General features: G+C 63.8%; 52 protein-coding genes (1 of these 52 running past the window's edge). 12 read left to right on the top strand and 40 right to left on the bottom strand.

All coding sequences use genetic code 11. The annotated features are described in order from the left end of the window. The 8 genes from POF53_RS06930 to POF53_RS06895 form a co-directional block, all read right to left on the bottom strand. On the bottom strand, positions 1–775 hold the 5' portion of the coding sequence (locus POF53_RS06930; protein ID WP_254464442.1) for an AI-2E family transporter. 278 nt of this gene lie to the left of the window's left edge; the window shows 775 of its 1,053 coding nt (coding positions 1–775); its start codon is at positions 773–775; the stop codon falls past the left edge of the window. A gap of 12 nt (positions 776–787) precedes the next feature. After that, complete coding sequence (locus tag POF53_RS06925) at positions 788–1,582, bottom strand: DUF4892 domain-containing protein (protein ID WP_203651834.1); 795 nt, start codon at positions 1,580–1,582, stop codon at positions 788–790. A gap of 102 nt (positions 1,583–1,684) precedes the next feature. Next, the gene (locus POF53_RS06920; protein WP_498966959.1) at positions 1,685–2,539 is read right to left on the bottom strand and encodes an alpha/beta hydrolase; all 855 of its coding nucleotides are present in this window, start codon (positions 2,537–2,539) and stop codon (positions 1,685–1,687) included. Next, positions 2,536–3,324 (bottom strand): alpha/beta fold hydrolase, encoded by a 789-nt coding sequence (locus POF53_RS06915; RefSeq protein WP_498966957.1) that lies wholly within the window; start codon positions 3,322–3,324, stop codon positions 2,536–2,538. Before POF53_RS06915 ends, POF53_RS06920 begins: the two co-directional genes overlap by 4 nt. Positions 3,325–3,423: 99 nt before the next feature. Continuing rightward, a complete protein-coding gene (locus POF53_RS06910) occupies positions 3,424–3,771 on the bottom strand; it encodes a hypothetical protein (protein ID WP_498966955.1) in 348 nt (115 codons plus the stop codon). Between the two features lie 320 nt (positions 3,772–4,091). Next, the gene (gene sixA, locus POF53_RS06905) at positions 4,092–4,550 is read right to left on the bottom strand and encodes a phosphohistidine phosphatase SixA (protein WP_498966953.1); all 459 of its coding nucleotides are present in this window, start codon (positions 4,548–4,550) and stop codon (positions 4,092–4,094) included. Further along, a complete protein-coding gene (locus tag POF53_RS06900) occupies positions 4,547–4,894 on the bottom strand; it encodes a DUF4389 domain-containing protein (RefSeq protein ID WP_498966951.1) in 348 nt (115 codons plus the stop codon). The genes sixA and POF53_RS06900 overlap by 4 nt, the downstream gene beginning before the upstream one ends. 11 nt (positions 4,895–4,905) lie before the next feature. Continuing rightward, on the bottom strand, positions 4,906–5,931 hold the full coding sequence (locus tag POF53_RS06895; RefSeq protein WP_186733895.1) for an NAD(P)H-dependent glycerol-3-phosphate dehydrogenase: 1,026 nt from the start codon (positions 5,929–5,931) through the stop codon (positions 4,906–4,908). A gap of 195 nt (positions 5,932–6,126) precedes the next feature. Here POF53_RS06895 and POF53_RS06890 point away from each other — a divergent pair, with 195 nt between their 5' ends. From POF53_RS06890 to fabB, 5 genes are all read left to right on the top strand, one after another. Then, entirely contained in the window at positions 6,127–8,274 is a 2,148-nt protein-coding gene (locus tag POF53_RS06890) for a TonB-dependent receptor plug domain-containing protein (RefSeq protein ID WP_498966948.1), read from the top strand. Continuing rightward, positions 8,274–9,164 (top strand): ABC transporter substrate-binding protein, encoded by an 891-nt coding sequence (locus POF53_RS06885; RefSeq protein ID WP_203651826.1) that lies wholly within the window; start codon positions 8,274–8,276, stop codon positions 9,162–9,164. Before POF53_RS06890 ends, POF53_RS06885 begins: the two co-directional genes overlap by 1 nt. Next, the gene (locus POF53_RS06880; protein WP_203651825.1) at positions 9,161–11,089 is read left to right on the top strand and encodes a response regulator; all 1,929 of its coding nucleotides are present in this window, start codon (positions 9,161–9,163) and stop codon (positions 11,087–11,089) included. Before POF53_RS06885 ends, POF53_RS06880 begins: the two co-directional genes overlap by 4 nt. Positions 11,090–11,295: 206 nt before the next feature. Next, positions 11,296–11,811 (top strand): 3-hydroxyacyl-[acyl-carrier-protein] dehydratase FabA, encoded by a 516-nt coding sequence (gene fabA, locus POF53_RS06875; RefSeq protein WP_102684717.1) that lies wholly within the window; start codon positions 11,296–11,298, stop codon positions 11,809–11,811. A 5-nt stretch (positions 11,812–11,816) separates the two neighbouring features. Further along, positions 11,817–13,043, top strand: a complete 1,227-nt coding sequence (fabB, locus tag POF53_RS06870) for a beta-ketoacyl-ACP synthase I (protein WP_498967036.1) — start codon at positions 11,817–11,819, stop codon at positions 13,041–13,043. Between the two features lie 209 nt (positions 13,044–13,252). Here fabB and POF53_RS06865 read toward each other — a convergent pair whose 3' ends face one another. After that, entirely contained in the window at positions 13,253–14,878 is a 1,626-nt protein-coding gene (locus POF53_RS06865; protein WP_232856378.1) for a methyl-accepting chemotaxis protein, read from the bottom strand. A 114-nt stretch (positions 14,879–14,992) separates the two neighbouring features. Beyond that, the gene (locus POF53_RS06860; RefSeq protein ID WP_232856379.1) at positions 14,993–16,000 is read right to left on the bottom strand and encodes an amidohydrolase family protein; all 1,008 of its coding nucleotides are present in this window, start codon (positions 15,998–16,000) and stop codon (positions 14,993–14,995) included. 109 nt (positions 16,001–16,109) lie between these two features. Between POF53_RS06860 and POF53_RS06855 the strand changes: the two genes are divergently transcribed. Then, positions 16,110–16,973, top strand: coding sequence for a pirin family protein (locus tag POF53_RS06855; protein ID WP_498966944.1), 864 nt, complete (start codon positions 16,110–16,112; stop codon positions 16,971–16,973). 115 nt (positions 16,974–17,088) lie between these two features. Here POF53_RS06855 and POF53_RS06850 read toward each other — a convergent pair whose 3' ends face one another. The 4 genes from POF53_RS06850 to POF53_RS06835 all read right to left on the bottom strand — a co-directional run bounded on the left by POF53_RS06850 (position 17,089) and on the right by POF53_RS06835 (position 20,860). After that, complete coding sequence (locus tag POF53_RS06850) at positions 17,089–17,814, bottom strand: dienelactone hydrolase family protein (RefSeq protein ID WP_110739484.1); 726 nt, start codon at positions 17,812–17,814, stop codon at positions 17,089–17,091. A 112-nt stretch (positions 17,815–17,926) separates the two neighbouring features. Further along, entirely contained in the window at positions 17,927–19,834 is a 1,908-nt protein-coding gene (gene htpG, locus POF53_RS06845; protein WP_234560546.1) for a molecular chaperone HtpG, read from the bottom strand. A 94-nt stretch (positions 19,835–19,928) separates the two neighbouring features. Further along, positions 19,929–20,387, bottom strand: a complete 459-nt coding sequence (locus tag POF53_RS06840; RefSeq protein WP_050706515.1) for a PaaI family thioesterase — start codon at positions 20,385–20,387, stop codon at positions 19,929–19,931. Then, complete coding sequence (locus POF53_RS06835; protein WP_232856383.1) at positions 20,384–20,860, bottom strand: PaaI family thioesterase; 477 nt, start codon at positions 20,858–20,860, stop codon at positions 20,384–20,386. Before POF53_RS06835 ends, POF53_RS06840 begins: the two co-directional genes overlap by 4 nt. A 136-nt stretch (positions 20,861–20,996) precedes the next feature. Between POF53_RS06835 and POF53_RS06830 the strand changes: the two genes are divergently transcribed. Next, positions 20,997–21,272: a hypothetical protein gene (locus POF53_RS06830; RefSeq protein ID WP_050706517.1), complete on the top strand. Its 276-nt coding sequence runs from the start codon at positions 20,997–20,999 to the stop codon at positions 21,270–21,272. A 66-nt stretch (positions 21,273–21,338) separates the two neighbouring features. Here POF53_RS06830 and POF53_RS06825 read toward each other — a convergent pair whose 3' ends face one another. The 11 genes from POF53_RS06825 to sdhC all read right to left on the bottom strand — a co-directional run bounded on the left by POF53_RS06825 (position 21,339) and on the right by sdhC (position 35,477). After that, positions 21,339–22,088, bottom strand: a complete 750-nt coding sequence (locus tag POF53_RS06825; protein WP_203651816.1) for a DUF599 domain-containing protein — start codon at positions 22,086–22,088, stop codon at positions 21,339–21,341. A 280-nt stretch (positions 22,089–22,368) separates the two neighbouring features. Then, complete coding sequence (gene brnQ / locus POF53_RS06820; RefSeq protein WP_110739479.1) at positions 22,369–23,682, bottom strand: branched-chain amino acid transport system II carrier protein; 1,314 nt, start codon at positions 23,680–23,682, stop codon at positions 22,369–22,371. 457 nt (positions 23,683–24,139) lie between these two features. Then, positions 24,140–25,024, bottom strand: a complete 885-nt coding sequence (gene sucD / locus POF53_RS06815; RefSeq protein WP_004376004.1) for a succinate--CoA ligase subunit alpha — start codon at positions 25,022–25,024, stop codon at positions 24,140–24,142. Beyond that, positions 25,024–26,190, bottom strand: coding sequence for an ADP-forming succinate--CoA ligase subunit beta (gene sucC / locus POF53_RS06810; protein ID WP_023629628.1), 1,167 nt, complete (start codon positions 26,188–26,190; stop codon positions 25,024–25,026). Before sucC ends, sucD begins: the two co-directional genes overlap by 1 nt. A gap of 172 nt (positions 26,191–26,362) precedes the next feature. Beyond that, complete coding sequence (gene lpdA, locus POF53_RS06805; RefSeq protein ID WP_028690460.1) at positions 26,363–27,799, bottom strand: dihydrolipoyl dehydrogenase; 1,437 nt, start codon at positions 27,797–27,799, stop codon at positions 26,363–26,365. Positions 27,800–27,891: 92 nt separating this feature from the next. Next, the gene (gene odhB, locus POF53_RS06800; RefSeq protein ID WP_498967034.1) at positions 27,892–29,121 is read right to left on the bottom strand and encodes a 2-oxoglutarate dehydrogenase complex dihydrolipoyllysine-residue succinyltransferase; all 1,230 of its coding nucleotides are present in this window, start codon (positions 29,119–29,121) and stop codon (positions 27,892–27,894) included. Between the two features lie 38 nt (positions 29,122–29,159). Further along, positions 29,160–31,991, bottom strand: coding sequence for a 2-oxoglutarate dehydrogenase E1 component (locus POF53_RS06795; protein ID WP_186734737.1), 2,832 nt, complete (start codon positions 31,989–31,991; stop codon positions 29,160–29,162). Positions 31,992–32,236: 245 nt separating this feature from the next. Further along, positions 32,237–32,941: a succinate dehydrogenase iron-sulfur subunit gene (locus POF53_RS06790; protein WP_012315348.1), complete on the bottom strand. Its 705-nt coding sequence runs from the start codon at positions 32,939–32,941 to the stop codon at positions 32,237–32,239. An 11-nt stretch (positions 32,942–32,952) separates the two neighbouring features. Next, positions 32,953–34,725, bottom strand: a complete 1,773-nt coding sequence (gene sdhA, locus POF53_RS06785) for a succinate dehydrogenase flavoprotein subunit (protein ID WP_023628895.1) — start codon at positions 34,723–34,725, stop codon at positions 32,953–32,955. A 3-nt stretch (positions 34,726–34,728) separates the two neighbouring features. Further along, the gene (gene sdhD, locus POF53_RS06780) at positions 34,729–35,097 is read right to left on the bottom strand and encodes a succinate dehydrogenase, hydrophobic membrane anchor protein (RefSeq protein ID WP_023628896.1); all 369 of its coding nucleotides are present in this window, start codon (positions 35,095–35,097) and stop codon (positions 34,729–34,731) included. Beyond that, entirely contained in the window at positions 35,091–35,477 is a 387-nt protein-coding gene (sdhC, locus tag POF53_RS06775) for a succinate dehydrogenase, cytochrome b556 subunit (protein ID WP_011534755.1), read from the bottom strand. The genes sdhD and sdhC overlap by 7 nt, the downstream gene beginning before the upstream one ends. 352 nt (positions 35,478–35,829) lie before the next feature. Here sdhC and gltA point away from each other — a divergent pair, with 352 nt between their 5' ends. Next, positions 35,830–37,119: a citrate synthase gene (gltA, locus tag POF53_RS06770; RefSeq protein WP_203651814.1), complete on the top strand. Its 1,290-nt coding sequence runs from the start codon at positions 35,830–35,832 to the stop codon at positions 37,117–37,119. Between the two features lie 222 nt (positions 37,120–37,341). Here the strand turns inward: gltA and POF53_RS06765 are convergent, their stop codons facing one another. The 9 genes from POF53_RS06765 to POF53_RS06725 form a co-directional block, all read right to left on the bottom strand. After that, positions 37,342–37,947, bottom strand: a complete 606-nt coding sequence (locus tag POF53_RS06765) for an START domain-containing protein (protein WP_498966935.1) — start codon at positions 37,945–37,947, stop codon at positions 37,342–37,344. A 33-nt stretch (positions 37,948–37,980) separates the two neighbouring features. Continuing rightward, positions 37,981–38,235, bottom strand: a complete 255-nt coding sequence (locus tag POF53_RS06760; RefSeq protein ID WP_023628900.1) for a YkgJ family cysteine cluster protein — start codon at positions 38,233–38,235, stop codon at positions 37,981–37,983. A 107-nt stretch (positions 38,236–38,342) separates the two neighbouring features. Beyond that, positions 38,343–38,825 carry a hypothetical protein gene (locus POF53_RS06755; protein ID WP_498966933.1) on the bottom strand — a complete coding sequence of 161 codons (483 nt, stop codon included), beginning with the start codon at positions 38,823–38,825 and terminating at the stop codon, positions 38,343–38,345. A gap of 62 nt (positions 38,826–38,887) precedes the next feature. Next, on the bottom strand, positions 38,888–40,330 hold the full coding sequence (locus tag POF53_RS06750) for an aminotransferase-like domain-containing protein (protein ID WP_203651806.1): 1,443 nt from the start codon (positions 40,328–40,330) through the stop codon (positions 38,888–38,890). Positions 40,331–41,452: 1,122 nt separating this feature from the next. After that, on the bottom strand, positions 41,453–42,262 hold the full coding sequence (locus tag POF53_RS06745; protein ID WP_203651805.1) for an OmpA family protein: 810 nt from the start codon (positions 42,260–42,262) through the stop codon (positions 41,453–41,455). Then, positions 42,259–42,612, bottom strand: a complete 354-nt coding sequence (locus POF53_RS06740) for a DUF4398 domain-containing protein (RefSeq protein ID WP_203651804.1) — start codon at positions 42,610–42,612, stop codon at positions 42,259–42,261. The genes POF53_RS06745 and POF53_RS06740 overlap by 4 nt, the downstream gene beginning before the upstream one ends. A 9-nt stretch (positions 42,613–42,621) precedes the next feature. Continuing rightward, complete coding sequence (locus POF53_RS06735) at positions 42,622–43,443, bottom strand: substrate-binding periplasmic protein (protein ID WP_254463777.1); 822 nt, start codon at positions 43,441–43,443, stop codon at positions 42,622–42,624. Between the two features lie 87 nt (positions 43,444–43,530). Further along, positions 43,531–44,460, bottom strand: coding sequence for an electron transfer flavoprotein subunit alpha/FixB family protein (locus tag POF53_RS06730; protein ID WP_498966929.1), 930 nt, complete (start codon positions 44,458–44,460; stop codon positions 43,531–43,533). After that, positions 44,461–45,210 carry an electron transfer flavoprotein subunit beta/FixA family protein gene (locus tag POF53_RS06725; RefSeq protein ID WP_498966928.1) on the bottom strand — a complete coding sequence of 250 codons (750 nt, stop codon included), beginning with the start codon at positions 45,208–45,210 and terminating at the stop codon, positions 44,461–44,463. It lies immediately after the preceding gene. 557 nt (positions 45,211–45,767) lie between these two features. Here POF53_RS06725 and POF53_RS06720 point away from each other — a divergent pair. Next, complete coding sequence (locus POF53_RS06720; protein WP_498967032.1) at positions 45,768–47,417, top strand: electron transfer flavoprotein-ubiquinone oxidoreductase; 1,650 nt, start codon at positions 45,768–45,770, stop codon at positions 47,415–47,417. 63 nt (positions 47,418–47,480) lie between these two features. On the opposite strand, the gene POF53_RS06715 is transcribed toward POF53_RS06720, so the two are convergent. The 6 genes from POF53_RS06715 to POF53_RS06690 form a co-directional block, all read right to left on the bottom strand. Beyond that, positions 47,481–49,130 carry a hypothetical protein gene (locus POF53_RS06715; protein WP_203651801.1) on the bottom strand — a complete coding sequence of 550 codons (1,650 nt, stop codon included), beginning with the start codon at positions 49,128–49,130 and terminating at the stop codon, positions 47,481–47,483. Positions 49,131–49,279: 149 nt separating this feature from the next. Further along, complete coding sequence (locus tag POF53_RS06710; protein ID WP_203651800.1) at positions 49,280–49,681, bottom strand: type II toxin-antitoxin system MqsA family antitoxin; 402 nt, start codon at positions 49,679–49,681, stop codon at positions 49,280–49,282. Position 49,682: 1 nt separating this feature from the next. Then, positions 49,683–49,979 (bottom strand): type II toxin-antitoxin system MqsR family toxin, encoded by a 297-nt coding sequence (locus POF53_RS06705; RefSeq protein ID WP_203651799.1) that lies wholly within the window; start codon positions 49,977–49,979, stop codon positions 49,683–49,685. Positions 49,980–50,073: 94 nt separating this feature from the next. Further along, on the bottom strand, positions 50,074–51,399 hold the full coding sequence (locus tag POF53_RS06700) for an MFS transporter (protein ID WP_232856743.1): 1,326 nt from the start codon (positions 51,397–51,399) through the stop codon (positions 50,074–50,076). A 53-nt stretch (positions 51,400–51,452) separates the two neighbouring features. Further along, complete coding sequence (locus POF53_RS06695) at positions 51,453–51,938, bottom strand: histidine kinase (protein WP_232856744.1); 486 nt, start codon at positions 51,936–51,938, stop codon at positions 51,453–51,455. Between the two features lie 172 nt (positions 51,939–52,110). Next, positions 52,111–52,587, bottom strand: a complete 477-nt coding sequence (locus tag POF53_RS06690) for a sigma-70 family RNA polymerase sigma factor (protein ID WP_186732870.1) — start codon at positions 52,585–52,587, stop codon at positions 52,111–52,113. A gap of 216 nt (positions 52,588–52,803) precedes the next feature. On the opposite strand from POF53_RS06690, the gene POF53_RS06685 reads away from it, so the two are divergent. From POF53_RS06685 to POF53_RS06675, 3 genes are all read left to right on the top strand, one after another. Next, complete coding sequence (locus tag POF53_RS06685) at positions 52,804–53,982, top strand: efflux RND transporter periplasmic adaptor subunit (RefSeq protein ID WP_475859081.1); 1,179 nt, start codon at positions 52,804–52,806, stop codon at positions 53,980–53,982. A 1-nt stretch (position 53,983) separates the two neighbouring features. Beyond that, the gene (locus tag POF53_RS06680; protein WP_203651795.1) at positions 53,984–55,945 is read left to right on the top strand and encodes a MacB family efflux pump subunit; all 1,962 of its coding nucleotides are present in this window, start codon (positions 53,984–53,986) and stop codon (positions 55,943–55,945) included. A 3-nt stretch (positions 55,946–55,948) separates the two neighbouring features. Next, positions 55,949–57,347 (top strand): efflux transporter outer membrane subunit (locus POF53_RS06675; protein ID WP_498966923.1); only part of this gene is annotated, 1,399 nt, incomplete at its 3' end.

Genomic DNA, 57,347 nt, shown 5'->3' with positions numbered 1-57,347 from the left:
CGGGGATCCAGGCCAGCGGCGGACCCATGGGGATCAGGCTGAGCATGAAGGTCACCAGGCCGAGCACGATGGCCCCCGGCACGCCGGCGATCAGGAAGCCGATCAGCGCCAGCAGGGCCTGGGCCGCGGCGGTACCGATCACGCCGTTGACCACCCGTTGCACGGTGCCGGCCACCAGGTCGACGTAGTACTCGGCGCGCTCGCCCACCAGCCGTTGCAGCAGACGATGGACGAAAGCTGCCAAGCGTGGCCCGTCGCGGTAGAAGAAGAACACGAACACCAGGCTCAGGGTCAGCTCCAGCACCCCGCCGCCAATCTGCGCACTGCGTGCCAGCAGCCAGTTGCCGACCTGGCCCAGGTACGGCTTGGCCGAGGCCAGCAAGGCCGCGCCCTGCTGGTCGAACGACTCCCACCAGCTCACCAGGCGCTCACCGACGAATGGAATGCCCGCCACCCAGGCGGGCGCGTCCGGCAGGCCATCGACCTGCACGTCGCGAATGAACGCGGTGGCATCGCGCACATGGTCGGCCAGGTTGAAACCCAGCCACACCAGCGGCAGCGCCACCAGCAGGATCCACACCGTGGTCAGCAGGCTCGCGGCGAGGGTTTCGCGCCCACCCAGCACACGGGTCAGCAGGCGCATCAGCGGCCAGCTGGCAAAGGCCAGGATGGCGCCCCACAGCAGCGCCGAGATGAACGGTGCCATCACCCACAGCGCGGCCCCCAGCAGGGTCAGCAGCAGGATCTGGATCAACAGGCGGTCATTGTTGGCCATGGTGGCGCTCACTCAACGGATCAGTTCCAGGTGCAGGCCCTCGGTCGGGGCGTCACCGACCTCCAGCCGCGCGCTGCGCACGCCGGCCTTGACCAGCTGCTCGCGCCAGGCCTCGGCGCCCTTGCCGCTGAGGCTGACGCGCAGGGTGCTGTCGAGGTTCAGGCTGCGGGCCAGCAACGTTGCCCAGGTAGCCTGGGGCTCGGCCAGATCAGGGTAGTCGAGCTTGCCGGTATCGCGCAGTTCGCGCAGCACCGTGGCGGCAGTGGGCAGCAGCTCGCCCAGCGGGCTGCCGGCGACGAACTCCTCGACATGCAGATAAGCACGGCGGTTGCCGCGAGTCACGCTGTACAGCGCCACCAGGGTGTCGGCTTCCTCGGCTGAGCGACGCAGCAGGATGAACGCTTGCTGCTCGTCACCGCCATTGAGCCGGGCATTGGCGAACACGTCGTTGGCCCACAGGCTGGCCTCGCCGCAATCGCGGCCCTGGCACCAGAACAGTGGATAGCCGCCCTCCTGCTGCAGGGCCTCGCGGGCGCTGGTGAAAGCTTCGCGGGCGCTGCGCTCGACCGGCAGCTCATAGGTCACCGAGCTGACCTGGCCACGGCTCTCGACCTTGTCGTCGACCCGCAGGCGGCCGCTGATCTTGCGCAGCGGTCCCATGGGGTAGACCCGCTCCTGCTCCACCGCCGGGCGCTGGTCGACCACCTTGGCGTCAGGCGGTACCGGCAGGCTGCCGGCCCACAACAGGGGGCTGGCGATGGCGAAGCAGGCGGCAATGGCGCCGCGAACGAAAACAGGTGCGCTCATCGACCGCCCTCACAGGTGGCGGGGCAAGGCGCGTGGATGTCTGGCATGTACATGGTTGTCTCCCTTTCAACCCGCCAAGCCTCGACACTTGTCCGGTGCAAGTCAAGGAATGCCAAAGAAGCGATTGAAACAGTCTGCGACAAGGGCCGCGCCCTCGGCGTCGTTCAGGTGCAAGTGGTGGCCGCCCGGCAGGGTCACCCGCTCGAAGGGTAGCTGCTCCAGCAATTCCGTGTGGCGCGCCAGCATGCCGTCGGCGGCCACCACCAGGCAGGCCGGGCAGGCGATGCGTTTGACGAAGGCCATGGCCTGGTCCTGGTTCAGGCGGGTTGGCGAGGGCAAGGTGAGGCGGCTGTCGCTGCGCCAGCTGTAGCCGCCGGGCACTGGCATCAGGCCGCGCTGGGCCAGCAGTTCGGCAGCTTCGCGGCTGACCGCGACCATGCCCTTCATGCGCGCCTCGACGCCCGCCTCCAGAGTCGCGTACACCGACTTGCGCTTGCCATCCAGGCGCAGTTGCGCCTGCAGCGCCAGCCCCAAGCGCTCGGCGGCGTCCTGCTCGCTGAGGGTCGGTGGAATCACCCCGTCGATCAACGCCAGGTGGCTGACCCGCTCGGGCAAGGCCCCAGCCAGCTGCACCGAGATGATTGCGCCCAGCGAATGACCGAGCAGACCGAAGCGCTTCCAGCCCAGTTGTTCGGCAACCCGCAGCACGTCATGGGCGTAGTCCGCCAGGGCATAGCCGGCGCCGACCGGACGATGCTCGGAATAGCCATGCCCGGCCAGGTCCAGGGCGACGATACGCAGCCCCTTCAGTTGCGGCGCCAGGCGAGCGAAGCTGTTGGCGTTGTCCAGCCAGCCATGCAGGGCGATCACCGGCAGGCCGTCGGCCGGGCCGAACAGGTGCGCGGCCAGCTCGATATGGCCCAGCGTCAGGCGGATCTCCTCGACCTGGGCGCTCATGCCTGGCTCCAGCGGTCGAACAGGCCCTTGATCAGGCCAGCGGTGTCGGTGGGCCGCTCCAGCGGAAACATGTGCCCGCCCGGCAGGTTGTGGTACTCGCCCTTGGCCATGGCGCGCACGGCCAGGGCGTGGTGTTTGCGGATCACCCGGCTCTGGGCGCCGCGTACCATCGCCAGCGGCACCTGCAACTGGCGTGGCCGGGCCGGGCTGACATGGGGAATGCTGCGGTAGATGCTGATCTCGGTGGCCGGGTCGAAGCGCAGGCGCAGGCCCTCCTCGCCCTGCTCCAGGCCATGTTCCAGGTAGGCTTCCAGGCAGTCCGGGTCGAAGTGGCGGAACAGGGTCTTGCCGGCGAAGTAGCGGCGGGCGCTGTCGCGGTCGGGAAATGCCTCGCGCCGGCCCAGGGTGCGCCCGGCCGGGGTGATGCGGTCGATGAAGCCCAGGCGCTTGGCGGCCTGGATCAGCCATTCATCGGCACGGGTCAGCACTGGCGAGTCGAGCATCACCACCCCGCGGTAGAACTCCGGACGACGCAGCGCCGCATGCAGGTGCAGCACGCCGCCCAGAGAGTGGCCGACACCCCAGACCGGCGCCTCTTGCTGCTCGAGGTGATGCAGCAGTTCGTCCACCAGGTTCTGCCAGTTGTCGTTGACCGGAAAACGCGGGTCGTGGGCGTGCTGCGCCAGGTGATGCACCTCGTAGTCCGGCCCCAGGGCGGCGAACAGCTTGCCGTAGGTGGCCGAGGGGAAGCCGTTGGCGTGGGCGAAGAAGATCTGCTGCGACATGGCCGCCTGCTCTGCACGAGGGATGGATAGCCCATTGTCGGCAAGCCGGACCCTGGCGGCAACGTTCGGAAAGGTCATCGCCGGTGGCGATCAGGTCATTCAGCAGCGCTCGAGGCTGGCCAGCGAACGGTGCAGGCAGGCCTGCATGTAGCCCAGTTGCCACTCCAGGGCCTGACGGCCCAGGCTGCAGTCGCCCTCATTGTCAGCCAGCCGGCGCAGGGCCAGGCAGCTGGTCTGCAGCAGGTGCGCCATGCGGATGCTGGCCTGGCGCAGTTGCTCGAACTCATGCTGGCCTTCGAACCGGCGTATCAGCTCATCAAGCTTGGCATCGGCGATGTCCTGCATCAGGCGATACTCGGCGAAATCCAGCCGACCATCGTCCGTCAGCTTGTCGAGCAGCCACTGCGGGTCGACCGAGCGCACCAGCGCCATGCGATAACGGCTCACTCATCACTCCCTGTGCCTGTCGGCCCCATGAATCATTCACCGCGCCACGCTACTTGGCCCACCCTCCAGCTGGCAACTGACAGAAATGCCAGTTGCCAGGGCTCAGCCCAGCCCTTTCAAGGTCTTGATACTTGGCGTCCGGCTTGGACTTGCCGGGGCTGCTTTGCAGCCCTTTCGCGGCACAAGGCCGCTCCTACAGGCGACCGCGTGCTCCTGTAGGAGCGGCCTTGTGCCGCGAAAGGGTCGCAAAGCGACCCCGGCAATCCTGAGTTGGAGCGGTCATATCCAAAAAATCGCAAAACCTTGAAAGGGCTGAGGGCTCAGCCGGAATGACGCAGGCTACACAGGGTCATCAGGCCGGCCAGCGGCCAATCCCCTTCCAGCTCCGCCAGGCTAGCCGTACTCAGCGGCGCCGGTTGCTGGCAGTGGCCGTGCTCGAGCAGGCCGACCAGGGTTCCCACCAGCGGCTGGTGGCTGACCAGCAGCACATGCTCGAGCCCCAGGCGCTCGACCTCGCCGATCACCTGCTGAACATCACTGTCCGGCGTCAGCCAGGGCACGGTGCGCACCGGTTCGGCAAAACCCAGCGCGCCGTGCACCAGGGCGGCGGTCTGCTGGGCGCGCACGTAGGGGCTGGCGATGATCGCCTGCAACGGCTGGCCGAGCAGATGCGCGGCGCTGCGCAGCACCTGTTCGCGGCCATGGGCAGTCAGGCGCCGTTCGGCGTCGCTGTTGGCACGGGGTTCCGCCTCGCCGTGGCGCAGCACCCAGAGCTTCACAGCTTGGGCTCCTCGTCACGCACCGGGTGTGCTGCAGGGGCGACGGCGTGCGGCGCCTCGCCTTCCGGAGCGCGCGGGGCTGGCCAGTCGGCGAACGGCCAGGGCTTCTGGTCGGAGTGGAAGGTGCCGAAGCGGCCGATCTGTGCCAGGTACTGGCTGAGGCTGTCGCCGAAGTTCATCAGGCTGGCGCTGGGCGCGCCGTAGATCAGCCGGTAGATCAGTTGCACCAGCACCAGGCCGCCAAGCAGCAGCTCGGCCAGTTGCCAGGCCACCAGGAATACCAGCATCCACAGCACCCGCAGGATGATCGACTCGCGCTGGGCGCGCTCGGGAGTATCGTTCATGGGTCGCTCCTTCAGTTGAAACCGCTGGTGGAAATGAAATCGACATCGGTCTTGGGTTCGGCACGCATCAGGTGCTCGATCACCTGGTTGAGCGTGCGCCCTTCAAACAGGATCGCGTGCAGGCCCGCCACCAGCGGCATGTACACGCCCACTTCCTGGGCCTTGGCCTTGAGCACCTTGAGCGTGTTGACGCCCTCGGCCACTTCGCCCAGGCGGCTGACCGCCTGCTCCAGGCTCAGGCCCTGGCCAAGGGCGTGGCCGACCTGGTAGTTGCGGCTCTTGGGCGAGGAGCAGGTGACGATCAGGTCGCCGACCCCGGCCAGCCCCAGGAAGGTCATGGGGTTGGCGCCCTGGCTCACGGCAAAGCGGGTCATCTCGGCCAGGGCGCGGGTGATCAGCATGCTCTTGGTGTTCTCACCCATCCCCAGGGCCACGGCCATGCCGGCGATGATGGCGTACACGTTCTTCAGCGCGCCGCCCAGTTCGACGCCGAAACGGTCGGCACTGGCGTAGACGCGGAAGGTACGGCCATGCAGCACGGCCTGCACCTGCTGGCACAGCGCCTCGTCCTCGCTGGCGACCACGGTGGCGGTCAGCGCATGCTCGGCGATCTCGCGGGCAAGGTTAGGGCCCGACAGCACGCCGATGCGCGCCTGGGGGGCGATCTCTTCGAGGATCTGGCTCATCAGCTTGAAGGTGTGCGCCTCGATGCCCTTGGTCAGGCTGACCAGGCCCTTGCCACGCAGCAGTTCGGCATGGGGCGCGAGCACGCTGCGCAAGGCGCTGGAGGGCAAGGCAACGAAGATCAACGCGCTGCCCTGCAAGGTGGCGAGCAGGTCGTTGACCGGCTCGACGCCGTCGTGCAGGCGAATGCCCTTGAGGTAGCGCGGATTCTCGCGATCGACGCGCATCGCCTCGGCCTGCGCCGGGTCGCGCATCCACTGCCGCACCGGATGGCCGTTTTCGGCCAAGAGGTTCGCCACGGCGGTGCCGAAGCTGCCGCCTCCAAGAACCGCAACAGGTTGCTGTTCAGTCATATCCAATCCGTTAACCAATAAAAGTAAGTGGCGACCGAGGCATTATACGGTGCCGTTGCGACAGAACCAGTGCGTATGCATCGCGGGGCAAGCCCGCTCCCACTCACCCGGACACAATCAAGAGAAAGTTCAGGTGGTGCGATGCGGCAATAGGCCATCCGCCGATCACTGGCAAAAGCCGTAGGGTCGGTTAACATGCCTGATTCATTTGTGAAACAAGGCCGTTTCGTGTTCCCTGGCACGCCTCCGTACCCTCGCCTGCTGTTGCTGACTGCCCTGCTGGGCGGCCCGGCCGTGGCCGACGACCTGTTCATCGACAACCAGGACCTGCCACAGGTTCTGACCGCCACGCGCCTGAAACAATCCCCGGCGGCGGTCCCGGGCAGCATGACTGTGCTCGACAACGCGCTGATCCGCGCCAGCGGCGCTCGCGACATCCCCGAACTGCTGCGCCTGGTGCCAGGGATGATGATCGGCTACGGCGCCGGCAACCAGCCGACGGTCAACTACCACGGCAGCAACGTCAGCGACGCCCGGCGCATGCAGGTGCTGATCGACGGTCGATCGGTGTACCGCGCAGGCCTGGCCACGGTGGACTGGAGCGATATCCCGGTGGCGATCGAGGACATCGAGCGCATCGAGGTGTTCCGCGGCCCCAACACCGTCAGCTACGGCGCCAACGCGCTGATGGCGGTGGTCAACATCCTCACCCGCAACCCGGCCGACAGCCACGGCTCGCGGGTCAAGCTGACCCGTGGCCAGGATGGCATCAACGATTACTACGCGAGCCAGGGCTTTGGCTGGGACAGCGGCGACCTGCGCCTGTCGCTCTCCGGCCAGCAGGACGATGGCTTCGACCACGACCAGTTCGGTCGCGATTACCGCGACAGCCGCCGGCTCAACCGCGTCAACCTCAACGCCAGCCACACCCTGGCGCCGAACCAGACCCTGGAATGGCAACTGGCGGCCAAGGAAGGCAGCAACCAGCGGCCCTATACCTACCAGCCGGTGTTCGGCAACTACCGGGCCGGCGACAACGCCGACGTCAACGCCAAGGACTACGCAGGCTCGGTGCGCTGGAACCTCGACCTGAACCCCGAGCACAGCCTGTATGTGCAGGGCTCGGCCCAGCACTTCGACCGCCAGCAGGTGTGGCGCGCCTGCGATGCGGCGATCGCCTTCAGCCCGGAGCTGACCCGCCTGTGGCAGCTCGACCCGAACTTCGCCGAGAAGGTCGCGCGCAATCTGTTTACCGGCAACCTGCCCACCACCAGCAACCCCGAGCTCGGTTCGTTGATGGGCCAGGTACAAGACCAATGGGCCAACGGTGGCCGCAACACGATCTGCGGCGACGTCGACCAAAGCACCCGCGAGACCCGCTACGACCTGGAAATCCAGGACACCCTGAGCCTGACCGACAGCCTGCGCCTGGTCACCGGCATGAACTACCGCTACGACAAGGCCGACTCGCAGACCTACTTCAACGGCAGCATCGACGACCAGACCTGGCGCCTGTTCGGCCAGCTCGAGTGGCGCATCGACGAGCACTGGATCGTCCAGGGCGGGGCGATGCACGAGCACTCGCAGCTGTCGGGCAACTCGCTCACCCCGCGGGTGGCGGTGAACTACCTGATCACCCCGCGCCATGGCCTGCGCGCGGTGTATTCCGAGGCGATCCGTTCGCCGGACATGTTCGAGAACAATGTCAACTGGAGCTACACCGTCAAGAACCTCACGCCCAACCGCTACGGCCTGCAGAACGGCGAATATTTCGTCAAGACCCGCGGCCCGGGCAACCTCGACCAGGAGCGCATGCGCTCGCGTGAGCTTGGCTACAACGGCTACTTCACCGACCTCGACCTGAGCATGGACGTGAAACTGTTCTACGACGAGATCACCGGGATGATCAGCGAACCGTTGAAGAACAACCAGTACATCGCCAGCAACGCCAACAAGGCCCGCTTCAGCGGCAGCGAGGCGCAGTTCGACTGGCACGCCACCCAGCGCGACCGCCTGCGTCTGACCTACGCCTACGTCGACGCCTGGGCCAGCAACCCCAACGACCGGCGCCTGAGCGCCCGCAACAGCGGTTCGGCCGGCTGGCTGCGCGATTGGGGCGAAGGCTGGTCCAGCGCCCTCTTCTACTACGGTGACGACGCCCTCAATGGTTACCGTTACGAACGGGTCGACCTGCGCCTGGCCAAGCGTTTCAAAGTGCAAGGCAGCAACCTGGAGCTGGCCGCGTTGTGGCAGCAGCGCCTGGATGACGAGCCGATCACCCTGGAACAGAACCGTTACGACAGCCGCCACCGCCTGAGCGTCAGTGCGGAGCTGGAATTCTGATGGTCCGTCTGCTGCGCCTGTTGCTGCTGTGCCTCTGGCCCCTGGGATCGCTGTCCGCCAGCGAAATCCTGCTGGTCGGCGCCGAGGACCAGCCCGGCATCCGCAGCTTCGTCACGGCCCTGGAAAAACGTCGTCCCAACGACCAGGTGCGGTTCCAGACCGTCGAGCAGCTGCCAAGCCCGGCCAAGCTCAAGGCCGACACCCGCCTGATCCTCCTCGACACCTCGGCCCTGGAGTGGCGCCTGGCTGAATCCGCAGGGCCGGCGGCGCTGGCGTTGCGGGTCAGCCGGGTCCAGATCGAACAGCGCCTGGGCACCTCGCGCCCTGCCTACCTGACCCTGCTGTGGAGCGATCCGCCCCTGGCCCGGCAGCTGCGCCTGGCCCGCTACCTGTTGCCGCAGGCGCGGCGTATCGGCGTGCTCTATGGCGAACACAGCCGTTTCCTGCTCGACGAGTTGCGCCAGGCCGCCAGTGCACTGGGCCTGGAAATCGTCGCCCAGGACTGGCCCGATTTGCGCGACAGCCGTCCCCTGCAAGACCTGCTGGGCAACAGCGACGTACTGCTCGGCCTGGACGATCCCGACCTGTACAACTCCAAGTCGGCCAAGAACGTGCTGCTCAGCAGCTATGGCCGGCAGATGGCGCTGATCGGGCCGAACGTCGGATTCGTCCGCGCCGGCGCCTTGGCCAGCACCTATAGCGACCAGGACGACTGGCTGGCGGTGCTCGGGCAACTGCTCGACCTGCCACCGATCCGCTGGCCGCGCAGTCTCTACCCCGCGCACTTCGGTGTCAGCGGCAACCAGCAGGTGGCCCGCGCCCTGGGCCTGGAGGCGATCGACCCGGTCGCCGCCGCCCTGGCCCTTGCCGAAGGAGCCTCCACCCCATGAGCAAGCGCCTGAGCTGGGACATCCATACCCGCACCCAGATCATCAGCCTTGGCCCCGCCCTGTTGCTGACCCTGCTGCTGATCAGCTTCTTCACCTTCGTGCGGATCCAGGACCTGCGCCAGGAACTCAACCACACCGGGCAACTGATCGCCAACCAGCTGGCGCCGGCCTCGGAGTACGGCGTGATCTCGGGCAACAATGAAGTGCTCGAGAGCCTGATGCGCGCCACTCTGAGCATTCCCCACGTGCGTTTCCTCGAGGTGCAGGACAGCCGCAACCATATCCTGGTGTACGTCGAGCAACCCGACGAAAGCCACAGCCGCGCCCAACGCGTCGAGGTGTTCCAGGCTCCGATCCGCCTGCAGCAGATCCGCCTGGACAATGACTTCCTGCAGGGCAAGGCGCCAGCGCCGAACATTGGCGACGACTATCTGGGTCGAGTAATCGTCGGCATGTCCGACGACGCCTTCAGTCAGCGCCAGCAGGAGATCGTGATCAAGGCCGCGATCCTCGCCCTGTTCGCCCTGCTGTTCACCTTCCTGCTGGCCCGGCGCCTGGCCACCAGCCTGTCCAAGCCGATCAGTGACATGGGCCACGCGGTCCGCGCGATCCAGCAGGGCGACTTCAACGCGCCGCTGCCGGTGGTCGACGACAGCGAGCTGGGCCACCTGGCCCGGCACATCAACAACCTGGCCAGCGCCCTCGACCAGGCCGCCCATGAACAGCAACAGGCCATGGGCCAGCTGATCCAGGCCCGCGAGGAAGCCGAGCAGGCCAACCGCGCCAAGTCGGACTTCCTGGCGATGATGAGCCACGAGCTGCGTACGCCCATGAACGGCGTGCTGGGCATGCTGCAACTGCTGGAGACCACCGAGCTGACCAGCGAGCAGGCCGACTACACAGCGGTGGCCAGCGAATCCACCGGCCACCTGCTCAAGGTGATCAACGACATCCTCGATTTCTCACGGATCGAGCGCACCACCCTGGAGCTGGAACATATCGACTTCAACCTCGGCGAGCTGATCACCAGCAGCGTGCTGTCGTTCCAGCACAGCGCCCAGCAGCGCAACCTGGACCTGCGCCTGCAGCTGCCAGCGGGCATGAACTCGCTGCAGGTGGTGGGTGATCCGACGCGCATCCGCCAGATCCTGCTGAACCTGGTAGGCAATGCGCTGAAATTCACCGAGCGCGGCGAGGTGGCCATCGAGGCCCGCTGGCAGGTGCTCGACCGCCAGCTGATCTGGCTGACTTGCACCGTACGCGACACCGGCATCGGCATCGACAACAACCGCCTGGAGATGATGTTCGTGGCCTTCCAGCAGGCCGACAACACCATTTCCCGGCGCTACGGCGGCACCGGCCTGGGCCTGTCGATCGCCCGCACCCTGGCCGAGCGCATGGGCGGCCAGTTACGCGGCGAGAGCCGCGAGGGGCTGGGCTCGACCTTCACCCTGGAAATGCCGCTGGCCCTGGCCAGCGCTCCTGCCACCTTGCCCGGCGCGACGCCCCAGGCCAGCACGGTGGGCGAAGGCAGCGGGCGAGTCCTGCTGGTGGAAGACAACCCGGTCAACCAGAGCGTCATCGAGGCGATGCTGCGCAGCCTTGGTTTTGAGGTGAGCCTGGCCATGGACGGTGCCCAGGCGGTCGACCTGGTCGGCCAGCAGCGCTTTGCCGCCGTGCTGATGGATTGCCGCCTGCCGAATGTCGACGGCTACGAGGCGACCCGGCGCATCCGCCAGTTGCCGCGCACCGAGGGCCTGCCGATCATCGCCCTGACCGCCAGCGCGCTGCAGGGCGACCGCGAACGCTGCCTGGCCGCCGGAATGAACGATTACCTGAGCAAGCCGTTCAAACGCACCGATCTGCAGCGCATCCTGCAGCGCTGGTTGCCGGGTCGGACAGCCGCGACTGGCGATAAATGCTAAAGTGCGGCAGTCTTAAGGACTGGACAGGACCGCCTCAGGGCCGGAAAATAACATTTCAGTGCACACCTGTACTTCTTTTGCCAGGTGCGCTGTGACTTTCACCACAACGCAATAGTCTACCTGTAGGCTGCCGCCTCGAATGCCAAGCGCTTTGGGCCGGCCGGGAAGATTCATCCCCTGCCGCAGGGGGTTATTGAGGAGCTCGCATGACCAAACAACACGCCTTTACTCGGGAAGACCTGCTGCGCTGCAGTCGCGGTGAGCTGTTCGGCCCCGGTAATGCGCAACTGCCCGCCCCGAACATGCTGATGGTCGATCGCATCACCCATATCAGCGAGGAAGGCGGCAAGTTCGGCAAAGGTGAATTGGTCGCCGAGCTGGATATCAATCCGGACCTGTGGTTCTTCGCCTGCCACTTCGAAGGCGATCCGGTGATGCCGGGCTGCCTGGGCCTGGACGCCATGTGGCAGCTGGTCGGTTTCTTCCTCGGCTGGCAGGGCCTGCCGGGCCGTGGTCGCGCCCTGGGTTCGGGCGAGGTGAAATTCTTCGGCCAGGTGTTGCCTACCGCCAAGAAAGTCACCTACAACATTCATATCAAGCGCGTCCTGAAGGGCAAGCTGAACATGGCCATCGCCGATGGCTCGGTCAGCGTCGACGGTCGCGAGATCTACACCGCCGAAGGCCTGCGGGTCGGCGTGTTCACCTCCACTGACAATTTCTAAGGGTTATTCGCATGCGCCGCGTCGTGATCACTGGTCTGGGCATCGTATCGTGCCTGGGCAATGACAAAGCTACCGTCACCGAAAACCTGCGCAACAGCCGTCCGGGTATCCGTTACAACCCGGAATACAAGGAAATGGGGCTGCGTAGCCAGGTTTCCGGTTCCATCGACCTCAACCTCGAAGAGCTGATCGACCGCAAGGTCTATCGCTTCGTCGGCCACGCCGCGGCCTACGCCTACCTGGCGATGCAGGACGCGATCAAGGACTCGGGCCTGACCGAAGAGCAGGTTTCCAACCCGCGTACCGGCCTGGTTGCCGGCTCCGGCGGCGCTTCCACCCTGAACCAGATGGAAGCCCTGGACACCCTGCGCGAAAAAGGCGTCAAGCGCGTCGGCCCATACCGTGTCACCCGCACCATGGGCAGCACCGTGTCGGCGTGCCTGGCCACTCCGTTCAAGATCAAGGGCATCAACTACTCGATCTCGTCGGCCTGCGCCACCTCCGCGCACTGCATCGGCACCGCCCTGGAGCAGATCCAGTGGGGCAAGCAGGACATCGTCTTCGCCGGCGGCGGTGAGGAAGAGCACTGGAGCCAGTCGTTCCTGTTCGACGCCATGGGCGCCCTGTCGACCAAGCGCAACGAAACCCCGGAACTGGCCTCGCGCGCCTACGATGCCGACCGTGACGGCTTCGTCATCGCCGGCGGCGGCGGCATGGTGGTGGTCGAGGAGCTCGAGCACGCCCTGGCCCGTGGCGCCAAGATCTACGCCGAGATCGTCGGCTACGGCGCCACTTCCGACGGCTACGACATGGTCGCCCCAAGCGGCGAAGGCGCGATCCGCTGCATGCAGCAGGCGCTGTCCACCGTCGACACCCCGATCGACTACCTGAACACCCACGGCACCTCCACCCCGGTCGGCGACGTCGCCGAAATGAAGGGCGTGCGTGAAGTGTTCGGCGACAAGGCACCGAAGATCAGCTCGACCAAGAGCCTGTCGGGCCACTCGCTGGGCGCCGCGGGCGTGCACGAGGCGATCTACTGCCTGCTGATGATGGAGAACAACTTCATCGCCGGCTCCGCCAACATCGACGAGCTGGACCCGGAGGTCGCCGACCTGCCGGTACTGCGCAAGACCGAAGAGAACGCCAAGATCGACACGGTCATGAGCAACAGCTTCGGCTTCGGCGGCACCAACGCCACCCTGGTGCTCAAGCGCTGGACTGGCAAGTGATCGCTTGATCTGCTGAACGAGAACGCCCGGACCTTGGTCCGGGCGTTTTTGTTTGTGCTGCCAGACGAAGCACGCCCACCTGTAGGAGCGGCCTTGTGCCGCGAAAGGGGCGCAAAGCGCCCCCGGCGATTCATCTGTGAGGTCGATATTCCGGGGCCGCTTTGCGGCCCTTTCGCGGCACAAGGCCGCTCCTACACGGGTCAGGCCTTTTACACGGAGAAACGCTGCACCAGGGTGTTCAGGTCCACCGCCAACCGCGACAGCGCCTGGCTCGCGGCGGACGTCTCCTCGGCCCCGGCCGAGGACTGATGCGCCAAATCGCGGATGGTGGTCAGGTTGCGGTCCACCTCCCGCGCCACCTGGGCCTGCTGCTCCGAGGCACTGGCGATCACCAGGTTACGCTCGTTGATCTGGCCGATGGCCGCGGCGATCGCCTCCAGCGCCTGGCCGGCGGCATGGGCGCCATCCAGGGTCGAACGGGCCTGGGCATCGCTGTGCTGCATACCCTGCACCGCTCGCTCGGCGCCGCTGCGGATGGCGACGATCATCTGCTCGATCTCCTGGGTCGAGGACTGCGTGCGATGGGCCAGCGCCCGCACCTCGTCGGCGACCACCGCGAACCCGCGCCCGGCCTCGCCGGCCCGCGCCGCCTCGATGGCGGCGTTGAGCGCCAGCAGGTTGGTCTGCTCGGCGATCGAGCCGATCACATCCAGCACTTTGCTGATGTCGTGTACCTGCTGGGCCAGTTGCCCCACCTCTTCGGCATTGCCCGCCACGCCATTGGCCAGCGCCTCGATGGCGGTGACCGTGGCCTGCACCTGCTCACGCCCGCGACGGGCAATCTGGTCGGATTCGCGGGAAGCCTCCGAGGTGGCCACCGCATTGCTCGCCACCTCCTCCACCGCCGCCGTCATCTGGTTCACCGCGGTCGCCGCCTGCTCGATTTCCATGCTCTGCTGCTGCAGGCCGCGGGTGGCGTCCTCGGTGACCGCGCTCAGCTCCTCGGAGGCCGAGGCCAGCTGGCTGGCCGAGTCGGAAATTCGCCCGATGGTCTCGCGCAGGCTCTGCTGCATGCTCTTGAGCGCCGCCAGCAGGCGCGCCGGCTCATCATCGCCCTGCACGGTGATCTGCGGTGTGAGATCGCCCGTCGCGACCGTCTCGGCGACCTTCAGCGACTGCCCGAGCGGCCGCACGATGCTACGGGTCAGGGCCAGGGCGAGCACCACGGTGAGGCTCAGGGCGATCACCAACAGCACGCCGACCCAGACCTTCGCGCCGTTGTACACGGCCTCGGCCAGGTCGGTGGCGGAGTTGGCCTGGTGGTTGTTCAGCTCGATCAGCTCGTTGAGCGTGGCGGTCATCTGGTCGGCAAGCTGGTTCATCTCGCCGTTGACCAGCGCCGCCGCCGCCTGGACGTGCCCATCGGTGGCCAACTGCACCACCTGCCCCTGCAAGATCATGTACTGGCGCTCGAGGACCTGGTAGCGGTCGAACAAGGTCCGCTCCTCAGGCAGCACGATCAACCCATCGTAATGGTTCTGGGCCTTGCTCAGGCCGCCCTTGATCTCTTCGATGCGGGCACGATTCTGCTGCTGGGCCGCCGGGTCGGTGTTGACCAGCAGGCGCAGGGTCAAGGCGCGGATGCGCAGCATGTCCTGGGTCATGCGGCCCACCGAGATCACGCTCGGCAGCCAGTTGTTGTCGACCTGCTCGGACTGCTGGCGCATGCTGGTCATCTGCTGCAGCGCGAAGCTGCCCAGCGCCACCACCAGCAGCGCCATGATGCCGAAACCCAGGCCCGCGCGCGGGGCGATATTCAAGCGTCTCAGGCTCATTTCCAGGATCCCTCCCAAAAGCGTTGTTCCGTCGCTTAATGAAGGTATCGGGCCGCCTGGAAATTGCGTAAGACGAAAAGGCGATATCAAAAAGCTATCTACTGCTAAAACGCGCTACTTCGCCGCTTTTGGCAGCAGATTGACAAAATTTGTCCGACTCACCTGCTCCGCCACCGCTGCCGGCAAGGCATCGAGGAAGGGGTTGAAACCGTGCATCTGCTCACCCAGGCTGTCAAACCGCCCCACCAGGTCGGAGCCGAGTACGAAACGCTGCGGGAAGCGCTTCACCAACGTCACCCAGTCCTGGCGCGGCACACCCTGCGAGTCGAGCAGGTAGGGCTTGAGGACGCTCCAGGACAGGTCGACATACAGGTTCGGGTAGTCCTCCAGCAGCCGGGTCAGCACCGGCAGGAGAAAATCCATCTGTTCCTGGTGGCGGTGGATCTCCAGGCTGCTGCCGGCGTGGGCCCAGATGAAGCGGGTATGCGGGTGGTTGCGCAGCGGCTCCTCGATCTCGGCCAGGTACAGCGGGTTGCGCTCGCGCTTGGAGGTGATGTTCGAATGCAGCAGCACCGGCAAATCGCGCTCGGCGGCCAGGTGATAGATGCGGGTCATGGCTTCGTTGTTGGCCCGCGGCGTATCGCCGCTGGTCAAGGCGGTGAGGTCGTCGTGGCGGGTGAATACTTCGCCGATGCCCTGCCACAGCCCCGGATAAAGCTCGAGCATGCGCTCGATATGGTTGACGGCGTTCTTGTCCACCGGATTGAAGCCGGTGAGGAACGGGTGGAAGCGACGGCGTTGCTGCGCTGGCAGCTTCTGCAACGCGTCGGCGACGTACAGGTCGGTGGCGCTGTACCAGTAGGCGTCGGCGTCATCTCCGGCGTAATAGCGCGGGCGCTTGGGCTCGTCCTCATGCCACTTCTTCGCCACCGGGATGCCGGAAATCATCGACTGTTCAACCCCAGCTGCATCCATGGCCTTGAGCAGCGCCGGCATGCCCTCGGTTTCCTGGAAAAAGTCCACGTAGTGCAGGTGCGCGTCGCTGTAGCGGTAGTCGCGGGCCTGCGCGGTGTCGAACAGGCCTGTGCTCAGCAGCAGGCAAGCCAGTGTGCGGGCGATCATCGGAGCCTCCTTTGCCGGTCCCGCAAGAGTAGACCGGACAGCGCCCGCGACGGTTCAGCCACGGGCGGCGAAACGCTATGCTTGCAGGCATCCCTCAAGGAGTGTCGCCATGAGCAGTCCCCTGGTCATCCGCCCACGCGCCGAATCGGTCGAGGGCCAGCCGATCCTGCGCCCGCTGCCCTCGGCGCAGTGCCGCAGCGTCGGCCCATTCGTGTTCTTCGACCATATGCTGGAAACCGACTACGCGCCGGGGCATGGCATGGACATTCGTCAGCATCCGCATATCGGCCTGTCCACCCTCACCTACCTGTTCGAGGGTGAAATCCAGCACAAGGACAGCCTGGGTTCGGACCAGCGCGTGGGCCCCGGGGACGTCAGTTGGATGACTGCCGGGGCGGGTGTGGCGCATGTCGAGCGCACGCCAGCCGATCTGCTGGCCAAGGGTTCAAGACTGCACGGGCTGCAGGTCTGGCTGGCGTCGCCTCGCGAGCACGAGCAGGGCAAGCCGAGCTACAGCCATCATCCGGCGGCGAGCCTGCCGGTCAGTGACAGCCTCGGCGTGCAGATCCGCATGATTGCCGGCTATGGTTTTTGCCTGGAGTCGCCAGTGCCGGTGCTCTCCCCTACCCTGTATGCCCACGTGCACATGCAATCGGCCACGACGCTGACAGTCCCAGCCGAGCATGAGCAACGCGCCCTGTATGTGCTGGACGGTGAACTGTCGCTCAACGACGAGCGCGCGGAGGCCTGCAGCCTGGTCGTGCTGCCGGAGGGCGAAGATGTGGTGCTGTACGCCGAAGAAGCGTGCCAGCTGGTGCTGATCGGTGGTGCGGCGCTGGATGGGCCGCGGCGGATGAACTGGAATTTCGTGGCCAGTGATCCGGAACTGATCGAGCGAGCGCGGGCCAAGTGGGCTGCGGGGGATTGGCCGACGGTGCTGGGGGAAACTTCGAGAATCGAGTTACCCCGCTGAATTGGGGCTGCTTTGCAGCCCTTTCGCGGCACAAGGCCGCTCCTACAGAAATACGCATCCCCCTGTAGGAGCGGCCTTGTGCCGCGAAAGGGCCGCGAAGCGTCCCCCTGCGGTATCAGCGCTGGAACACTTCCTTGAGCAGGTTATGCATCGCGCGGAACGCCCGCTCCGACGTACGCCGGTCATACTGCATCTTGCCCGGAACATTGGCATTCGGGTCGGTGAACGAGTGCACCGCACCGCCGTAGCTGAGCAACTGCCAGTCGACTTTAGCGGCGTTCATCTCCTCCTCAAAGGCCGGTAGCTGCTCTTTGGGCACCAGCGGGTCGGAGGCGCCATGAAGGACCAGCACCGAGCCTTTGATACGCTTGGCATCCTCGGGGTTTGGCGTATCCAGGGTGCCATGGAATGAAACAGCGGCCTTCAGGTCGGCACCGGTGCGGGCCAGCTCCAGGGCACAACAGCCGCCGAAGCAGAAGCCGAAGGTAGCCACCTTGCCGGGCTCCAGCAAGGCCTTCGATTGCCCCACCAGTTGCGCCAGCGCCTCCTGCATGCGCTTGCGCAGCTCGGCGCGATCGTTCTTCAGCGGCATCATCGCCGCGCCCGCCTCGTCGGCATTGGACGGACGTACCGACTGGCCGTACAGGTCGGCGATCAGCACCACATAGCCTTGCTCGGCCACTTCCCTGGCGATACGTTCGGCGCCCTCGCCGATACCCATCCAGTTCGGCGCCATCACCAGCCCCGGCTGCGGCAGCGCGCCCTGGGTGTAAACCAGACGGCTTTCGTAAGCTTTGCCTGACAGGTGATAGACCAGCGATTCGACGATGACCTTGCTCATTCAGCTCTCCTTGGGCTTCACGGGTCAGCACATGATAGATGTATTCGTGGGAGCGGGCTTGCCCCCGCCAGAAATGAAAAAGCCCGCCGAAGCGGGCTTTGTCTACGTCAGATCAAGCGGACAGCTCGACCAACAGCTTGTTGAGGCGACGCACATAGGCCGCCGGATCCTTCAGGCTGTCGCCGGCCGCCAGGGCCGCCTGGTCGAACAGGATGTGCGAAAGCTCGGCGAAGCGATCTTCGCTCTGCTCGCCATCGAGCTTCTCGATCAGCGGGTGGGTCGGGTTGAACTCGAAGATCGGCTTGGACTCCGGCACCTTCTGCCCGCTGGCTTCGAGGATCTGGCGCATCTGCAGGCCCAGGTCCTGTTCGCCGATGGCCAGGATTGCCGGCGAGTCGGTCAGGCGGTGCGAGACACGCACCTCCGCCACGCTGTCACCCAGCGCGCCCTTGAGGCGCTCGACCAGGCCTTCCTTGTCCTTGGCGACTTCTTCCTGGGCCTTCTTGTCCTCTTCGGAGTCCAGCTTGCCCAGGTCCAGGTCGCCACGGGCGACGTCGACGAAGGCCTTGCCATCGAACTCGCTGAGGTAGCTCATCAGCCATTCGTCGATGCGATCGGTCAGCAGCAGCACTTCGATGCCTTTCTTGCGGAAGACTTCCAGGTGCGGGCTGTTCTTGACCTGGGCGTAGGACTCGCCGGTGAGGAAGTAGATCTTGTCCTGGCCTTCCTTGGCGCGGGCCAGGTAGTCGGCCAGGGCAACGCTCTGCTCGCCGCTGTCGTCATGGGTGGAGGCAAAGCGCAGCAGGCTGGCGATCTTCTCCTTGTTGGCGAAGTCCTCGGCCGGGCCTTCCTTCAGCACCTGGCCGAAGTTCTTCCAGAAGCCCTTGTACTGCTCGGGCTCGTTCTTCGCCAGCTTCTCCAGCATGTCCAGCACGCGCTTGGTCAGCGCGGTCTTCATCGAATCGATGATCGGATCCTTCTGCAGGATCTCGCGGGAAACGTTCAGCGACAGGTCGTTGGAGTCGACCACGCCCTTGATGAAGCGCAGGTACAGCGGCAGGAACGACTCGGCCTGGTCCATGATGAACACGCGCTGCACGTACAGCTTCAGGCCACGTGGCGCTTCGCGCTGGTACAGGTCGAACGGCGCGCGGGCCGGCACGTACAGCAGCGAGTTGTATTCGAGCTTGCCTTCGACCTTGTTGTGGGTCCAGGCCAGCGGGTTTTCGAAGTCATGGCCGATGTGCTTGTAGAACTCCTGGTATTCCTCGTCCTTGATCTCGGTACGCGGGCGGGTCCACAGGGCGCTGGCGCGGTTGACGGTTTCCCACTCCTGCGCCGGCTGTTCTTCACCTTCGGCGGCCGCTGCCTGCTCTTTCGGCAGCTCGATCGGCAAGGCGATGTGATCGGAGTATTTCTTGATGATGTTGCGCAGGCGCCAGCCATCGGCGAACTCGTCCTCGCCCTTCTTCAGGTGCAGGACAATGCGGGTGCCGCGCTCTGGCTTGTCGACCGTGGCCACTTCGAAGTCGCCCTCGCCCTTGGACGACCAGTGCACGCCTTCGGCGGCCGGCAGCCCGGCGCGACGGCTGAACACATCAACCTTGTCGGCGACGATGAACGCGGAGTAGAAGCCCACGCCGAACTGACCGATCAGGTGCGAGTCCTTCTTCTGGTCACCGGTGAGGTTCTTCATGAAGTCGGCAGTGCCGGACTTGGCGATGGTGCCCAGGTGGGCGATGACGTCTTCGCGGCTCATGCCGATACCGTTGTCCTCGAGGGTCACGGTATTGGCGGCCTTGTCGAAGCTCACGCGGATCTTCAGCTCGGCGCCGCCTTCGAGCAGCTCAGGCTTGGCCAGGGCCTCGAAACGCAGCTTGTCGACGGCGTCGGAGGCGTTGGAGACCAGCTCGCGCAGGAAGATCTCCTTGTTCGAATACAGGGAATGGATCATGAGGTGCAGCAGCTGCTTTACCTCGGTCTGGAAGCCCAGGGTTTGTTTTTGAGTCTCCACACTCATGGTCTTCAAAACTCCAATCTGTTGGTTGTTGGCGCCTGGCGGCCGTCTGGCCTGCTTTTGATGGCGGATGTCCAACAGATGGGGGCAGCCCCGACTATTTCAAGGGCTTTTCCGGTTCGATCTTGAAATGCGCGCGCGCCGTGGCGATCGGCGTGTCGCGATCGCCCTGCCAGGCGGTGATCGCCACGTTGGTCACCCGCCGCCCCTGGCGCCACAGCTGGCACTGGGCATAGGTGTCGCGAAAATGCCCGGCGCGCAGGTAGTCGATGGAGAAATCGATGATCTTCGGAATACTCGCGCTCTCGCTGTAGATCAGCAGGTAGAGCGCCGCGGACAGCTCCATGAACCCGGCGATGACGCCACCATGGATCGCCGGCAGCAACGGATTGCCGATGTTGTCTGGGTTGGCCGGCAGGCGGAACAGCAGGTCGTCGCCCTGGCGCTCGCATTCGATGCCGATCAGCCCGGCATACGGGATCAACGCCAGCAGGGGCTGGTAGTCGCCGCGGGCATGGGCCTGGTTCAGCTGTTGACGGATATCGGCAGGAATCACGCGCGGCCCTCCTTGAGGCTGTTGCCGAAGCGGATACCACCCTTGACGTCCTGCCCCAGGCGCATGAAGGTGCCGACCACCTGGCAGATCGGTTGCGCAGGGTCATCCTGGTAGGCGGTGCCACGGGTAAAGATGACATCCCGGGTTACCCGGTAGCACTGGGCGTAACCGTAGATATCCTTGCCCGCCTCGGCCGGGTGCATGTAGTCGATGCGCAGGTCCAGGGTCGGGCACACTTCGAAACGGGGCAGCGCGCAGAGCGTGGCCATGCCGCAGGTGGTGTCCATCAGCGTGGTCAGCACGCCGCCATGCACCGCGCCGTTCTGTGGATTGCCGACAATCGCCGGCGACCAGGGCAGCACCAGCGTCATGCCGTCGGCATCGGCGTGGTGCACGCGCATCTGCAATACCTGGCAATGTTTCAGCGCCGAGAGAAAACGCTCGGCCATCGCCATCAACGGCGTCTCGTTCATTGTCCCTCGCTGCATAAAATGGATAAAAAGTCTATATAGGTCGGGCAGTTATATATCTGTAACCTTTGTGGAACTTATTCGTACCCGGCGAACTCGAAGGTACAAGTAAAGTTATTCCACCCAGGAGAAACACCCCATGCGTAAACCTTTTGCTTTTGCTCTGATGCTGGCCGCTGCCATGGGCCTGGCTGCTTGCGATAAAGCGAGCGAAGACAAAGCCCAGGACGCACAGCAACACGCCGAGCAAGCCCAAGAGAAGATGGGCGAAGCTCAGGATAAGATGAACGAAGCCGCCAAGGAAAACGCCGAAGCCGCCAAAGATCAGGCCGAAGCGCAGCAGAAGGCCGCCGAGGAAGCCGCGCCGACTACCCCAGCGCCGACCACTGCACCTGCCGAACCTGCCAAGCAGTAATCGCGCAGTACAAAAAAACCCGACAATGTCGGGTTTTTTTGTACCTGCGTTTAACGCTGAAAGGCTTCAGCCGGCAATACCGGAAGTGTCCTTGCCTGGCTCTACCGATACACTTTCGGTCGGTGTGAACACCATCACTTCCAGCACATGGGAATGGAACTCGCGGCGATACAGGATGAATACAACGCCGACGCTCATGACCATGAACAACCAGGGGCTGATGAACCAGCTCAACATGGCCATGCCGAAGTAATACGAACGCAACCCCAGGTTGAACTGGTTGGCGGCCAGCGACAGTACTCGTGCGGCCCGAGAGGCAAAAGCCTTGCGTTCGAGTTCGTTGACCAGACGCTCGCCGATCATCGGGGCCGAGCCCACCAGCACCGCGGCGAAGTTGTATTGGCGCATGCACCAGCTGAAGGTAAAGAAGGCGTAGACGAATACCGTTGCCAGGCACAGCAGCTTGATTTCCGACATGCCTTGCGAGGCCTGCTGTACCAATGGCAGGTCGGCCAGCAGCGACAGCGCGCGATCCGACGCGCCAAGCACGGTGAGGATACCGGCGAGGATGATCAGGGTACTGGAGGCGAAGAACGACGCGTTGCGCTCCAGGTTGCCGATCACGCTGGCATCGGCGATGCGGTTGTCGCGCAGCAGCATGCGGCGCATCCAGTCTTCGCGGTACAGGTGCAGCACGCTGGCCAGGCACGCCGTGTCGCGGCCTTTCCAGATGGCGTAGCGGGTGTAGCCGCCCCAGCAGATGGCGAACCAGCAGGCGGCCAGGAGGTTGCCCAGGTTGTTTTGGATGAAGCTCATGCAGGAATCCCGTGAAAGAGAAACAGACCGGTTTTCGACGTCCGGATTCGCCATAAGACACATGTGCGCCATTTTTGGCTTTTCCTGCACTGGCCTCTTCGCGGGTAAACCCGCTCCCACAGGGATCGCACGGTGACTGTGGGAGCGGGTTTACCCGCGAAAGGGCCGGCACAGGCAATAAAAAACCCCGCTCCTTCACAGGAAGCGGGGTTTCGATATCCACCCTGGGCAGGCGCCCTTCGGCTTGTGGCCAGCGCCCTGCCCTTCAGGTTTCAATCCATCAGGCCAGCGCCTCGCGCGGCTTGCCCAACATGCGGTCGAAGACCACGGCGGCGGCCAGGGTGACCACCGAAGGCACCAGCCAGGCCATGCCTTCGTTGCTGAACGGCAGGTGAGCCAAGGCGTCAGGCAGTACGTGGGCAAAGCTGCTGCCCTTGATCGCATCGACAACGCCGAACACCAGCGACACCAGCATGACCGGGGCCAGGATGCGGGTTGGCGAATTCCACAGGTCCTTCACGAAGCTCAGGCCCACGACCACGATGCACGGCGGGTAGATCGCCGTCAGCACGGGAATCGAGAACATGATCAGCTTGGTCAGGCCCAGGTTGGAGATCACCAGCGAGAAGCCGGCCAGGATCACCACCAGGGTGCGGTACGACAACGGCAGGATCTGGCTGAAATACTCGGCGCAGGCGCAGGTCAGGCCAACGGCGGTCACCAGGCAGGCCAGGGCGATCAGCACGGCGAGGAAGCCGCTGCCCAGGGAACCGAAGGTGTGCTGCACGTAGGCATGCAGGACCATCGCGCCGTTGGTGGCGTCGGCGGCGATGTCATGGCTGCCCGCGCCGAGGCGGAACAGGCTGACATACACCAGCACCAGGCCGACACCGGCAATCAGGCCGGCGATGATGGCATAGCGGGTGATCAGCTTCGGCGACTCGACGCCACGTGAGCGGATGGCGTTGACGATGACGATACCGAAGACCAGGGCGCCCAGGGTGTCCATGGTCAGGTAGCCATCGGAGAACCCTTTGGAGAACGCAGCGGCGGCGTAGGCAGGCTGGGCCTCGCCAATGGTGCCGGCCGGCAGGGCGAAGGCCGCGATACCCAGCACCGCCAGGGCGATGATCTTCAACGGCGCGAGGAAACGGCCCACGGTGTCGAGCAGCTTGCCCGGGTACATGGACACGGCCAGCACCACGGCGAAGTACACGATGCTGTAGATAAGCAGCGCCGTCGGGCTCTCGCCGGTCAGCGGTGCAACGCCCACTTCGAACGACACGGTCGCGGTACGCGGAGTGGCGAACAGCGGGCCGACGGAGAGGTAGCACACGGCCGCCAGCAGGCCACCGAAGAACTTGCCGATCGGGCTGCTCAGGGCGTCCATGCCGCCACCGACCTTGGCCAGGGCGATGACGGTGATGACCGGCAGGCCTACGGCGGTGACCAGGAAGCCGAGTGCGGCCATCCATACGTTCGGGCCGGATTGCAGGCCGACGATGGGCGGGAAGATGATGTTGCCGGCGCCGACGAACAGCGCGAACGTCATAAAGCCAAGTGCCAGGATATCCTGGCCTTTTAACACTTTCATTTAAGGAAATACCACACTGCTGAAATCGGGAGTCGGAGGGGATTTCCCATAGGATGAAGGGAAATGCTGCCCGGCTTGGTGAGCCAGACCCGTTTAGCGTGTCGTTCCCTTTTGGGGTACGGGCACAGAGTGAACGCGTAGCCTACCTGTTTTGCCTGACAAACGCACTGGCACAGTGCTGCTTGTCCGATGTGCGTATGTGTTTGTCGTCTGGTTGAACGTGTTAGGCGACAATTTATTGCTCATTTGGGTAGATGTCTGGTTGAAAATCCTGATTGAGGTGATCGAATTTTCCCCATCACCTGTGCCGGCCTCTTCGCGGGTAAACCCGCTCCCACAGGGATTGTGTGATGCCCTGTGGGAGCGGGTTTACCCGCGAAGAGGCCGGCACAGCCGCAACAACGACAAAGGCCACCCGAAGGTGGCCTTTGTGCGCGTGGGGGGTACTGCGTGTTACTTACTTCTTGACTTCCCAGCCAGTCAGCTCGGCCAGGGCCTTGCCGATGTCAGCCAGGGAACGCACGGTTTTAACACCGGCGTCCTGCAGGGCGGCGAACTTCTCGTCCGCAGTACCCTTGCCACCGGAGATGATGGCGCCAGCGTGGCCCATGCGCTTGCCCGCAGGTGCGGTAACACCGGCGATGTAGGAAACGACAGGCTTGGTCACGTTGGCCTTGATGTAGGCCGCGGCTTCTTCTTCAGCGGAACCGCCGATCTCACCGATCATGACGATCGCTTCGGTCTTTGGATCTTCCTGGAACAGCTTCAGGATGTCGATGAAGTTGGAGCCCGGGATCGGGTCACCGCCGATGCCGACGCAGGTCGACTGGCCGAAGCCGGCGTCGGTGGTCTGCTTCACAGCTTCGTAGGTCAGGGTGCCGGAACGCGAAACGATACCGACCTTGCCTGGCAGGTGGATGTGACCCGGCATGATGCCGATCTTGCACTCGCCCGGAGTGATCACGCCTGGGCAGTTCGGGCCGATCAGGGTCACGCCCAGCTCGTCGCACTTGACCTTGGCGTCCAGCATGTCGAGGGTAGGAATACCCTCGGTGATGCAGACGATCAGCTTGATGCCACCGAAGGCGGCTTCCAGGATCGAGTCCTTGCAGAAAGGAGCCGGTACGTAGATGACCGACGCGTCAGCGCCAGTGGCTTCTACAGCTTCTTTCACGGTGTTGAACACCGGCAGGCCCAGGTGGGTGGTGCCACCCTTGCCCGGGGTGACGCCGCCGACCATCTTGGTGCCGTAGGCGATGGCTTGTTCGGAGTGGAAAGTACCCTGCGAGCCGGTGAAGCCCTGGCAGATGACTTTGGTGTCTTTATTGATCAGGACGCTCATTACTTGCCCTCCGCAGCTTTGACAACTTGTTGAGCAGCGTCGGTCAGGCTGGTTGCCGCAATGATGTTCAAACCGCTTTCTGCCAGTACTTTAGCGCCCAGTTCGGCGTTGTTGCCTTCGAGGCGAACGACAACCGGAACCTTGACGCCGACTTCTTTCACAGCGCCGATGATGCCTTCGGCAATCATGTCGCAGCGAACGATGCCGCCGAAGATGTTGACCAGGACGGCCGCGACATTGCTGTCGGACAGGATGATCTTGAACGCTTCGGTAACGCGCTCTTTGGTAGCGCCGCCGCCTACGTCGAGGAAGTTGGCTGGCTTGCCGCCGTGCAGGTTGACGATGTCCATGGTACCCATGGCCAGGCCGGCACCGTTGACCATGCAGCCGATGTTGCCTTCAAGGGCAACGTAGTTCAGTTCGAACTTGGCGGCGTGGGCTTCACGGGCGTCGTCCTGCGACGGGTCGTGGAAGGTCTTCAGCTTCGGCTGACGGTACATGGCGTTGGCGTCGATGTTGATCTTGGCATCGAGGCAGTGCAGATCGCCGTCGGCCTTGATCACCAGCGGGTTCACTTCCAGCAGGGCCAGATCGTGATCCTTGAACAGCTTGGCCAGGCCTACGAAGATCTTGGCGAACTGCTGAACTTGCTTGCCTTCCAGGCCCAGCTGGAACGCCAGCTCGCGACCCTGGAACGGCTGAGCGCCGACCAGCGGATCGATGGTGGCCTTGAGGATCTTCTCAGGAGTGTCGTGAGCGACTTTCTCGATGTCCACGCCACCTTCGGTGGAAGCCATGAACACGATGCGGCGGCTCGAACGATCGACTACAGCGCCCAGGTACAGCTCTTTGGCGATGTCAGTGCAGGATTCGACCAGGATCTTGGAAACTGGCTGACCATTGGCGTCGGTCTGGTAGGTAACCAGGTTCTTGCCAAGCCACTGGGCAGCGAACGCCTTGGCGTCTTCCTTGCTGCGAACCAGCTTGACGCCGCCCGCTTTACCGCGACCACCCGCGTGAACCTGGGCTTTTACAACCCACTCGGAACCGCCGATCTTGTCGCAGGCTTCTGCTGCAGCTTCAGGGGTGTCGACTGCGAAACCCTTGGAAACTGGCAGGCCGTATTCAGCGAACAGCTGCTTACCCTGATACTCGTGAAGATTCATGCTTTTTACCGTCTTCGTTAGGTACTGCGCTTCGGCGCTGCGCCATTACTGGCGCCGCACCACCTGTGACCGTTGACCCCGGGTTTTCCCATGTGATCCGGTCCGGCGGACGTTCCGCGGTGAGTCTTGCACGCAAGACCCACGACGGGCAGACCGCCGTGGTTTCTTATAATTAACGCTTCTTACGGTTGGCGACGTGAATGGCACCGCCATTCACCGCCAGCGCTGCTTCATGCAACGCTTCGGACAGGGTCGGATGGCTGAAGACCATCATGCCCAGATCCTCGGCACTGGTGCCGAATTCCATTGCGATCGCGCCCTGCTGTACCAGTTCGGCAGCCGACGGGCCAATCACGTGAACACCCAGGACGCGGTCGGTCTTGGCGTCGGCGATGACCTTGACGAAACCACCGGTATCGTTGGCTGCCATCGCACGGCCGCTGGCCGCGAACGGGAAGGTGCCTACGTTAACCTCAACACCCTCGGCTTTCAACGCCTGTTCGGTCTTGCCGACCCACGCGATTTCCGGATGGGTGTAGATGACCGACGGGATCAGGTCGTAGTTCATCTGGGCCTTGTGGCCCTTGATGCGCTCGACGACCATGATGCCCTCTTCCGAGGCCTTGTGCGCCAGCATCATGCCGCGCACCACGTCACCGATGGCGTAGACGCCCGGAACGCTGGTGGCGCAGTGATCGTCGACGAAGATGTAGCCACGCTCGTCGATGGTCACGCCGCTGTCGGCGGCCAGCAGGTCGGTGGTCACCGGACGACGGCCGACCGCGACGATCAGCTTGTCGAAGGTGATCTTCTGCTCGCCTTCGGCGTTGGTGTAGGTGACTTCGACTTCGTTGCCGTTGACTTTCGAGCCGGTGACGCGAGCGCCCAGCTTGATGTCCAGGCCTTGCTTGGTCAGGGTCTTCTGGGCTTCTTTCGACACGGCGGTGTCGGCAGCCATCAGGAAGGTGTCCAGGGCTTCCAGGACGGTGACTTCGGCACCCAGGCGAGCCCATACCGAGCCCAGCTCCAGGCCGATCACGCCGGCACCGATGACGCCCAGGCGCTTCGGTACGCTCTGGAATTCCAGGGCGCCGGTGGAGTCGACGATGACGTTCTGGTCGACCGGGGCCGGCGGAATGTCGATCGGACGCGAACCGGAGGCCAGGATCACGTTCTCGGCTTCGATGACTTCGGTGGTGCCGTCAGCCTTGGTGACTTCGACTTTCTTGCCGGCCAGCAGCTTGCCGTGGCCCTGGATCGAAGTGACGCCGTTGGCCTTGAACAGGGTGGCGACGCCACCGGTCAGGTTCTTGACGATGCCGGCCTTGCGGCCAACCATCGCGGCAACGTCCATCTTCACTTCACCAGTGGAGATACCGTGCACGTTGAAGCTCTCTTTGGCTTCCTTGTACTTCCAGGAGCTGTCCAGCAGCGCCTTGGACGGAATGCAACCCACGTTCAGGCAGGTGCCGCCCAGGGCCAGCTTGCCCTCGGCGTCGGTGTATTTCTCGATACAGGCAGTCTTCAGACCGAGTTGGGCAGCCTTGATGGCGGCAACATAGCCGCCAGGACCTGCACCAATCACCACTACGTCGAATTTCTGGGTCATAAAAGATTCCTTATCAGCTACAAGCTACAGGCCGCGTACCGCACGGCCCCGCCTCTTGCGAAGAGCGGGGCCGGCGGCGCGCGGCTAGTTGATTAGATGTCCAGCAGCAGGCGAGACGGATCTTCCAGCAGGTTCTTGATGGTCACCAGGAAGGTTACCGCTTCCTTGCCGTCGATCAGGCGGTGGTCATAGGACAGCGCCAGGTACATCATCGGGCGGATCACCACTTGGCCATTGATGGCCATCGGGCGCTGGATGATGTTGTGCATACCCAGGATCGCGGCCTGCGGCGGGTTGACGATCGGGGTCGACATCATCGAGCCGAAGGTACCACCGTTGGTGATGGTGAAGGTACCGCCAGTCATCTCTTCGATCGACAGCTTGCCGTCACGGGCTTTCTTGCCGAAGGTGGCGATGCCGTTCTCGATTTCGGCCAGGCTCATCGATTCGGCGTTGCGCAGCACCGGTACCACCAGGCCACGGTCGCTGGAGACGGCGACGCCGACGTCAGCAAAGCCGTGGTAGACGATGTCGTTGCCGTCGATCGAGGCGTTGACCGCCGGGAAGCGCTTCAGCGCCTCGGTGGCCGCCTTGACGAAGAACGACATGAAGCCCAGGCGCACGCCGTTGTGGGTCTTCTCGAACAGGTCCTTGTACTTCGAACGCAGGGCCATGACTTCGGTCATGTCGACTTCGTTGAAGGTGGTCAGCATGGCCATGTTCGACTGTGCTTCGACCAGACGCTCGGCGATCTTGGCGCGCAGGCGGGTCATCGGCACGCGCTTCTCGGTGCGGTCGCCAGCGGCGACGACGACCGGGGCAGCGGCAGCGGCGGCCGGCTTGGCAGCCGGTGCAGCGGCAGGGGCCGACTTCTTGTTGGCGACGGCAGCGACGACGTCTTCCTTGGTGATGCGACCGCCCTTGCCGGTGCCGGCAACGGTAGCCAGGTCGATGCCGTTCTCTTCAGCCAGCTTGCGCGCGGCTGGAGCGGCGACCGGGTCGTCTTCGCCAGCATCGGCGGCAGCGGCGGCCGGAGCAGCAGCGGCAGGCGCGGCAGCCGGAGCTGCGGCGGCGGCGGCGCCACCTTCAACGATCGAGCCCAGGACTTCGTCGGACAGGACGGTGTCGCCCTCGCCCTTGACGATGGCGCCCAGCACGCCGTCGGCGGTGGCCAGGACTTCCAGGACGACCTTGTCGGTCTCGATGTCGACGATCAGCTCGTCACGCTTGACGGCGTCGCCCGGCTGCTTGTGCCAGGTGGCAACGGTGCCATCGGCAACCGATTCCGGGAAGGTTGGGGCTTTGATCTCGATAGCCATTATCTGTGTTTCCTTAAATTCGGTTTCAGGTGCGCGAGGCGTTAGACAGTGAAGGCGTCTTGCAGCAGTTTTTCCTGCTGTTCGGCGTGCTTCGATGCGTAACCACAGGCTGGCGCGGCGGAAGCGTCGCGACCGGCGTATTCCAGGACCAGCGCCTTGTTGTGGCGACCCAGGATACGGCGCATGTGGTGCTGGCTGCTGTACCAGGCGCCCTGGTTCATCGGCTCTTCCTGACACCACACTGCGTGCTTGAGGTTGGTGTAAGGCGCGAGGATTTCGACCAGGTCGTCCTCAGGGAACGGATACAGCTGCTCGATACGCACGATGGCGATATCTTCGCGGCCTTCGGCACGGCGTTTTTCCAGCAGATCGTAGTAGACCTTGCCACCGCACAGGACCAGGCGCTCGACCTTGGCCGGATCCAGGGTGTCGATTTCCGGGATCACGGTCTGGAACGAGCCATCGGCCAGGTCTTCCAGGGTCGAGATGGCCAGCTTGTGGCGCAGCAGCGACTTCGGCGTCAGCACGACCAGCGGTTTGCGCAGCGGACGGATGACCTGGCGACGCAGCAGGTGGTAGATCTGTGCCGGGGTGGTCGGCACGCAAACCTGGATGTTGTGCTCGGCGCACAGCTGCAGGTAGCGCTCCAGACGCGCGGAGGAGTGCTCCGGACCCTGGCCTTCATAGCCGTGCGGCAGCAGCATGGTCAGACCGCACAGGCGGCCCCACTTGTGCTCGCCACTGGTGATGAACTGGTCGATCACCACTTGCGCACCGTTGGCGAAGTCGCCGAACTGGGCTTCCCAGATCACCAGCGCGTTCGGCGTGGTGGTCGAGTAGCCGTATTCGAAGGCCAGTACCGCTTCTTCCGAGAGGAAGGAGTCGTACAGGTCGAAACGCGGCTGGCCCGGGAACAGGTTCTTCAGCGGCACGTAAGTGCTGGCGTCCTTCTGGTTGTGCAGCACCGCGTGACGGTGCGAGAAGGTGCCACGGCCGATGTCCTGGCCGGTCATGCGGATCGGGTGACCTTCGAACTGCAGGGTGGCGTAGGCCATGGTCTCTGCATAACCCCAGTTGATCGGCAAGCCACCGGCCTGCATCTTCTGACGGTCTTCGTAGATCTTCGCGACCTGGCGCTGGACGACGAAACCTTCAGGCAGCTCGAGCAGCTTGGCCGACAGCTCCTGCAGGGTCTTGAGGTCGAAGCGGGTGTCGTGACGCGCGGTCCAGGCGTGACCCAGGTACGGACGCCAGTCGACGAACAGTTCGCGGTTCGGCTCCTTGACCAGGCTCTTGACCACGTGCAGGCCGTTGTCCAGGGCGTTGCGGTACTCGTCGATCTTGGCCTGGGCGCGCTCGGCGTCGATGCGACCGGCGCTGATCAGTTGCTCGGCGTACAGCTCACGGGTGGTGCGCTGCTTGCTGATCTGCTGGTACATCAAAGGCTGGGTGCCGTTCGGCTCGTCGGCCTCGTTGTGGCCGCGACGACGGTAGCAGACCAGGTCGATGACCACGTCACGCTTGAACTGCATGCGGTAGTCGATGGCCAGCTGGGTGACGAACATCACCGCTTCCGGATCATCGCCGTTCACGTGCAGGATCGGCGCCTGGATCATCTTGGCAACGTCGGTGGCGTACTCGGTGGAGCGCGCGTCCAGCGGGTTGCTGATGGTGAAACCGACCTGGTTGTTGATCACGATGTGCACGGTGCCGCCGGTCTTGAAACCGCGGGTCTGCGACATCTGGAAGGTTTCCATGACCACACCCTGGCCGGCGAATGCTGCGTCACCGTGGATGGAGATCGGCAGGACCTTGTCGCCAACGGTGTCGTTGCGGCGATCCTGGCGGGCGCGAACCGAACCTTCCACCACTGGCGAGACGATTTCCAGGTGGGAGGGGTTGAACGCCATGGCCAGGTGGACTTCGCCACCGGGAGTCATCACGTTGGAGGAGAAGCCCTGGTGATACTTCACGTCACCGGAGCCCAGCTCGTTCATCTTCTTGCCTTCGAACTCGTCGAACAGCTCGCGCGGGTTCTTGCCGAAGGTGTTGACGAGCACGTTGAGGCGGCCACGGTGGGCCATGCCGATCACGACTTCCTTGGTGCCGTAGGAACCGGAGCGCTGGATCATTTCGTCCAGCATCGGGATCAGGCTTTCGCCACCCTCGAGGCCGAAGCGCTTGGTGCCCGGGTACTTGGTGCCCAGGTACTTCTCCAGGCCCTCACCGGCCGTGACGCGCTCGAGCAGGTGAGCCTGCACGTCGGCGGAGAATTCCGGACGGCCACGTACGCTTTCCAGGCGCTGCTGGAACCAGCTGCGCTGCTCGGAATCGACGATGTGGGTGAACTCGGCGCCAATGGTGCGACAATATGTCTTCTGCAGCGCTTCGAAGATTTCGCGTAGGCTCGCTTCCTCTTTGCCGATGAACAGGTCGCCGGCACGGAAGGTCGTATCAAGATCGGCATTGGTCAAGCCGTAGTGATTGATCGACAGGTCTACGGGCGCAGGACGCTGCCACAACCCCAACGGGTCGAGCTTGGCAGCCTGATGGCCGCGCATACGATAGGCCTGGATCAGTCGCAGCACTTCAACCTGCTTCTTCTCGTGTTCACTGCTCACGCTCCCGGCGGATACCGGTTGGGCGCGGCGCTGGTTCTTTGCCAGCAGTACGAAATGGTCGCGGATCGTCGAGTGCGATACATCGGTAGCGGTGCTGCCGTCGGCGGGCAACTTCTGGAAGTAAGTGCGCCACTCTTCTGGCACAGCGTTAGGGTCGTGCAGGTAGAGCTCATAAAGCTCTTCCACATATGCAGCGTTACCACCTGAAAGGTGGGCGCTATCCCACATGCGCTGCATCACGCTTTCTTGCATGCTTGGTCACCCTCGGTTAGGGGACTGATCGGCGAGAGCCACAGCAAACCTGGAAAAGTCCGAACACAGCGACTGAACCACGCCACCTGGATCCTGCTGATTTTCCGGGTACCAGCCCGGAAGCCCCTGCTGGTCTCATATCTTCATAGGTAATGAGCGCGGGCTTTTTGGGCCCTTGCTCGGGTTTTACCTCAGTGCGGGCTCACCACCCGCACCTCGGCTTACTGCAGGTACAACGCTTTGAATCAGGTGCCGCTTTGCAGCAGCATGTTACGTACGTGGCCGATTGCCTTGGTCGGATTCAGACCTTTCGGGCAAACGTTCACGCAGTTCATGATCCCGCGGCAGCGGAATACGCTGAACGGGTCATCCAGGGACGCCAGGCGCTCCTGAGTCTTGGTGTCACGGCTGTCGGCCAGGAAGCGATAGGCCTGCAGCAGTGCGGCGGGGCCCAGGAACTTGTCCGGGTTCCACCAGAACGACGGGCAGGAGGTCGAGCAGCAGGCGCACAGGATGCACTCGTACAGACCGTCCAGCTTGTCGCGATCTTCCGGCGACTGCAGACGCTCGATGGCCGGGGCCGGCGTGTCGTTCTGCAGGAAAGGCTTCACCTTCTCGTACTGCTTGTAGAAGATGCTCATATCGACCACCAGGTCACGAATGACCGGCAGGCCAGGCAGCGGACGCAGGACCAGCTTGTTGCCCTTGACCACACCCGACAGCGGGGTGATGCAGGCCAGGCCGTTCTTGCCGTTCATGTTCATGCCATCGGAACCGCACACGCCTTCACGGCAGGAGCGACGGTACGAGAAGCCCTCGTCCTTTTCCTTGATCAGCGCCAGCACGTCCAGAACCATCAGGTCCTTGCCGCCGGTATCGACGTCGAACGACTCCATCTTGGGCGCCGAGTCGGTGTCGGGGTTGTAACGATAAACTTCGACTTTCAACATAGCAGCCACCCTTAGTAAGTCCGGACTTTTGGTTCGAAGGCAGGAACTGTCTTCGGCGCAAAGTTGACGCCACGCTTGGCAACGCGCTTCTCACCCGGGTAGTACAGGGTGTGGCACAGCCAGTTCTCGTCGTCACGGTCTTCGAAGTCTTCACGGGCGTGCGCGCCGCGGGACTCTTTACGGGCTTCAGCGGCAATGGCGGTCGCTTCGGCGACTTCCAGCAGGTTCTGCAGCTCCAGCGCTTCGATACGCGCGGTGTTGAAGGCCTGGGACTTGTCGTTGATCTTGACGTTGGCGATGCGGTCACGCAGGCCAGCCAGCTGCTCGATACCCTTCTGCATGTATTCGCCGGTACGGAATACACCGAAGTAGTTCTGCATGCAGCTTTGCAGTTCGCGCTTCAGGCTTGCCACGTCTTCACCGCTGGTACGCTCATTGAGCTTGTTCAGGCGGTTCAGGGCAACATCGACGTCGGTGTCGCTGGCATCGCGGTACTCGACGCCTTCGGTCAGCGCCTTTTCCAGGTGCAGGCCGGCGGCACGGCCGAACACCACCAGGTCGAGCAGCGAGTTGCCGCCCAGGCGGTTGGCGCCATGGACCGATACGCACGCCACCTCACCGACCGCGAACAGGCCCGGAATGATGTGGTCCTTGCCTTCGGCGTCCATGGTGATGGCCTGGCCATGAATGTTGGTGGCAACGCCGCCCATCATGTAGTGGCAGGTCGGAACGACCGGGACCGGCGCGACCACAGGGTCGACGTGGGCGAAGGTCTTGGACAGCTCGCAGATACCTGGCAGGCGGCTGTGCAGCACTTCCTCGCCCAGGTGATCCAGCTTCAGCAGCACGTGGTCCTTGTTCGGGCCCACGCCGTTGCCGGCGATGATCTCTTTGACCATGGAACGGGCAACCACGTCGCGGCCAGCCAGGTCTTTCGCGTTCGGCGCATAACGCTCCATGAAGCGCTCGCCGTGGGCGTTGATCAGGTAGCCACCTTCACCACGGCAACCTTCGGTTACCAGTACACCGGCGCCGGCGATGCCGGTCGGGTGGAACTGCCACATCTCGATGTCCTGCACCGGTACACCGGCACGCAGCGCCATGCCGATACCGTCGCCGGTATTGATCAGGGCGTTGGTGGTGGAGGCGTAGATACGGCCCGCACCGCCAGTCGCCAGCACGGTGGCCTTGGACTTGATGTACATGGTTTCGCCGGTTTCGATGCAGATCGCGATCACACCGACGAAGGCGCCGTCCTGGTTCTTCACCAGGTCGACGGCGTAGTACTCGTTGAGGAAGGTGGTGCCTGCCTTCAGGTTGCCCTGGTACAGGGTGTGCAGCAGCGCGTGACCGGTACGGTCGGAAGCGGCGCAGGTACGGGCGGCCTGGCCACCTTTACCGAAGTCCTTGGACTGGCCACCGAACGGACGCTGATAGATGCGACCGGTCTCGGTACGCGAGAACGGCAGACCCATGTGGTCCAGCTCGAAGACCGCGGCCGGGCCTTCCTGACACATGTACTCGATCGCGTCCTGGTCACCGATGTAGTCGGAACCCTTGACGGTGTCGTACATGTGCCAGCGCCAGTCGTCATTCGGGTCGGCCGAAGCGATGGCGCAGGTGATGCCGCCCTGGGCGGAAACGGTGTGCGAACGGGTCGGGAACACCTTGGTGACTACGGCAGTCTTGTGGCCGCCTTGAGCCAGCTGCAGCGCTGCGCGCATGCCAGCGCCGCCGCCACCGATAATGATGGCGTCGAAGGAAATCGTAGGAATGTTAGCCATGAATCAGATACCCCAGAGAATCTGCACACCCCAGACGAAGTAAGCGAACATCGCTACGCCGCATACCGCCTGGAACAGGAAACGAATCGCAGTCGCCGACTTGCCGAACGCCATCGGCGTCAGGTAGTCGGTGGCAATGGTCCACATGCCGACCCAGGCGTGGGCGCCCAGGGCAACGAGGGCCAGCAGACTGAAGATGCGCATCGCGTTGTTGGTGAACAGAGCGTGCCACTGGGCGTAGTCGATGCCCGGGTGGGCGGCGAGGTAGCCGATCAGGAAGATGAAGTAAGCCGCGAGAACGACCGCCGAGACGCGCTGCGCCATCCAGTCGTAGAGGCCCGAACGCGACAGGTTCGTGACGTTAGTTACCATACCCAAACTCCTGCCAGAACGATCAGCACCACGGAGATGACGATCACGATTTTCGAGCCCAGCTTGCCGCCTTCCAGCGTCTCACCGATGCCCATGTCCATGATCAGGTGGCGCACACCTGCCACGAGGTGATACAGCAGGCCGGACAGCAGGCCCCAGGTCACCAGTTTGGCCAGCGGACTGGTCAGACACGCCTTCACCTCGGCAAAGCCTTCCTCGCTACCCAGCGACTTGCCCAGTGCGTAAAGCATGATGGCAAGGCCGAGGAACAGGATGACGCCGGAGATACGGTGAAGAATGGACGTGTACGCGGTGATCGGGAGTTTGATGGTCCTTAGGTCTAGGTTTACAGGTCGTTGGCTTTTCACGGCTTTTTTCACACTGAAGAGCCCCTAGCTAACAGGGCAAAGTTGTTGGTAAGTGTACTGGTCAGGTACCCACCACCCAGGAGAGCGACGACACCCAGCAGGGCGGGCTTGAAAGCCCCTGGGAGTCGGCTGCCGAGTATAGACAGTTAGGCTGCTTATGACAACGTGAGGGGCTCGCCCAAATAGCGCATTGCCTTTAGTGAACAAAAGGCGTAAACGGGCGAGAATTTCGTGAAAAACCAGGCTTCAAGGGGCGTTTCAACCAGCCTTTAGGCAAATTGACATTCGAATTTATCCCTCTATAGTGGTGCGGGCCCTGCGTGGGGGGTCTGTCTGATGATTTCAAGCATTAATAGGAGGCCACATGGCTGACAAAAAAGCGCAGTTGATCATCGAGGGCGCTGCCCCCGTCGAGCTGCCCATTTTAACCGGCACCGTTGGTCCCGATGTTATCGACGTCCGCGGGTTGGGGGCATCCGGCCACTTCACCTTCGACCCCGGCTTCATGGCGACCGCCTCGTGCGAGTCGAAGATCACCTATATTGACGGCGACAAGGGCATCCTGCTGCACCGCGGCTACCCGATCGAACAGCTCGCCGAACAGTCGGACTACCTCGAGACCTGCTACCTGCTGCTCAACGGCGAACTGCCGAATGCCGAGCAGAAGGCCCAGTTCGTCAGCACCGTGAAGAACCACACCATGGTTCACGAACAGCTGAAATCGTTCTTCAACGGCTTCCGCCGCGACGCCCACCCGATGGCGGTGATGTGCGGTGTGGTCGGCGCCCTGTCGGCGTTCTATCACGACTCGCTGGACATCAATAACCCGCAGCACCGCGAAATCTCCGCGGTGCGCCTGGTCGCCAAGATGCCGACCCTGGCCGCGATGGTCTACAAGTACTCCATGGGCCAGCCCATGATGTACCCGCGCAACGACCTGTCGTACGCGGAGAACTTCCTGCACATGATGTTCAACACCCCGTGCGAGATCAAACCGATCAGCCCGGTGCTGGCCAAGGCAATGGACCGGATCTTCATCCTCCACGCCGACCACGAGCAGAACGCCTCCACCTCCACCGTGCGCCTGGCGGGCTCCTCGGGCGCCAACCCGTTCGCCTGTATCGCCGCCGGCATCGCCGCACTGTGGGGCCCGGCCCACGGCGGTGCGAACGAAGCGGTACTGACCATGCTCGATGAAATCGGCGATGTCTCGAACATCGACAAGTTCATCGCCAAGGCCAAGGACAAGAACGACCCGTTCAAGCTCATGGGCTTCGGTCACCGCGTGTACAAGAACCGCGACCCGCGCGCCACCGTGATGAAGCAGACCTGCGACGAAGTCCTCAGCGAACTCGGCATCAAGAACGATCCGCAACTCGAACTGGCCATGCGCCTGGAAGAGATCGCCCTGACCGATCCGTACTTCGTCGAGCGCTCGCTGTACCCGAACGTCGACTTCTACTCGGGCATCATCCTCAAGGCCATCGGCATTCCGACCAGCATGTTCACCGTGATCTTCGCCCTGGCACGCACCGTGGGCTGGATCTCGCACTGGAAGGAAATGCTCTCCAGCCCGTACAAGATCGGCCGTCCGCGCCAGCTGTACACCGGTTACGAGCAGCGTGACATCGTTGAGCTGAAGGACCGCAAGTAAGCCTCTCGGTTGAACGCAAAAAGGCTGCCCTCGGGCAGCCTTTTTTGTTCCGGCCTATATACCCTTCCCCTGTGTAGGAGCGGCCTTGCCGAGGCGTCGGACCGGCCGGAAAGGGCTGCACAGCAGCCCCAAGATCTCGTGTCAGACTCAGAATCGCCGGGGCTGCTACGCAGCCCTTTCGCGGCACAAGGCCGCTCCTACAGGAAACAGGCCAGCCAGCCTTTAGTTCTTCTCCGCGCGCTCTTTCAACCCCTTGAGGGTATTGAACGGCGCATCGACCACGAACTTGTTGGCCACCATCGCCGGCACGCTACCACCCGGCTCGGTGTGCACCTGGTAGATCACCTCGGTGCTGTCACCCTTGGGCACCAGTTTCCAGAAACCCTGCACCTGGGCCACCCGCACGAAACCATCGGTCTCAGGCAGGTACTTGGGCTGCCCCTCGAGCTTGCGGGTCAGGCTGCCATCAGCCTCCTGGACCGTGGTCACATGCAGGATCGAATCCCGCGGCGTCACCGGCCAGGGCGTGTTGAACTGGGTGTAGGTCCAGCTCTGGTCACCTTCGCTCTTGAGCAGCTTCTGCGACTTGCACTCGTGGATCCAGGCACAGGCCCCCACCACGTCTTCCTGCAGCGCCTTGACTCTGGCCAGCGGCGCCTTGATCACGGTCACGCCGCGATAGGCCTTGTACTTCGAGCCGGCCACCTCGCTGAGGGAAACCCTGATCCCCTCCTCGTCCTTGGCCACCTGCCAGTTCTCGGCCCAGGCCGTCGGTGCCAGCAGGACGCCCATGCCACACAGCAGTGCAATACCTTTGATCGATCTCATCATCTTGTTCCTTGTTGTCGAAGATCCAACCTGTCACGCCGCCGTCATCTGCTCCAGCCACCCGATGATACGGATGGCCTCGTCACGATCGTTGCCACAGATGTCCGCTTCCGCCTTGAAGCCACCACACACCTGCGGCCGCTCGGGCTTGCCGAACAGCGCACAGAGGTTTTCGACATTCAGGTGCAGGCAGCGTTCGCCGGCCGGCTTGCCCTGCGGCATGCCAGGGATCGGCGAACTGATGGACGGGGCGATGCAGCAGGCACCACAGCCCTCGCGGCATTTCATGACAACAGGACTCCCAGGAGCAAAACGGGACGAACGTCCCTGGATACTAACCGCTCAAACATATGTTTGAAATTGCCGGACGGATGAAATCACCCGTGACCCGGCAGTCAGTTGCGGAATTCGAATTCGATGGCTGCGCCCTCCACGTCCCGCCGACTGTCGTTGCGCAGCTGCAACTGCATTTCGTTGCTGATCAACCGGCCGTTGAGCTGGAACGGACTGCTGTCGGATTCGGGCTTGGTGGGGAACATCGAAGGCAACAGCGGCTTGCGCACCACCGGCCCGTCGCCGAGGTCCGGTTCGAGATGCTTGACCATGTCCCTGGGCAGGCTCAGGTCGATCTTCGGCTGGGGCAGCGGTTTGGCGACGGCCTTGCTGACAGCCCTGGCCTTCGGTTTGGGCTTGGGCTTGGGCTTCGCCTTGGTTACCGGTTTGGCCTGCGGTTTGGCAGGGGCCTTGCTGGACGCCTTGTTCGCCGGTTTGTGTACACCCTGTGCCTTGGCCGCCGGTTCGGCAGCCTGCACCGCACCGACCGACAGCCAGGGCAAGGCGAAACACAGGGCGATGACGAGAGGACGAAACAGATTCATGGGTACCAGGAACGCAAGCAGTAAAGCGCGTATGCTCCCTGTTCCCGGCTCGTCTGACAAGCCTACAACAGCATGCCGTTCGATTCCCGGCACAATTGCTGGGCCAGCAACCCCAGCGTCATCACTGCACGCTCAGCCTCCCGATTCCAGGGAATGCCGCAATTGAGCCGGATACAGTGGTTGAACTGCTCGGTATTGCTGAAGATCAGCCCGGGGGCAATGCTGATGCCCTGCTCCAACGCCCGCACATGCAGTTCCTGGGTATTGACCCGCCCCGGCAGACTGACCCAGAGAATGAAGCCACCGGTGGGCCGGGTCATCTGCGTGCCTTCCGGGAAATGCTGCTGCACCGCCAGTTGGTAAGCGCTGAGGTTCTTGCGGTATTCCTGTCGGATGAAGCGCAAATGCCGATCGTAGCCACCATTCTCCAGGTAGGCGGCCACCGCCATCTGCGTGACGCTGCACGCCGAGTGGGTAGTGAAGGTCTGCAGTCGCTGGATCTCGTCCTGATAGCGCCCGGCGATCATCCAGCCGACCCGCACTCCCGGCGACAAGGTCTTGGAGAAGCTCGAGCAGTAGATCACCCGGTCCAGCCGATCGAACGCCTTGAGCGACTTGGTGCGCCCTTGCTCGAACATCAGCTCGCCGTAGATATCATCCTCGACAATCTGGATGTCGAAATCCGAGGCCAGGCGCAACAACTGTTTCTGCCGCTCTTCGGGAATGGTGCCACCCAGCGGGTTGCTCAACCGCGCCGTCAGCACCAGGGCCTTGATCGACCACTGGTTGGCGGCCAGTTGCAGGGCCTCCAGGCTGATGCCGGTGGAGGGATCGCTGGGGATTTCGATGACCTTGAGCCCGAGCAGGTCCGCCAGTTGCAGCAGCCCATAGTAGGTAGGCGATTCGGCGGCGATCAGGTCGCCCGGCCGGGTCAGGACCCGCAGCGACATCTGCAGGGCATCGACGCAACCATGAGTCACCACCACTTCACGGGGATCGACCAGTACACCAGCATCGCGCATGCGGATGGCGATCTGCCGGCGCAGCGGCTCGAAGCCGGGGCTGAACATGTAGCTGAAGGCACGCGGACTATGGAAGCGCGTCACCTTGGCCAACTGCTGGTGCAGGGCGCGCACGGGCAAGTAGTCGACATGGGGCACCGCCGCGCCGAAGGGAAAGACGCCATCGCGGCGCGCCTCGACCAGTACCTGCTGGATAATGCTCGCCCGGGTGACCAGCCCGGGGCGCTCGACCCGGGCGATATCCGGGGTCTGCGCCGTCAGCGCCGGAGTCTGGTGGACATAGTAGCCCGACTGCGGCCGGGCACGGATCAGGCCCTGGTCCTCGAGATTGGCATAAGCCTGCAGCACGGTGGCGTGGCTGACATTGAGCTGGGCGCTCATCTTGCGTACCGACGGCACCCGTTCGCCCGGCTGGTAGACACCCCGGCGGATGTCATCGGCCAGTTGCTGGGCGATACGCTGGTACAGCAGCAGGTTGGTCATGGCGTGTTCTCGAAGCGCGGACGGGATCGTTGTTCTTGTGCGACTCACTGCCGAGGCAGAATACCGTAACAGTTGCGAAGTGTACTGGGACAGATCGCAGGATAGTCAACAATACAGTTGCGTGACAGAGAAACGATCGATGTTTGAGTCGGCGCGCCGACGAACGCACAGAGTGGTGACACTGCCCGCCGTTGCCGTTGCCGTTGCCGTTGCCGTTGCCGTTGCCGTTGCCGTTGCCGTTGCCGTTGCCGTTGCCGTTGCCGTTGCCGTTGCCGATCGAGAGTCTAGCGCCACACCCAGCTAGCGACAGCTGCGCCAGTCCAGGCGCCGCCCGTACCTTCGCGACTTCAGGAGGCCGAACGCAGGCCTTGCGGAGGGAGGTGACGGGCATGGATGCCCGTCAAGCGCTGGGGCCCAGGATGGGCCCTGCAGCGCGGTCCTCCCGGGAGCAAGGCCGGAGTGAGGGGACCCGGAGCGAAGCGGAGGGCCGGATGAATGGAGCGAGGATTTTTTGGTTCCTTTTTGATCCTTCAAAAAGGAACTCGCCGTAAGGGCGAAAAGGTGACTATGCGTCGACATCACAAATGAATGCACTTACAACTATTAAAACCAGCACTAGCCGACTTTGACTTTGACTTTGACTTTTAGAGCATGAGTTTTGAAAGTTATATGCGCATTCATTTGCGATGGTGACGCAAAGTCACCTTTCCGCCCTTACGGCGGGTCCCTTTTTGAAGGATCAAAAAGGAACCAAAAAATCCTCGCTCCATTCATCCGGCCCCTACGCTTCGCTCCGGGGTCCCCTCGCTCCGTTCTTGCTCCCGGGAGGACCGCGCTGAACGCCCCATCCTGGGGCGCAGCGCTTGACGGGCATCCATGCCCGTCACCTCCCTTCGCAAGAACTCCGCTCGGCCTCCTGAAGTCGCAATTGGCGGCACCTGAACTATTGCGCACTTAGAAGCAACAGCAAGATCAAGATCAAGATCAGATCAAGAAATGCGAAGTGGTAGTTAGCCGACTGACTATGAATTGGCTGGATGAACCCTATCGTGTGCAAGCCCGCTTCTACAAGTTATGTATAACTTCTTGCAGGAACGGGCTTGCTCGAAATCAAAACAGAATTCAACGCGCTGGCGCGAGTTTACCCTTGTCATCGGAGAAGACGATCTCGACCCGACGATTCTGCGCCCTGCCCCGCTCCGAAGCATTGGCCTCAACCGGGTACTGGTCACCATAACCCTCGACCTGGATCCGCTTCTCGTCCACCCCCAGATCAACCAGCATATCGGCCACCGACTGCGCACGATCACGGGACAGTTTCAGGTTCTCCTCCGCCGCACCGGTGCTATCGGTATAACCCTCGATCCGCACCACGCGCCGTGGATTGAGCTGAAGGAACTGCACCAGCTTCAATACAGTACGGCTGGCCGAGTTCTTCAGATCAGCCTGGCCGGTATCGAACAGCACATCGCCCAGGGTCATGACCAGACCGCGATCGGTCTGCTCCGACGCCAGCGCGACAATCTGCGCTTCGACGAACTTGCCCTGCTGCTGGACGCTGGCCAGCTTGGCCTCGCGCAGCGCCAACTGCAGGCGCTGGCGCTCCAGGTCGAGCTTGGCCAGGCGCTCCTGGTTCAACGCCAGCTTGGCATGCTCGCTGGCAATCTCGCTGTAGCGCTGACTCAGGTAGGCGTAATGACGAACATCGCTGCCGGTGCCGACATAGCCCGCCAGGCGCTCCGCGCGCGCCAACGACTCGCCGGCGCGGATCACATCGCGAGGCGCGCTACGCAGCACGTCGGAATCGTCCTTGACCTTCTGGAACGCGGCACTGGCATCGTCCAGTGCCGACTCGCTGCGCTGGCTGGCGCAGCCCTGCAGACCGACCAGGGCCAGCAAGGCCAGGGCCGCCATGGGCTTGAGAGACTTCATGGCTGCACCTCCAGTTGCTTACGCAGGCGCTTGATCCGCGACTGCATCGCCTGCAGCTGCTCCTCGCTCTTCTGGTTCAGCACCCGCGCCTCGGCCAGGCGCGCATCGAGCTCGGCCTGCTCGGCGCGCATGCGCGCATCGCGGTGGCTTTCGCCGAGCATGTTGCTCTTGGCCCGGGCCAGCTTGTCTTCGGCCAACTTGAACTCCGGCACCTGCTCATTGGCGCCGACCGCCTTGGCCTGCTCCAAGGCCTGTTCCGACAGGCGCAGCTGTTCATTGGGTGCCGGGTCGTTGGCACAGCCGACCAGGCCGAGCACGGCCAGGGCAAGCATCAAGGGTTGGATTCTCACTCACGCTTCCTACTGTTTGGGGGCACCCTGCGACGCCTGCATCTGCGCCTTCCAACGCTCGACATTGCGCTGCAGCACAGCTTCGCTCGCCCCGGAGATCGGCAATTCTGTCAGTTTTTTCGCCAGTTGTCCGCGCAACCAGCTGTCGTTGCACGCCGAGTTGTGCGAGACCGCCAGGTACAGCCCCGGACGATCCACCGGCAAACCCCGGGCGATGAGGTCGTTGCCCACGCCCAGGCTCTGCGCCATGGCCATGCCCGAGTAGCGCCCAGCCAGCACATAGTCGACCTGGCCGAGCACCAGTTTCTGGAAGGCCTGCGTCAGGTTCTGCGCCGGCTCCAGCTTGAGCTGGGTCCTGGCAAAGGCATCGAAGGCCGGGGTCAGGCGGGCCTTCTCGGACAGGGCGCCGCGGTACTGGGCAAGGTCAGCCGGGCCATCGAACACCAGGGTGGCGTCATGGCGGGTCCAGACCAGGTATTCGTTGAGCTGCAAGGCCGGATGGATGTAATCCAGACTGGTCAGCTGGGTGACCTGCATCGGCGTGTCGAGCAACAGGTCCATGCGCCCGCTGCGCACCTCCTCCAGAGCCTGCTCGCGCTTGCCGGCGTGCAGCACCTCGACCTTCACCCCAAGCTCGGCAGCCACCTGGCGCAGCAGGTCGACATTGGCGCCGATCAGGTGTTTCGGGTCTTGCGGATCCTGCCAGGAGTACGGCGGCGCATCCGGGCTGCCGGTGGCCACCAGACGCTCGCACTTGCCCAGCGCCAAGGCCTGCGTCGACAGCAGCGCCAGCACGCAGGCCAGCCCTCCCTTGCTCCAGCGAAACGCCATGCAACCTCTCCCCGCCCCTGAAAAAATCCATGAAAAAACCCGGACCGCCAAGGGCGGGCCGGGTTCTTTATAAGTGAAGCAGGCGGATCAGACCAGCTTTTCCAGCTCCGGAACCGCTTCGAACAGATCGGCGACCAGGCCGTAGTCGGCGACCTGGAAGATCGGCGCCTCCTCGTCCTTGTTGATCGCGACGATCACTTTCGAGTCCTTCATGCCGGCCAGGTGCTGGATCGCGCCGGAGATACCGACGGCGATGTACAGCTGTGGCGCGACGATTTTGCCGGTCTGGCCGACCTGCATGTCGTTCGGCACGAAGCCTGCGTCGACCGCGGCGCGCGAGGCGCCGACGGCGGCGCCGAGCTTGTCGGCCAGGGCGTACAGGTGCTTGAAGTTGTCACCGTTGCCCATGCCGCGACCACCGGAAACGACGATCTTGGCGGCGGTCAGCTCAGGACGGTCGGACTTGGCCAGCTCTTCGCCAACGAAGGCCGACTTGCCGGCGTCGTGGGCGGCAGCGACGGCTTCGACAGCGGCCGAACCACCTTCGGCGGCCACGGCGTCGAAGCCGGTGGTACGCACGGTGATGACCTTGACCGCAGCGCTCGATTGCACGGTGGCAATGGCGTTACCGGCATAGATCGGACGCTTGAAAGTGTCGGCGGATTCAACGGCGATGATCTCGGAGATCTGGTCGACGTCCAGCAGCGCGGCAACGCGCGGCAGGATGTTCTTGCCATTGGTGGTGGCCGGGGCCAGCACGTGGCTGTAACCCTTGGCCAGCTCGACCAGCAGCGGCGCGACGTTTTCCGGCAGGGCATGGGCGTAGGCGGTGTTATCGGCGACCAGCACCTTGGCCACGCCGGCGATCTTGGCGGCGGACTCGGCGACGCCACCGACGTTCTGGCCGGCGACCAGCACGTGGATATCACCACCGATCTTGGCGGCAGCGGCGACAGTGTTCAGGGTGGCCGGGGCTACGGCACCGTTCTCGTGTTCAGCGACAACCAGGATAGTCATTTAGATTACCTTCGCTTCGTTCTTCAGCTTCTCGACCAGTTCGGCCACCGACTTGACCTTGATACCGGCGCTGCGGGCGGCAGGCGCTTCGACCTTGAGGGTCTTGCTGGTGGAGGCGATGGACACGCCCAGCGCGTCTGGAGTGATGGTCTCCAGCGGCTTCTTCTTGGCCTTCATGATGTTCGGCAGCGACGCGTAGCGCGGCTCGTTCAGGCGCAGGTCGGTGGTGACGATGGCTGGCAGATTCAGCGCAACGGTCTGCAGGCCGCCATCGATTTCACGGGTGACGTTGACCTTGTCGCCGGCGACTTCGACCTTGGAGGCGAAGGTGCCCTGGGCGAAGCCGGTCAGCGCGGCCAGCATCTGGCCGGTCTGGTTGTTGTCGCTGTCGATGGCCTGCTTGCCGAGGATGACCAGCTGCGGCTGCTCCTTGTCGACAACGGCCTTCAGCGCCTTGGCCACGGCCAGGGAGTTCAGTTCGTCAGCGGCCTCGACCAGGATGGCGCGGTCGGCGCCCAGGGCCAGGGCGGTACGCAGTTGCTCCTGGGCGGCGGTCGGGCCGATGGAGACAACGACGATTTCGCTCGCCACGCCCTTCTCTTTCAGGCGGACGGCTTCTTCCACGGCGATTTCGCAGAAGGGGTTCATGGACATCTTGACGTTTGCAAGGTCGACGCCGGAGTTGTCCGCCTTGACGCGAACCTTGACGTTGTAGTCGACCACTCGTTTGACAGCTACAAGAACCTTCATGGATTCCTCGTTACTCTCCGGTGAAAAGAAGATCGCCTGGGGACTGCCCGGCGAATGCGCGTGGGTACAAGGGCACCTCTAAAAACGTTCCGACGCCGACAAAGTTCAGTTGACCGATCAGTCTTGTTGCGACCTTCAGGGACAAAACCCGCGGGTCATTTTCTGTCGTGGCGTGTAGACTCCACTACAAAACCTGATTCGGCCCGTAAACCCTGCTCCACGCCTGGTCTTTAGGGGTGCACCTGCGCCCGACGGTCAGCCTACGGCGAACGCGAAAGCGCTCGTATCTTGACCGTAACACCCAATCCGGTCAATACGGCAAATTGGCCAGCCTCCAGCCGCCTACCTGCGATTCTACGGGCCTCCGGCAAATTCAAACAAACGTTTGTATTGGACCCGCCAAGTGGTGTAGATATAATGCGCGGCCAAGACAAAACGGTGTAGTCCATCACCTGCGAAGCTACAGCCTCTGCACGCCGCACGTGACCGTGAACACCCATAAAAGACAAGCAACGCGATGAGCCTTGAGTAGGAGAGAACCTGTGGAACGCGAATACATGGAATTCGACGTGGTCATCGTCGGCGCAGGCCCGGCGGGCCTGTCCGCCGCCTGCTGCCTGAAGCAGAAGGCCGCCGAAGCCGGTAGCGAGATCAGCGTCTGCGTGGTCGAGAAAGGCTCCGAAGTCGGCGCCCACATCCTCTCCGGCGCGGTGTTCGAACCACGCGCCCTGAACGAACTGTTCCCCGACTGGAAAGAACTCGGCGCGCCGCTGAACACCGAAGTGAAGCGCGACGACATCTATGTGCTGAAAAGTGCCGACAGCTCGACCAAGGTCCCCGACCTGTTCGTGCCCAAGACCATGCACAACCACGGCAACTACATCATCTCCCTGGGCAACCTGTGCCGCTGGCTGGCCCAGCAGGCCGAGAACCTGGGCGTCGAGATCTACCCGGGCTTCGCCGCGCAAGAGGCACTGTTCGATGAAAACGGCGTGGTGCGTGGCATCGTCACCGGCGACCTGGGTGTCGACCGCGAAGGCCAGCCAAAAGAAGGCCTGTACACCCCGGGCATGGAGCTGCGCGCCAAGTACACCCTGTTCGCCGAAGGCTGCCGTGGCCATATCGGCAAGCAGCTGATCAAGCGCTTCGACCTGGACAACGAGTCCGACGTCCAGCACTACGGCATCGGTCTCAAGGAAATCTGGGAAATCGACCCGGCCAAGCACGAGCAGGGCCTGGTGGTGCATACCGCCGGCTGGCCGCTGGACGTGATGAGCGCCGAGAACACCGGCGGCTCCTTCCTTTATCACCTGGAAAACAACCAGGTGGTGGTCGGCCTGATCGTCGACCTGTCCTACTCCAACGCGTACCTGTCACCGTTCGACGAGTTCCAGCGCCTGAAGCACCACCCGGTGATGGCCCAGTACCTCGAAGGCGGCAAGCGCATCAGCTACGGCGCCCGCGCCATCTGCAAGGGCGGCCTGAACTCGCTGCCGAAGATGGTCTTCAATGGCGGCGCGCTGATCGGCTGCGACCTGGGCACCCTGAACTTCTCCAAGATCAAGGGCAGCCACACCGCGATGAAATCCGGCATGCTCGCCGCCGAAGCCGTGGCCGACGCATTGATCGCCGGCAGCGAAGGCGGTGACCAGCTCAACGGCTATGTCAGCGCCTTCAAGGCCAGCTGGCTGCATGAAGAGCTGTTCGCCAGCCGCAACTTCGGCCCGGCGCTGCACAAGTTCGGCCCGTTGCTCGGTGGTGCGTTCAACTACATCGACCAGAACTGGTTCGGCGGCAAGCTGCCGTTCACCCTGCATGACACCAAGCCGGACTACGCCTGCCTCAAGCTCGCGGCGGACTCGCAGAAGATCGACTACCCGAAACCGGACGGCAAGCTCAGCTTCGACAAGCTCAGCTCGGTATTCCTCTCCAGCACCAACCATGAAGAGGAACAACCCTGCCACCTGAAGCTGACCGACCCGAACATCCCGATCGCCAGCAACCTGCCGCTGTACGACGAACCAGCACAGCGCTACTGCCCGGCCGGCGTGTACGAAGTGGTCACCCAGGAAGACGGCAACAAGCGCTTCCAGATCAACGCGCAGAACTGCGTGCACTGCAAGACCTGCGACATCAAGGATCCGGCCCAGAACATCACCTGGGTCACCCCTGAAGGCGCCGGCGGGCCGAACTACCCGAACATGTAAGCCCTGCCCTGGCGGCAAGCAAAAGCCCCCTGGTCGTGAGACCCGGGGGCTTTTTCATGGTCGCTATCCCTTGTACGAAACCACGGTGTGCGTGGTGTCCAGCCCCAGTTGTTCGAGCCGTTCCAGGACATGCCCCAGGCACTGCCCGCCATCGGGCTTGTAGTGTCCGGAGGCATCATTGACCAGACCAAGGATGTCGCTCACCGCATTGCTGGTGGTCTTGCGGTCGATGCGCATTTCTCCGGCGCACACCACCGGCTGGCCACCGCCAAGCTGGCTGTGCCGGGTATAGCGCGTACGGTCCAGGGACTGGTCCCAGAATTTGACCAGAATGCTTTTTTGCGGGGTATAGACCCAGGTGTAGGCATCCTGGGCAGTATTGGGGCGCAGATAGGTCAGTCTGCCGCTCTTGAGCTCATACGCCAGTATCTGGCCGCGCTCCTCGCCGATCAGCTGGCAGACGCCATCGAGGGTTTCAGGCTGATAGCTGCGCCATTTCAGCACGTCGATCAGCCATTGCTGCAACTGCACCGGGTAGGTGTAGCCGGCAAAGTCCAGGGGCGCCGAGATATCGGCCTTGCGCCAGTCCAGCCAGTTCACCCGGCCTTGCCATGCCACGCCGTCCCTGGCCTCGATCCAGCGGTTGTCACTCCCTACCACGCGGTTGTTCAGTTGGTCATTGACCTTCAGGTCCAGCGACTGCATCTTCCAGGCCGGACCGTACCCCCCGGCACTTGCCTGGTAGATCTCGACCGAGCGCAGCTCATCGGCATAGATCACGCTGCGCTGGAACATCTTGGCCAGGTCGACCTCGACCTTGAAGTGCGCCCCACGCTCGAAGTTGCCGGCCAACGGCTGGCGGTGCTCGCTGCCATTGATCGAGAACGAAAGGGTATCGCCTGTTCCGGCACTGTAGTCGGCAGAGACAGCGAGGCACACGCTCAGTTTGTCTACGACCATGCTCGGCGCCTGCCCCCGGCGGGGGAGCTGGGGCAGTTGCACCCGCCAGGCGTCGGAAGGCAGCACCTCGCTTCGTCGCTGCAGCCAGACCTCACCCGAAATCGGAGCACTGCACAAGGTACGGGTGCCATCGCCATAGAGAAGCTCGCCCTTGGAAGACAGCCGCCAGCGATCTCCCGAGGCTGCGCTCGCCTTGCCGCAGATCCCGAGCCCCAAGGCCTGCCCGGTGGTGACATTGACCAGTTGCCCGTCCCTGTAGAGCCATTGCATGGCCTTGGGATCCGGGTTCACGGCGAGGCACACGCCCTCCTCGTCCGCCATCAGGTAATCACGACCATTGGTAAGCATGAACGGGATACCGCTGGGTAGGCCGTTCACGGGGTCCCCGGCACCACCACTGCCATCCAGTGCCTTCAGCTGGATGAATTCGACCGTTTGCTGGCGCTGCGCACTGTCGGTCAACAGTACGGCATGGCTGTTGGCGGCCAGCTGGATACGGCTGATATGGCGAAAGTCATGCAGCGGGTGTACGCCGGTCAATTGCTTGCCATCACCGTAGACTACCACCCAGGCCTGGTCGTGGTGGTGACGGGACTCCAGCACGCAGGCCAGGCTACGGCCCCAGCGGATAACCGGAGTCCTGGCCTGATCATCCGGTTTCGTGCTGGCGGGATTGGCAGCCGAAAAGCTCATCTGTGGCGGAAACGCAGGCAGCTGGGCCCGCGTCATCCAGGTGATGTTAAAACTGGACATGCATATTTCTCCTGACTGTATGAACGGAAGGGTCCGTCAACGATCAGTCGAAATTACGTGCACAACCTCGAAGGCGCTGTAGGGGTGCAGAGCTGCCGACGCTCAAAATCCCTACCCTGCCTGTAGGACCTGTTGACTGCCTGGACGCATCAGGCAGTCCTGACTTCCTCGAACAGTTCCGGATGACGATCCAGGAGCTTGAACAGCTTGATCAGTGCGACCGGTGGTTGGGTCTTGCCGTTCTCGTAACGGGAAAAGGCATTGACCCCGCCGCCAAAGATTTCGCCCGCCTCACGCTGATCGAGGTCGAATTTGCGCCGAACGCTGGCAATGAAGGCAGGGTCGACAGCGGCGGCATTGACCTGTCGCTTGAAGGCCAGCATCAGATCACCGAGGCGCTCAGCTTCAGCCATGCTCAGCACCGCCTCGCCGCAAACAGGGCAATAATCGCCGAAGACATCACGGATCACCGTCGAATGGCCATTGTATCGATAAGGCATGTCCTGAGCCTGGGCGACCAGCTCAGCACCACCACACACGGGACACTTCATTTCAACGCTCCTTGAATGACACGATCAGCACGTCATCGACCACCGTCAGCTTGATGTAGAGATCGCCAAAGACGGTTCGGGGACGATAGACATCCTGCCAGATCCGATGATCGTGATAGGTCGTCATGCTTTTGTAGAAATCGTGTGCCGACAAGCCTCGAACGACTTCAAGCATCTGGCGAGGGCTCAGCCCGAGCGCATCACAGTCCTGGATAGCTGTCCGGGTGGGCCTGACCCGGCCCTGGCTCATCAACATTCGCACCCTTTCCAGCGGGCAGTGCGGCGTTCTCTTTTCCATGAGAAATTAACCTTTAAGGTTATTCTTGGCCAATAGGTTATTTTAATAACCCCCACCCGGAAGTCTGCCTCACTGCCCAGCAGTCATTACCGCCTCATTTGTCACCGCACATGAGCGCCAGCGGCTGCGCAGCGAACTCCAACGGCTCGCGGCGTCCGAAATAGAGCGCCGTCAGCAATCCGACCATGCCCATGACCAGACAAAAACCGACACACACCCATGGGCTCCAGGGCATCAGGGCAATCAGCGCCAGCGGCGTGGTGCTGGCCCACAGGGCGTAGGCGACGTTGTAGGTGAAGGAGATGCCCGACACCCGGATCTCGGCCGGGAACAGCCCGACCATCACCGACGGCACCACCCCTACCACGCCACAGGACAGGCCAGCCAATGCATAGGCCGCCCAGAGCTGCCCCCACTGGCCCACCAGGCTGGCGTACAAGGCGCCGATGCCCAACGGCAGCAGCAGGCAGTAGAGCATCAGCGCCCGCCAGGCACCGATACGGTCCACCAGCAAGCCGGCCAGCACGCAGCCAATATTGAGGAAGACGATACCCACGCTGCTCAGGGCGAAGGTGTGCCCGGCTGTCATGCCGAACCGCTGTTGCATCACGGTCGGGGTAATCACCACCAGCACCACTACCGCCGAGGTCAGCACACAGGTCAGCAGCGCCGCTGGAATCAAGGCCCGTCGATGAGTGCCCAGCACCCGTCGCAGGGGGAAGGCCACCGGTTGCTCCTGCTGCGCCCGCAGGGCCAGGAACACCGGGGTTTCACTCAGCCAGCGACGCAGCCAGACACCGATCACGCCAAACACGCCGCCAAGCAGGAAAGGATAGCGCCAGGCGTAATCGAGGATCTCCTGGGGCGTGAACAGCTGCGCCAGCAAGGTCGCGGTCAGCGCACCGAGCAGGTAGCCGAAGGTCAGCCCGGCCTGCAGGAAGCCCAGCGCATAACCGCGACGACCAGACGGCGCATGTTCGGCGACGAAGGTCCAGGCGCTGGGTACCTCACCGCCAACCGCCGCACCCTGCAGGATGCGCAGGGCCAGCAGGATCAGCGGCGCGGCGTAGCCAATGTCGGCGTAGGTCGGCATCACCCCGATCAGCAGGCACGGCAGCGCCATCATCAGGATGCTCAGGCTGAACACCCGCTTGCGCCCCAGGTGGTCGGCGAAATGGGCCATGAGGATGCCACCCAGCGGCCTGGCCAGGTAGCCGGTGACGAAGATCCCGAAGCTCTGCAGCAGGCGCAGCCACTCCGGCATTTCAGGCGGGAAGAACAGCTGGCTGAGGGTCAGCGCGAAGAACACGAAGATGATGAAATCGTAGATTTCCAGGGCGCCACCCAGCGCGGCCAGCCCCAGGGTCCGGTGATCGCGACGGCTGAACCGTGGCGGGCGGGTGGTATCGATGGCAGTCATGGCAGCTTCCGCAACGAGGCAAAAGGCCAGAGGATAGCAAATCCACCCCCTGCTCAGGGGTTACGACAGAACACCGTCTGCGCGAGGTTGGTGCGCCGCCGGGCATGGTTCGACGCCCCCGCCAGCCCCGGCGGCAGCGGCAACTGCCCGACCAGCACCGGCATATCGATGATTGCCATGAAGGATTCCAGTGCCTCGCTGTCGGGGGCATGGGGCAGGCTGATGCTGACGGCGTGGCGATCGTTGGGCGGTACAGCGGGCACTTTCAGGTGTGGCGAGTGGTACAGCAGCGCGTGCTGGATCTGCGAGCTGACCCGGCAGAAACGCGCCAGGTCGACCCCGGCATGGCTGGCCAGCTCGATGTTGCCCACCAGCAGGTTGAAGGGTTCCAGGGCACTGTGCACCAGGCGCTGCAGGTCGTCGAAACTCTCCACCGGGGCGATCCGGTAATAACCCAGGCCATTGAGCATCTTCTCCAGCTGCAGGCGCTGGCCGGGGTGCTCATCGGCGATGAGGATGCGCATGGATTTGTTAGGCATCGTCCGAACCTGGGCAGTTGGGTGGTGACGGTGGCTCCATGACCATACTGCGCCGGCAACGGCAACGTCAGACGGGACGCCTGAGCGGGGGGTCTTTATTGATAGTTGTCGTGAACCCGGGAGAAATCAAGTCGCCAACTCACGGAATTTTCACATTCCACGGACGGCTCGCTCAGGACTCCCACTGGCGCATGCGTACGCGGCAATGCTTCATGGCATTGACAATATGCTTTTCCACCAGGCTGCGGGAAATACCCAGGCGCTCGGCGATCTGCTGATGCGACAGGCCATCGAGCTTGCGCAGCAGGAAGCTGTCGCGGCAAGGCCCGCTCAGTTCGCCCAGGGCTTGCTGCATCAGCGCCAGGCGCTGGTCGAGCTGCATGCTCTGCGTCAGAGCAGGGGTATGCCAGCGCTCATCGCTGTCCAGTACCTCCAGCGGCTCGGCCTGACGCACCAGATGTCGACGATGATGATCGACCACGAGATTCATGGCCGTGCGATAAAGGAAGGCGCGTGGATGCTCGATATGCTCGCCCTCCGTGCGCTCCAACACCCGGATGTAGGCATCGTGGGCGACGTCTTCGGCCGCCTGGCGATTACCGAGTCGGGCGGACAGGAAGCTCACCAATTCGCGATAGTAATGTTCCACGACGGCACCTGGCGTCTCCCTGCTCAAGCGTTGGTAGTCAGGGGCAGTGTTCTGGATGATGTCAGCGTGCGATCTTACAAATTATAATTATTCGCAGCAACACGCAGACCACCCCCGCGCTGCGCTAAATCGTCATCAAGATCATTCGTTTAACTGGGACCCCCGAGCGCATGCCCCGTCGCGGCACTCGGCCACTATCTCCGGCTGGAAGCCCGCATGACACGCACATCCAATACCCGCCGCCGAGTGCTGATCGGCGCCTTGGGCCTGGCCGGCCTCGGCAGCCTGGTGGCCTGGCAGGCCCTGCCTCTGGGCGGCGCACCGGTCAGCACCGTGCCAGTGACCCGCGCCGATATCGAGAGCAGCGTCACTGCCCTGGGCACCCTGCAACCACGCCGCTATGTCGATGTCGGCGCCCAGGCCTCGGGGCAGATCCGCAAGCTGCATGTGGAAGCCGGCGACGAGGTGCGTCAGGGCCAACTGCTGGTTGAAATCGATCCGTCAACACAACAAGCCAAGCTCGATGCCGGACGCTTCTCGATCGAGAACCTCAAGGCCCAGCTGGCCGAACAACGGGCGCAGTACCTGCTCGCCCAGCAGCAGTACAAGCGCCAGCAGGATCTGGCCGCCACCGGCGCCAGCCGCCAGGAAGACCTGCAAACGGCCGCGGCGCAGTTGAAGGTGACCCAGGCCCGCATCGACATGTACCTGGCGCAGATCCGCCAGGCCCAGGCCAGCCTTCGCAGCGACGAAGCGGAGCTGGGCTATACGCGGATCTATGCGCCCATGAGCGGCACCGTGGTGGCGGTGGACGCCCGCGAGGGCCAGACCCTCAACGCCCAGCAGCAGACACCGTTGATCCTGCGCATCGCCAAGCTGTCGCCGATGACCGTATGGGCCCAGGTGTCCGAAGCCGACATCGGCAAGGTCAAACCGGGCATGACCGCCTACTTCAACACCCTGGCCGGCGGCAAGCGGCGCTGGACCAGCACCGTCCGGCAGATCCTGCCGGTGCCGCCCAAGCCGCTGGACCAATCCAGCCAGGGCGGGGGCAGCCCGGCCAGCGCCACGGCCGGCACCACTGGCACCAAGGTGGTCCAGTACACCGTGCTGCTGGACGTGGACAACCCCGACGGCGCCCTGATGGCGGAGATGACCACCCAGGTGTTCTTCGTCGCCGGCCAGGCCAGCCAGGTGCTCAGCGCGCCCCTGGCCGCGCTCGACGACACCCCCGGCGACGGTGTGCGTATGGCACAGGTGCTGAACAACAAGGGCCAGATCGAGGCGCGCCAGGTCCGCACCGGCTTGAGTGACCGCCTGCGGGTGCAGATACTCGAGGGCCTGAACGAAGGTGAGCGCCTGGTCATCGGCCTACCCGCCGCCAGTGGGGGTTGATATGTCCACGCCCCTGATCGAGCTGTGCGACATCCGCAAGGTCTACGGCGGTGTCGATTCGCCCAGGGTCGAGGTGCTGCGCGGCATCAGCCTGAGCATCCACCCCGGAGAATTCGTCGCCATCGTCGGCGCCTCGGGCTCCGGCAAGTCGACCCTGATGAACATCCTCGGCTGCCTCGACCGCCCCACCTCGGGCAGCTACCGCTTTGCCGGTCGGGACGTGGCCGAGCTGGACAGCGACGAGCTGGCCTGGCTGCGCCGCGAAGCCTTCGGCTTCGTGTTCCAGGGCTATCATCTGATCCCCTCGGGCTCGGCCCAGGAGAACGTCGAGATGCCGGCCATCTACGCCGGCACTCAGCCCGCCGAACGCCATGCCCGCGCCCACGCCCTGCTCGAGCGCCTGGGCCTGGCCAGCCGCACCGGCAACCGTCCGCACCAGTTGTCCGGCGGCCAGCAGCAGCGGGTGTCGATCGCCCGCGCGCTGATGAACGGCGGGCACATCATCCTCGCCGACGAGCCCACCGGCGCACTCGACAGCCAAAGCGGCGCCGAGGTGATGACCCTGCTCGACGAACTGGCCAGCCAGGGCCATGTGATCATCCTCATCACCCATGACCGTGAAGTCGCGGCCCGCGCCCAGCGGATCATCGAGGTGCGCGACGGCGAGGTGGTCAGCGATTCGGCCACCCCGTCCTCGGTCGATGCACCGCCCCGACAGCTGCAGGCCGACGACCTGCGCCAGCGCCTGGACTTCGGCGCCACCCAGCGCGGCGCCTGGAAGGGCGAGCTGGTCGAGTCCCTGCAGGCCGCCTGGCGGGTGATGTGGATCAACCGCTTCCGTACCGCCCTTACCCTGCTCGGCATCATCATCGGGGTGGCCTCGGTGGTGGTGATGCTGGCGGTCGGCGAAGGCAGCAAGCGCCAGGTCATGGCGCAGATGGCCGCCTTCGGCTCGAACATCCTCTACCTCAACGGCAAGCACTCCTCCGAGGAACTGATGGGCATCGTCACCCTCGACGATGTCGACGCCATCGGCGAACTGCCGCAGGTCAAGCGCGTCATGCCGGTCATCGGCGACAAGCTCATGGTGCGCCACGGCAACAAGGGCGAGCAGTTCTATGTCGGCGGCAACAACACCGGGTTCCCCGAGATCTTCAACTGGCCGGTGGTCGAAGGCAGCTTCTACAGCGAGGCCGACGAAGCCAACGCCGCCGCCGTGGCCGTGATCGGCCAGAAGGTGCGCGAGAAGATGTTTGGTGTGGGGAGCAACCCGCTCGGTCAGTACCTGCTGATCGGCAACGTGCCGTTCCAGGTGATCGGTGTGCTTCAGGGCAAGGGCGCCAGCTCCGGCAGCGAAGACAGCGACGAGCGCGTGGTGGTGCCCTACTCCGCCGCCTCCATCCGCCTGTTTGGCAGCCGCGATCCGGAGTACGTCACCATCGCCGCCCAGGATTCCAGCCGCGTGAAGGAAACCGAGCAGGCGATCGAACGCCTCATGTTGCAGCGTCACCAGGGCAAGTACGATTTCGTCCTGACCAACGACGCCGCACTGATCCAGGCCGAGGCCCGCACCCAGAACAGCCTGTCGCTGATGCTTGGGGCGATCGCCGCGATCTCGCTGCTGGTCGGCGGCATCGGCGTGATGAACATCATGCTCATGACCGTGCGCGAACGCACCCGCGAGATCGGCATCCGCATGGCCACCGGCGCACGCCAGCGCGACATCCTGCGCCAGTTCCTCACCGAGGCGGTGATGCTGTCGATGGTCGGCGGGGTGACCGGCATTGTCCTGGCCCTGGCCATCGGCGCCAGCCTGCTGCTGGCCGACATCGCCGTGGCCTTCGCCCTGCCCGCCATCCTCGGCGCCTTCGCCTGCGCCGTGATCACCGGCGTGGTGTTCGGTTTCATGCCGGCCCGCAAGGCCGCCCGCCTCGACCCGGTCAAGGCCCTTACCAGCGAATAGTTCATGACGATCCCCAGCCGCATCAGCCTGTTGACCCTGAGCCTTTGCCTGGCCGCCTGCAGCAGCCCGCCCCCACCGGCGGCGAACATCGACACACCCCCCGCCTGGCAAGGGCCAACCACGGCCCAGTCCCTGCCCGACAGCCAGTGGTGGCGCGCCTTTGCCAGCGCCGAGCTGGACCGCCTGGTCGAACGCGCCCGCCTGAACAGTCACGACCTGGCGGCGGCCGCCGCGCGGGTGCGCAAAGCGCAGGCCAGCGCGGTGATCGCCGGTGCACCGCTGTTGCCCGAGGTGAAGCTGGGTCTGAACGGCAGCCGCCAGCGCCTGTTGCGCGGCGACGGCAACAGCCAGCTCGACGCCAGCAGCAGCGAACGCACCAGCACCTCGTTCGGCACCCGCCTGAGCGCCAGCTACGAGATCGACTTCTGGGGCGGCCTGCGCGCCACCCGCGACAGCGCCCTGCGCAGCCTCGACGCCAGCCGCTTCGACCGCCAGACCGTGGAACTGACCCTGGTCAGCGCCGTGGCCGACAGCTACCTGCAGGGCCTGGCATTCGACGAGCAACTGCGCATCGCCCGCTTGAACCTGGACAACGCCCGCGATGTGCTGGGCCTGGTCGAAGCCCGCGAACGCTCGGGCTCGGCCACCCGCCTGGAACTGGCCCAGCAGCGCAGCCTGGTAGCCGCCCAGGAGCGCCAGCTGCCGCTGCTCGAACAGCGCCGCCAGGACAATCGCATCGTCCTTGCCACCCTACTGGGCGATCCGGTGCAGGCGCTGCCCGCCACCCGCGAAACCATCGGCAACGTGCAGTGGCCGGCCATCGGCAGCGGCGTGCCCAGCGAACTGCTCGGCCGCCGCCCGGACATCGCCGCCGCCGAGGCCCGCCTGGCGGCGGCCAGCGCCAATATCCAGGTGGCCCGGGCGGCGATGCTGCCGCGCCTGATACTGGGAGCGGACCTGGGCAGTGGCGCCCGGACCTTGCCCAACATCTTCGACAGCCCCTACTACACCCTCACCGCCGGCCTCACCGCGCCGATCTTCAACAACGGTCGGCTGAGTGCCGCCCGGGACGTGGCCAGTGCCGAACAGCAGGAGCTGCTGGAGCTGTACCGCGCCAGCATCCTGGCCGGGTTCTCGGATGTGGAGAAAGCCCTGAATGCCATCGCCGGCGTGGAGCGCCAGCGCCGCTGGCAGGACCAGGAAGTGGAACAGGCGCGCATCGCCTTCGACCTGGCCCAGCAACGCTACGCCGCCGGTGCCGAGACCCTGCTCACCGTACTCGAGACCCAGCGCACGCTGTACCTGGCCCAGGACCAGCAGGCGCAGCTGCGCCTGGAGCAGTTGCGCGGGAGCGTGGCGTTGTACAAGGCACTGGGCGGAGGCTGGCAGGCGCCGCAAAACC

Source organism: Mitsuaria sp. RG (assembly GCF_028369275.1).
Lineage (GTDB): Bacteria > Pseudomonadota > Gammaproteobacteria > Pseudomonadales > Pseudomonadaceae > Aquipseudomonas > Aquipseudomonas peradeniyensis.
This window is presented reverse-complemented; position numbering and strand designations above follow the sequence as displayed.

Bases quoted from the DNA above. Each gene is read 5' to 3' on its own strand.
- POF53_RS06925 (WP_203651834.1), bottom strand. From the start codon at position 1,582: ATGAGCGCACCTGTTTTCGTTCGCGGCGCCATTGCCGCCTGCTTCGCC.
- POF53_RS06920 (WP_498966959.1), bottom strand. From the start codon at position 2,539: ATGAGCGCCCAGGTCGAGGAGATCCGCCTGACGCTGGGCCATATCGAG.
- POF53_RS06915 (WP_498966957.1), bottom strand. From the start codon at position 3,324: ATGTCGCAGCAGATCTTCTTCGCCCACGCCAACGGCTTCCCCTCGGCC.
- POF53_RS06900 (WP_498966951.1), bottom strand. From the start codon at position 4,894: ATGAACGATACTCCCGAGCGCGCCCAGCGCGAGTCGATCATCCTGCGG.
- POF53_RS06895 (WP_186733895.1), bottom strand. From the start codon at position 5,931: ATGACTGAACAGCAACCTGTTGCGGTTCTTGGAGGCGGCAGCTTCGGC.
- POF53_RS06890 (WP_498966948.1), top strand. From the start codon at position 6,127: ATGCCTGATTCATTTGTGAAACAAGGCCGTTTCGTGTTCCCTGGCACG.
- POF53_RS06885 (WP_203651826.1), top strand. From the start codon at position 8,274: ATGGTCCGTCTGCTGCGCCTGTTGCTGCTGTGCCTCTGGCCCCTGGGA.
- POF53_RS06880 (WP_203651825.1), top strand. From the start codon at position 9,161: ATGAGCAAGCGCCTGAGCTGGGACATCCATACCCGCACCCAGATCATC.
- fabA (WP_102684717.1), top strand. From the start codon at position 11,296: ATGACCAAACAACACGCCTTTACTCGGGAAGACCTGCTGCGCTGCAGT.
- POF53_RS06865 (WP_232856378.1), bottom strand. From the start codon at position 14,878: ATGAGCCTGAGACGCTTGAATATCGCCCCGCGCGCGGGCCTGGGTTTC.
- POF53_RS06860 (WP_232856379.1), bottom strand. From the start codon at position 16,000: ATGATCGCCCGCACACTGGCTTGCCTGCTGCTGAGCACAGGCCTGTTC.
- POF53_RS06855 (WP_498966944.1), top strand. From the start codon at position 16,110: ATGAGCAGTCCCCTGGTCATCCGCCCACGCGCCGAATCGGTCGAGGGC.
- POF53_RS06850 (WP_110739484.1), bottom strand. From the start codon at position 17,814: ATGAGCAAGGTCATCGTCGAATCGCTGGTCTATCACCTGTCAGGCAAA.
- htpG (WP_234560546.1), bottom strand. From the start codon at position 19,834: ATGAGTGTGGAGACTCAAAAACAAACCCTGGGCTTCCAGACCGAGGTA.
- POF53_RS06835 (WP_232856383.1), bottom strand. From the start codon at position 20,860: ATGAACGAGACGCCGTTGATGGCGATGGCCGAGCGTTTTCTCTCGGCG.
- POF53_RS06830 (WP_050706517.1), top strand. From the start codon at position 20,997: ATGCGTAAACCTTTTGCTTTTGCTCTGATGCTGGCCGCTGCCATGGGC.
- POF53_RS06825 (WP_203651816.1), bottom strand. From the start codon at position 22,088: ATGAGCTTCATCCAAAACAACCTGGGCAACCTCCTGGCCGCCTGCTGG.
- brnQ (WP_110739479.1), bottom strand. From the start codon at position 23,682: ATGAAAGTGTTAAAAGGCCAGGATATCCTGGCACTTGGCTTTATGACG.
- sucD (WP_004376004.1), bottom strand. From the start codon at position 25,024: ATGAGCGTCCTGATCAATAAAGACACCAAAGTCATCTGCCAGGGCTTC.
- sucC (WP_023629628.1), bottom strand. From the start codon at position 26,190: ATGAATCTTCACGAGTATCAGGGTAAGCAGCTGTTCGCTGAATACGGC.
- lpdA (WP_028690460.1), bottom strand. From the start codon at position 27,799: ATGACCCAGAAATTCGACGTAGTGGTGATTGGTGCAGGTCCTGGCGGC.
- POF53_RS06795 (WP_186734737.1), bottom strand. From the start codon at position 31,991: ATGCAAGAAAGCGTGATGCAGCGCATGTGGGATAGCGCCCACCTTTCA.
- POF53_RS06790 (WP_012315348.1), bottom strand. From the start codon at position 32,941: ATGTTGAAAGTCGAAGTTTATCGTTACAACCCCGACACCGACTCGGCG.
- sdhA (WP_023628895.1), bottom strand. From the start codon at position 34,725: ATGGCTAACATTCCTACGATTTCCTTCGACGCCATCATTATCGGTGGC.
- sdhD (WP_023628896.1), bottom strand. From the start codon at position 35,097: ATGGTAACTAACGTCACGAACCTGTCGCGTTCGGGCCTCTACGACTGG.
- gltA (WP_203651814.1), top strand. From the start codon at position 35,830: ATGGCTGACAAAAAAGCGCAGTTGATCATCGAGGGCGCTGCCCCCGTC.
- POF53_RS06765 (WP_498966935.1), bottom strand. From the start codon at position 37,947: ATGAGATCGATCAAAGGTATTGCACTGCTGTGTGGCATGGGCGTCCTG.
- POF53_RS06760 (WP_023628900.1), bottom strand. From the start codon at position 38,235: ATGAAATGCCGCGAGGGCTGTGGTGCCTGCTGCATCGCCCCGTCCATC.
- POF53_RS06755 (WP_498966933.1), bottom strand. From the start codon at position 38,825: ATGAATCTGTTTCGTCCTCTCGTCATCGCCCTGTGTTTCGCCTTGCCC.
- POF53_RS06750 (WP_203651806.1), bottom strand. From the start codon at position 40,330: ATGACCAACCTGCTGCTGTACCAGCGTATCGCCCAGCAACTGGCCGAT.
- POF53_RS06745 (WP_203651805.1), bottom strand. From the start codon at position 42,262: ATGAAGTCTCTCAAGCCCATGGCGGCCCTGGCCTTGCTGGCCCTGGTC.
- POF53_RS06735 (WP_254463777.1), bottom strand. From the start codon at position 43,443: ATGGCGTTTCGCTGGAGCAAGGGAGGGCTGGCCTGCGTGCTGGCGCTG.
- POF53_RS06730 (WP_498966929.1), bottom strand. From the start codon at position 44,460: ATGACTATCCTGGTTGTCGCTGAACACGAGAACGGTGCCGTAGCCCCG.
- POF53_RS06725 (WP_498966928.1), bottom strand. From the start codon at position 45,210: ATGAAGGTTCTTGTAGCTGTCAAACGAGTGGTCGACTACAACGTCAAG.
- POF53_RS06720 (WP_498967032.1), top strand. From the start codon at position 45,768: ATGGAATTCGACGTGGTCATCGTCGGCGCAGGCCCGGCGGGCCTGTCC.
- POF53_RS06715 (WP_203651801.1), bottom strand. From the start codon at position 49,130: ATGTCCAGTTTTAACATCACCTGGATGACGCGGGCCCAGCTGCCTGCG.
- POF53_RS06710 (WP_203651800.1), bottom strand. From the start codon at position 49,681: ATGAAGTGTCCCGTGTGTGGTGGTGCTGAGCTGGTCGCCCAGGCTCAG.
- POF53_RS06705 (WP_203651799.1), bottom strand. From the start codon at position 49,979: ATGGAAAAGAGAACGCCGCACTGCCCGCTGGAAAGGGTGCGAATGTTG.
- POF53_RS06700 (WP_232856743.1), bottom strand. From the start codon at position 51,399: ATGACTGCCATCGATACCACCCGCCCGCCACGGTTCAGCCGTCGCGAT.
- POF53_RS06695 (WP_232856744.1), bottom strand. From the start codon at position 51,938: ATGCCTAACAAATCCATGCGCATCCTCATCGCCGATGAGCACCCCGGC.
- POF53_RS06685 (WP_475859081.1), top strand. From the start codon at position 52,804: ATGACACGCACATCCAATACCCGCCGCCGAGTGCTGATCGGCGCCTTG.
- POF53_RS06680 (WP_203651795.1), top strand. From the start codon at position 53,984: ATGTCCACGCCCCTGATCGAGCTGTGCGACATCCGCAAGGTCTACGGC.